The organism is Amycolatopsis echigonensis (assembly GCF_014174495.1).
Classification (GTDB): domain Bacteria; phylum Actinomycetota; class Actinomycetes; order Mycobacteriales; family Pseudonocardiaceae; genus Amycolatopsis; species Amycolatopsis echigonensis.
Window position 1 is genome coordinate 1 of the sequence record NZ_JACJHR010000073.1, and the last position, 46,756, is coordinate 46,756.

Consider the following 46,756-nt stretch of genomic DNA (forward strand, 5'->3'; position numbering starts at 1 on the left):
CACCATGTCGTGGAACCGCACATTCGGTGCCGTCGGTGCACCGCCACTGTCCTGTGTGGACGACCGGAAAAACCGTGCGGTGATTCGCGGCGGGCTGGGTAGAGTGCGCGGGCATGGGCCATGTGGAAGCCGCGCATCTGCGCTACGTGCTGCCCGACGGGCGTCCGCTGCTCGGCGACGTCTCGTTCCGGGTCGGCGAGGGCGCGGTCGTGGCGCTGGTCGGCCCTAACGGCGCGGGCAAAACCACGTTGCTGCGGCTGTTGTCGGGAGAGCTGAAGCCGGACGAGGGCGCGGTCACGGTGTCCGGCGGGCTGGGCGTGATGGCGCAGTTCGTCGGATCGGTGCGCGACGAACGCACGGTGCTAGACCTGCTGGTTTCCGTTGCCCCGCAACGGGTTCGCGAGGCCGCCAGGGCGGTCGACGCGGCCGAGGAGCGGATGCTGGAGGTCGACGACGAGGCCGCGCAGATGCGGTACGCGCAGGCGCTCAGCGACTGGGCCGAAGCACGCGGGTACGAGTTCGAGACCACCTGGGACATGTGCACGACCGAGGCGCTCGGCGTGCCGTTCGACCGCGCGCGCTGGCGGCTCGTGCGCACGCTCAGCGGCGGCGAGCAGAAACGCCTGGTGCTGGAAGCGTTGCTGCGCGGGCCGGACGAGGTGCTGCTCCTGGACGAGCCGGACAACTATCTCGACGTCCCCGGCAAACGCTGGCTCGAAGCCCGGCTGAAGGAAACCCGCAAAACCGTCCTGTTCGTGTCGCACGACCGCGAACTGCTCGCGCGAGCGGCGGACAAGATCGTGAGCGTCGAGCCGGGCGGCGACGGCGCGGACGCCTGGGTGCACGGCGGCGGTTTCAGCACGTATCACGAAGCGCGCCAGGAACGGTTCGCCCGCTACGACGAGTTGCGCCGCCGCTGGGACGAGAAGCACGCCCAGCTCAAGCGGCTGGTCCGGGACATGCAGCAGTACGCCGCGCGCAGCGACGAGATGGCGTCGCGGTACAAGGCGGCGCAGACCCGGCTGCGGAAGTTCGAGGAGGCCGGTCCCCCGCCGGAACCGCCGCGCCCGCAGGACATCCGGATGCGGCTGCGCGGCGGCCGCACCGGCGTGCGCGCGGTGACCTGCGCGAATCTGGAGCTGACCGGGCTGATGAAGCCGTTCTCGCTGGAGATCTTCTTCGGCGAGCGCGTCGCGGTGCTCGGCTCGAACGGCTCCGGGAAGTCGCATTTCCTGCGGCTGCTCGCGGGCGGCGATGTCGCGCACACCGGCGAGTGGAAGACCGGCGCGCGAGTGGTGCCCGGCCATTTCGCGCAAACACATGCCCGCCCGGAACTCGCCGGCCGCACGCTGGTCGACGTGCTGTGGACGGAACACGCGGCCGATCGCGGCGCGGCGATGGCCGCGTTGCGCCGGTACGAGCTGCACCGCCAGGGAGAGCAGGCGTTCGACCGGTTGTCCGGCGGGCAGCAGGCGCGGTTCCAGATCCTGTTGCTGGAACTGGCCGGAACCACCGCGCTGCTGCTGGACGAACCGACCGACAACCTCGACCTGGAATCGGCCGAGGCGCTGCAGGACGCGCTGGAGTCGTACGAAGGCACGGTGCTCGCGGTCACGCACGACCGCTGGTTCGCGCGCTCGTTCGACCGCTACCTGGTCTTCGGCTCGGACGGCGTGGTGCGCGAGACCCCGGAGCCGGTCTGGGACGAGCGCCGGGTGGAGCGAGTGCGCTAACCCTTGCGCAGCAAGGCATCGAGCTCACGCACCAACTCCCCTACCCGGCCGCGACCGTCCGGTGCCATCGGATACCGCGACAACACCCGGACCACCACCGGATCGGCAACGGGGCGTGGAGCCGCCAACCCCGCCAGCTCGAACGCGTACGCCGCGTGCCCGGCCGAACCGAGGATGTGCCAGACCTGCGTCGCCTTCGCCAACGGATGCAGAAACGCCGCACCGGCAGCAGCCACAGCGGCCCGCGCGGCCTCGCTCGCCGCGGCCTGAGCGGCGTCGCGGGTTTCCTGATACGCCCGCTGCGCCGCCCACGCACGGTCGCGGATCGCCTTGCTGCGCTGAGCCCCTTCGGCAAACGCGCGAGCCGCCTCGATCGCGTCGTGCGGACGGCGATCGTCCGGACGGGCTCGTTCGAAGATCGGCAGCGCGGGCTCCGCACAGGCCACCGCGTAGGCCGTGACGGCGCGGAGCTCCGACCGGCCGAGTTCGATCTTCTCGGTCATGTGCTTGAACTGTATCGTTGAACCGCCGGTTGGCAGTTCAACGCGGCTTCCAGCAGGAACCTCGAGCGAAACCCTCAACCGGGGAAGGACGGCGGTGGACGAGCGGAGGGCGTGGTCCGAAGCCGACAAGGCGGCCTACCGCCGGTTCGTGCGCACCCACCATCCGGACGTCGGCGGCGACCCGGACCAGTTCGCCGCCGGGCTCCGCGAGTTCCGGCGCGGCCCGCGAAACGAAATCGCCGCGGGGACCGAACCGGCCCCACGCGGCGAATCCTTGGTGTTCGTGCGCCGGAGCCGAGGAGTGCCCCGGCTCCTCGCGGCCCTGGCCGCGCGCAGGCGGCGGAAGCGGAATCCGCGCGTGCGCTAGCGCGTCACATCCCGCCGGTCAGCGCCTGCAGCCCGAGGCTCGACGCGGCGACCGCGATCCACAGAATGGCCCCCATCAGCAGCGGCCGATGTCCCGCCTTGCGCAGGTCGGACGGCTTGAGCGCCAGGCCGATCCCGGCGAGCGCCATGGTGATCAGGAAGGTGCCGAGCGTCGACAGCGGCGCGTGCCACGCCGCCGGGATCCAGCCCGCGCTTTCCACCGTGGCGGCGGCCAGGAAGCCGATCAGGAACGGCGGCACCAGCCGGTGCCAAGGCATGGCGCGCAACGAAACCCGGCCGCCGGCCTGCTTGCGCGCGGCGAGCACGGCCAGGAACAGCACGATCGGAATCAGCGTGAGCGTACGGGTGAGCTTCACGACGAGGCCGTACGCGCCGGCGTCGCCGCCATACGCGTAAGAAGCCGCGACGACGGAAGACGTGTCGTTCACCGCGGTTCCGGCCCACAGGCCGAAGGCGTGCGGCGACATCCCGAGCGCGTGCCCGAGCGGCGGGAAAAGCAGCACCGCGGCGATGTTGAAGGTGAAGATCGTGCCGAGCGCGTAAGCGATATTGGCTTCCTTCGGCTTCAGCACCGCGCTGGTCGCCGCGATCGCGGACGCACCGCAAATGCCGGTGCCGACGCCGATCAGCGTCTGGGTTTCCCCGCGGACGCCGAGCAGCCGGCCGAGCACCCACGCGCCGCCGAGCGCGACCGCGAGCGTGCCGAGCATCACCGGAAGCGACTGCCCGCCGACGTGCACCACCTGCTGGATCGACAGCCCGGTGCCCAGCACGACGATCGACAGCTGGAGCACCGGCCGAGACGCGATGGCGTAGCCCGGGCTGAACCGCCAGCCGCGCAGCCCCGGCACGACCGCGCCGGCGACCGCGCCGAGCAGGATCGCGAGCACCGGTCCGCCGACCACCGGAACGAGCTTGCCGCCCGCCGTCGCGACCGCCGCGACCAGCAGCGCGACCGCGAGACCCGGCACCGGACGGGCGAGCTTGGCCCGCCATTCCGCCGTCGCGCGCGTCGCTCCCAGCGCCGCGCCGGTCACCGGTTCACTCCTGTGCGCACTCTGGCCTCCTCGGTAATGTACGTACATTTAATCTAAGAGCTGTCCGTACATTTGGCAAGAGGTACTGTTCCCGGCATGGGCGAGGCAGAGCTGGTGCGCACCGGCGGACAGCCCCTGTGGCGGCAGTTGCAGCAGCGGCTCCTGGTGCGCATCCGCGCCGGGGAATTCGACAGCGCGTTCCCCGGGGAGCTCGCCCTCGCCGACGAATACAGCGTCAGCAGGCAGACCGTCCGGCAGGCGCTGCGGGAACTGCGCGCGGACGGCACCCTCATCGCCGAACGCGGACGCCAGCCCCGCGTCGCCGCGGCGGCCGAGATCCAGCAGCCGCTCGGCGCGCTCTACAGCCTCTTCGCCGCGGTCGAGGAAGCCGGGCTCGACCAGCACAGCGTCGTGCGCAGGCTCGACATCCGCGCGGACGCGGTGGTCGCCGAACGCCTATCGCTGGAGGGCTCCACTCCCCTGCTGTACTTGGAACGCTTGCGGCTGGCCGGAAACGACCCGCTGGCCGTCGACCGGGTGTGGCTGCCCGCCGACCTCGCCCGGCCGCTGCTGGACGCGGATTTCCAGCACACCAGCCTGTACGGCGAACTCCACCGCCGCACCGGCGTCCGGCTCGACCACGGCGAGGAGCAGATCCGCGCCGTCGTGCCGACGCGAGCCGAACGCACCCTGCTGGGCTGCGGCGAGACTGTGGGCGCGTTCTCCATCGGACGCCTCGGCACCAGCGCGGGCAAACGCATCGAATGGCGGCACACGCTGGTCCGCGGCGACCGGTTCGCGCTGACGGCGGAGTTCTCCGGGCGCACCGGGTACCGCTTGGTCACGACGGGGGCACTGGCCGGAACCCGCTGACCCGGACGCGCCGAGACCGGCCTCAACCAGCCATGAGGATCACTCTGGGTTCCCCGCACTGGCTGCGGAGGCCGTGAGGTGCCCCTTCACGAACGCAGATTTCCGATGCCGGGGAGTGTCGGTGCCGAGGCGCGGCCGCCGAGGTCGAAGGACGGTCGCGGGTCCGGACTGGCTGAGCGGGCCAGCCCTGGTGACCGGGCGCGGGAGTCCGGGAGGATCGAGCAGGGCCGGTCGAGTCAGCCGATCCGGATCCCCGCCAGCTGCGTGCCCTGCGCGACCAGCGTCCCGGCGCTGTCCCATACGTGGCAGGACTCGTCGACCCGCCCGTCGCCGATCAGGTGGGCGCGGTGCAGCACCCGCACCGGTCCGGGAGCCGGGTGGGCCCGGACGTAGGCGGTCAATTCCAGCGTCGGAACCCAGCCGGACGGCGCGACGTCGAGGGTCGCCGGAGGAAGGGCGTCGACCGCGAACAGCAGGCTGACCGGGTCGAACGGCTCATCGCCGGGCAGCGCCAGCAGGGCGCGCAGTTCGCCGCGGCCGCTGGGTCCGTCGGCGAGCGGACGGTCGAACCGCACGTCGATTTCGTCGCGGATCGCGATCGGGATGCCCGACGTCAGCACGGCCGGGCCCCACGGCTCGTCCGCGAACGGCCCGAATTCCGGCCGCGGCACGCCGTCCTGCCAGAACGGCTCGGCCTCGCCGAGGACGCCCAGCGTCAAGAGGGCTTCGACCTGCGGCACGCCGTCCTTGAGCAGCCGTCCGCGCAGCTGCGTCGCGGACCGGCCGGTGCGCAGCACCTCGACCTCGATCTCCGCCGGACCCGGCTCGGGCGAGCGGAGGTAGTGCGCGCTGGCGGCGAGCACGTCCGGATGCCCGGAAACGACGGTCGCCGCGCGGGCGACGGTGGCCAGCAGATAACCGCCGTTCGGGCGGCCGCCGATGGTCCACGCCGGGCTGAGGTCGACGCTGAACTCGGTGTCCGAACGCTGCTTGACCGCCGACACCGCGGCGAAGGTCGTCGTGCTCACGGTCCCTCCAGGTGGGTTGCTTTCCGCAACCTACCTGCTAGACCATCCGGTCGTCCTGGGCAGTGAGACCCACGCCACCCGTTCCGCGAAATTCCCCGGCAAGATGTCCGCGGTGCGTGTCGAGGACGGCGCGCGGGTTCCGTTCCCTTGGCGAGCCCACCCGGAAGCGGCGGGCCGGACACTGGAGGAAACGCTATGCCGAAGTACATGCTCCTGCAGACCTACGCCCAGGGCGAAGGCTGCGACGTCCCGTTGCCGGAGTGGGCCCCGGAGGACATCCGCGCGCACATCCAGTTCCAGCACGTGCTCAACGCCGAGCTCACCGAAGCCGGGGAACTCGTCGAGGCGGAAGGGCTCGCCGGACCGGAAGCGGCGAAGACCGTGGTCGCGGACGGCAAGGGCGGGGCGGTCGTCACCGACGGACCCTTCCCGGAGGGCAAGGAACTGCTGGCCGGATACCGCGTAGTGGACGTCGAATCGGAGGCGCGGGCGCTGGAGATCGCGACCCGGGTCTCGGCCGCGCCCGGTCCGGAGGGCGCGCCGCTGCGGGTGCCGATCGAAGTGCGCCAGGTCATGAGCGCGCCGGAGGTGTGATGACGGAGGTTGAGGACCTGGTGCGCACGCTCGCGCCCCAGGTCCTGGCCGTGCTCGTGCGCCGGTCCGGCGATTTCGGCGCGGCCGAGGACGCGACGCAGGAAGCCCTTCTCGCGGCCGTGCGGCACTGGCCTGCCGAGGGGATCCCGGAGAACCCGCGCGGCTGGCTGCTGCAGACCGCCAGCCGCCGGATCATCGACAGCTTCCGCAGCGACCAGGCTCGGCGGCGGCGCGAGGACGCCGTCGCCGCCGAGCCGCACGGCGCCGAGGTGCCGGACCGGGACGACACGCTGACGCTGTTGTTCCTGTGCGCGCACCCGTCGCTGACCTCGGCGTCGGCGATCGCGCTGACGTTGCGGGCGGTCGGCGGGCTGACGACCGCGGAGATCGCCAGCGCGTTCCTCGTGCCGGAAACCACGATGGCGCAACGGATCAGCCGGGCGAAGGCGAAAATCAAGAAGTCCGGCCTGCCGTTCCGGATGCCCGCCGCGGACGAGCGGCAGGCGCGGCTGCGGTCCGTGCTGCACGTGCTGTACTTGGTGTTCAACGAGGGATACACGAGCAGCGGGGGCCCCAGCCTGCACCGGACCGAACTGTCCGCCGAGGCGATCCGCCTGGCCCGGCTGCTGCACGCCGCGCTCCCGGACGACGGGGAGGCGACCGGCTTGCTCGCGCTGATGCTGCTCACCGACGCCCGCCGCCCGGCCCGCACCGGCCCGGACGGCGAGCTCATCCCGCTCGCCGATCAGGACCGGGCGCGATGGGACCGTTCGCTGATCCGGGAAGGAGTCGCGCTGATCACCGACGCGCTGACCCGCGATGGCCTCGGCGAATACCGCCTGCAAGCCGCGATCGCCGCGACGCATGACATCGCACTGCGGGCCGAAGACACGGATTGGCCGCGTGTGCTCACGCTGTACACGCGGCTCGAGGCGCTCACCGGCAACCCGGTCGTCGCGCTCAATCGCGCGATCGCGACGGCAATGGTGCACGGGCCGGACGCCGGGCTCGCGATGCTCGCCGGACTCGACGACCGGCTCCCCGACCACCACCGCCTCGCCGCCGCCCGCGCGCATCTGCTGGAACTGGCCGGCGAACGAGAGGAAGCCGTCCGCCACTACACCGCGGCCGCCGCGCGCACCGGAAACACCGCCGAGCAGCGCTATCTGACGCTGCGCGCGGCCCGGCTCCGCACTGGCCATTCCACAAGCCGCTCGCCGATCGGCACCGAGTAGTATCAGGACACTTCACGAGCGGAGCGCACCATGGCGAGCATCGAAGACGCCCGTCGCCGGACCGGGTACGACGTCACCGAGGCGACTGTCGACGACGTGCTGTCCGCCCTCCGCTCCGCCGAACCGCCGACGCCGGGCACCGGGATCGTGTGGTGGCTGTACGCGGGCCGCAAGCCGCGGACGCCGTACCTGGTCGCCGGGTTGCGCGGCGCGCGAGGAAGCCTGGCGTGGCACGAAAACGGCGAGACCTTCCTGCCCGCGGACGGCGTGGGCGAGGAGCCGGTCGACTACTTCAGTCTTCAGGGCGCGCACTTCCCGCAGCCCTCCGGGAGCGAGGTCTCCGCCGAGGAAGTGCTGCGCGCGGTCCGGGAACTGTGCGAATCCCGGACGCGACCCGCCTGCGTTTCCTGGAAGCCCGCCTAGCTCGTGTCCACATCGGACTGTTCGTTACCTCGGCGCGAAGTCGTCCTTGTGCGCCCGCGCCCACTCGCGGAATGACGTCGCTCGGCCCGCGAACCGTTCCACGGTGTTGTTCACCGGCGCCACCCGGCCCACCGCCGCCTCCTCCACGTCCATCAGATGCTCCAGGACCGCCGCGGGCATCCACTCCGGACGCCGGGCCAGGGCCTCGCTCCGCGTTTCGGTGACCACTTCGATCGAGCGACCCAACTCCTCCGCAAGGGTTTCCACTACCGCACGCTGCGTCATCGACTCCGGTCCCGTCACCGCCAGCATCCGCCCTGGATAGCTACGCTCAGTGAGCAGCTTCGCGGCAACCGCGGCTACGTCCGCCTCCGCCGTCGGCGTGAACTGCGACTCCGGAGAGAAGAGCCGCACCGGTTCCCCCGCCCGGATCGCCGCACCCCAGTCGCGCCGGGCATTGCCCGCCAGCCAGCCCGGATACAGCACCGTGAACGGCAGTCCGGACTCCGCCACCGCCGTCTCCGCGGGCAGATGCCCCAGCCGGATCGGATTGTCGGCAGCTCCCTCGTAGACGTCCGGTGAGGACAGCAGCACGACGTACGACACTCCTGTTTTTCGCGCCGCAGCAAGGAAGTGCACCGCACCGTTCGGCCGTGTCGGGTACAGGAAGATCGCGTCCACGCCGCGCAGCGCATCCTCGAACCCGCTCTCCGCCGTGAGATCCAGCGACACCGCGTCCGGCAAATCCAGCACGGCCGCGTCGCGCGCCGACCCTCTCACCTCGTGCCCGCCCTCGCGGAGCACCCGGACGACCTCGCTCCCGACATTCCCGCGCGCCCCCGTCACCAGGATGGTCATCCGCACACTTCCTTTGCTCTTAAATTAACTTTACTTGCAAAGCTAACTCGGTGACTCACCGCTGTCAACCTGGGCCCCTGGTACACGACCGGGCGAGATCGTTGTATGGATCGTGTACGGATCCCTCCGACACTCCGGCAGTTCGATTCGGACGAGTGAAGGGAGATCCGTCGTGGTCGGGAATCTGACGGTCCGGCGCACGGTCGCCGCACTGCTCGCCGCGGGGGCGGTCACCGCAGTCGCGACGCCCGTGAGCGCTGCCGAGGCTTCTGGCGCCTGGCGAGCCGATCTGTCCTCAGTGGACAGCGACGACGTCAATGTCACCGCCTCCAGCGGCACGCTGACGCTGCGGGACTCCACATGGAGACCCGCCGACCAGGCCGCGGGAAGCGAGGGCTACCTGCTCTCCGCCGAACGGCGCCTGCCCGCGCCGGTGAACCGGGTAGCCGCCGAGATCTCCGCCGACGCGCCCCAAGGCACCTCTGTCGACGTCGACGTCCGCGGCCGCTCCGGCGCCGACGACTGGACGGAGTGGGTCCCCGCCGGCACCGCACTCCCCCGGGCGGTGAGCGTCGTGCAGACCAGGATCACCCTGTCCAGCACCACCGCCGCCCGCCCCACCGTGCGCGACGTCGAATTGACCGGATCCCTGACCCCACAGGCGAACGCCCTCGTCGCGGCCACTCCGCTCACCTACACCGTCTACGCCACCCGCGAAGGCCTCGCCGGCCACACCACCGCGAACGGCCACACAATCGCGAGCAACGACCACTTCGTCGCGCTTCCGTCCGGAAAAGCCTTGTCGCCCAAGGGAACCGGCAACTACAGCGTGCGCGTGTGCAAGACGGACAACAGCCGCTGCGAATACGCGCCGGTGTGGGACGTCGGCCCGTGGAACACCAAGAACGACTACTGGAACCCGTCCTCGGTGCGCGCGGAGTACAAGGACCTGCCGCAAGGCCAGCCCGAGGCGTACGCCGCCTACCACAACGGCTACAACGGCGGCCGGGACGATCTCGGGTACAAGGTCGGCAACCCGGCGGGCATCGACCTGGCCGACGGCACCTTCAGCTCCGGCGTCGGCCTCGGCGACAACGGAAACGTGAAGGTCACCTACCTCTGGACAGGTTCCGCCGCGGCGACTGGCCTGGTCCAAACGGCAGGAGACCCGGTGAACGTCCGGTCGGGCGCGCACACGTCCTCGTCGGTGAAAGGCCTGGCGGCGAACTACGCCAGGGTGAACATCGAATGCTACGTCAACGGGGACTCCGTGACCGGGAAGTTCGGCACGAGCAAGATCTGGGACCGGATCGGGCCCGGACACTACATCTCGGACACCTACGTGAAGACCGGCTCGGACCAGCCGGTGGCACCGCTCTGCTGAGGTGACTGGGGGTGCCGGTGCGGAGCCATGGGGCTGGCTCCGCACCGGCGACTCCGACCTGCCCAACCGGTGCGGACCGACCGGTCGTGCCGCACTTCTGATGTGACTGGGGGGCGCCGGTGCGGAACCTGGGGCTGGTTCCGCACCGGTCGCTCCGCCCGATGCGGCCGGTGCGGCCGGTGCGCACCAGCCGGTCGCGCCACACTGCTCAGTCGCCTGGGCACCCGTGCGGAGCCTGAGGGCTGGCTCCGCACCGGCGACTCCGACCGATGCGCTTCCCTCGGCTACAGCTCGTGCACCCCTCTTGCTGAGCAGTTTCTCGTCAACGTGGCCTCGTGAGGATTCACTGCCTGGTCCTCGCTCCGCAGGATCTTCTTGGCGCGGACTGCGTCTCCGAATTCCCTCAGCCGTTCTTCATCACTGGCTCCATCGCCAAGTGATCGACCCTTCGCGGCCCTCTTTCCTTTCGCCGCAACTCATCTCTCGGGCCCGTCTTCGCAATCCCTTTGCACTGCACGAAGAGATGCTCCCTGATGGGCAAAGCCCGCCCCGCCCCCGGATTCGAATACTCCGGGCAATCGACGGCTTGCCCCATCACCCTCGGCTGAGCCGAGCCCGCATCGCGGAACAACCAGCCGCGCATATCGCGCACGACACTCCAAGCACGGCACGGTAAGGTTCGAGACATGACGTCTCCGGAGGCCAGCAGACGGTAGCCGCCCAGCCGCAAGCTGGGCGGCGGAGTGACGGGTACCGGGTTTGCTCCCGGGCTGGGCTGACCAGCGGAAGCTTGACCACAGACACCGCACTGTTGAGCCGTAAGCTGTTGCCTCGGTCAGGTTCCCGTGCGTGCGCCGGTCCTCACCGGCATAAACACTCACGACTGCGACGGGCGCAGCGACCGCGCCATCGGCAAGGTTCGCAAAGCCTGCGTCAGGCGGCCAGGTCGTGGTGAAGTCCGGTGTCACAGGCAAAGTCTGTCGTTGGCGGACTCGTCTGCGCGGAGCCTGAGCACAGCAGCGCCAGCGGCAAAGCAGGCTCGCATCGTGGCACGGCTGGGTTCACGCTGCCCAGCCGCGAATGGCAAAGGCCACGCACAGCGACCGGCCGTCAGCGGCAAAGCCTGCGCACCGCAACAGCACCACGGCTTTCTCTGCACGGCAAGGCCTGCCCATCAAAGCCATGGCCTGCTCACTGCAGCAGAACCAGCACGGGGACCGTTGTGCGCGGCTGGGCCGAGACGAGGCCACGACAACCACGTCGTAGCAAGGCTCGCCTGTCGCAACTGCAGCCGCTGACGAAGCCTGCGCGCCCGAGCCACGGCCAGGCGTCCCCGAGCCATCGCCCAGCGAACGCACGGCTGGCTCAAGGCGACGCACAGCCAACGCGAGCTGGCTCAACCCAACCCGCGGCCGCGGCACACAAGCCCAAGGCACCCCACTCCGCACCCGAACTGTCCGCATCCCCCCGCGTCCCACCGACGCTCCAGTCATCCGGAGTCGATTCCTCTTGCCTCCCGTCCTTTTCCTCCTCGCCGCCGCGGTCTTCGCGCAAGGCACGTCCGAGTTCGTCCTTTCCGGGCTGCTCCCCCAGATCGCCGCTGGCACCGGCGTCTCTCTCGGCACCGCCGGGCTGCTTACGTCCCTTTTCGCGGCCGGAATGGTCGTCGGCGCACCAGTACTGGCGATGCTTGGCAGCAAACTGCCGCGCAAGCTCGCGCTCCTCGCCTTCCTCGGCCTTTTCAGCGGAGTACACGTCATCGGCGCCCTCACCACCGATTTCCCGCTCCTGCTCGCCACCCGGGCGCTCGCGGCGTTCGCCAACGCTGGGTTTCTCGCCGTAGCACTCGCGTCGCTGCCGTCGCTCGTCCCGGCGGACGCCGTTGGGCGGGCGACTTCCGTGTTGCTGTCCGGTGTCACGCTCGCGTGCATCGTCGGCGTTCCGGCCGGGACGGTGCTCGGCCAGTACGCCGGGTGGCAGGCCGCGTTCTGGGCCATCGCGGCGATCACCGCGGTGGCCGCCGCCGCGTTGACCACCACCTCGTTCGACGACCCGCCATCGGCTAGCCCGGTGGTTCGCGAGTGGCGCGTCCTCGCCCAGCCTTGCGTCGCGGCCATCGTGGGCAAGGGAATTCTCGTCAACGGCGGGACGTTCGCCGCCTTCACCTATCTCGGCACGATGACCGCCCCGACAGGGTGGGTTCCGGTTGTACTGGCGGCTTTCGGAGTGGGATCGTTCGTCGGCGTCACGATCGCGGGCAAGGCAGGTCCGAAGATGCTCAAGGCGGGCACGGCGGTGCTGACCGCCGTGTGGGTGGCGGCGTTCTTCGCGGCGCAGAGCCTTCCGGGGCTCCTCATAGCCGCGTTGCTCACCGGGGCGACGGCGTTCGGCGTCGGATCCGCGCTGATCGCTGCGATCGTCACTACCGCCGGCAATGCGGCACCCCGGGTGGCCGGGGCGATCGCGACCACGGCGTTCAACCTCGGCGCCGTGGTCGGGCCCGCGGTGGCGGGGGCCTTCGTCCTCGATGCCACGCAGGCGCGGGCGGCGTTCTGGGTCAGCGCGGCCTTCACCGCCGCGGCGATGCTCCTGCGGGTCAAGAAATAGAGAAAGGCGGCCCGGGCCAGTGAAAAGCCCGGGCCGCCTGGCTCAGCGCAGGGTGTCCCAGCCCGCGTAGCGAGCCTCGGTGCCCAGCTCTTCCTCGATGCGGATCAGCTGGTTGTATTTCGCCGTGCGGTCGGACCTCGACAGCGAACCGGTCTTGATCTGGCCGCATCCGGTGGCCACCGCGAGGTCGGCGATGGTGGTGTCCTCGGTCTCGCCCGAACGGTGCGACATGACCGCCGAGTAGCCCGCCTTGTGCGCGGTGTCGACCGCGGCCAGCGTCTCGGTCAGGGTGCCGATCTGGTTGACCTTGATGAGGATCGAGTTGGCGATGCCGCGCTCGATGCCGTCGCGCAGGATCTCGACGTTCGTGCAGAACAGGTCGTCGCCGACGAGCTGCACGCGGTCGCCGATGCCGTCGGTCAGCTGCTTCCAGCCGGCGTAGTCGTCCTGCGCCAGGCCGTCCTCGATCGACACGATCGGGAAGCGCTCGGTCAGCTCGGTCAGGTACGCGACGTGCTCCTCGACGCTGCGCTTGCGGCCCTCGCCGGTGTAGTCGTAGACGCCGTCGCGGTAGAACTCCGACGCCGCCGGGTCCAGCAGCAGCGCGATGTCCTTGCCCGGCTCGTACCCGGTCTTCTCGATCGCGCGGACCACGAACTCGAGCGCCTCGTCCGCCGACCCCAGCTGCGGTGCGAACCCGCCCTCGTCTCCGACATTCGTGTTGTGTCCCGCTTCGTGCAGCGATTTCCGCAGCGTGTGGAACACCTCCGAGCCCATCCGCACGGCCTCGGCGAACGACGACGCGCCGACCGGGCCGATCATGAACTCCTGGAAGTCGATCGGGTTGTCCGCGTGCGCACCGCCGTTGACGATGTTCATCATCGGCATCGGCAGCAGGTGCGCGTAGACCCCGCCGACGTAGCGGTACAGCGGCAGCGTGTTCGCCGCGGCGGCCGCCTTCGCCACCGCCAGCGAGACCCCGAGCGTCGCGTTCGCGCCGAGGCGGGCCTTGTTCTCGGTGCCGTCGAGGGCGATCAGCGCGCGGTCGACATCGGCCTGCGCCTCGGCCTCCATGCCGACCACGGCGTCGGCGATCTCGCCGTTCACCGCGTCGATCGCCTTGCGCACGCCCTTGCCGTGGAACCGCTTCGCTTCGCCGTCCCGCAGCTCAACGGCCTCGCGCGTGCCGGTGGAGGCCCCGGACGGCACCGCCGCCCTGCCCGCCGACCCGTCCGCCAGCACCACGTCGACCTCGACCGTCGGGTTGCCCCGGCTGTCGAGCACCTCACGGCCCCGGACCCGGACGATGGCTGTCATAACGCTCCTCGGAGGTTCGAGCCGAAGCACTCAGCGCACGCTCCGTGAAGCGCTCCGGCGGCAACGCGGCACCACGGCGAGCCGCACGTCAGACCGGAGGCTAGCAGAAACCTACTGAATCGATCCCGCTCAGCCGGGAGATTCCACTGAGGACAGTCCGGAAGCCGTTTCCCGGCAAAGAGAACGAACCGGAAATCGTCCGGCGGACAACTTCACGCCCCGGACAGCTCGCGTTCATCGCCGGGCCGCGCGGCGAGCATAGCTTCGCTTCCGCCTGGGAGCCGGAGGAGGCCGTCGCCATGTCCAACACCGTCAGCCGTCGAGGAGCATTGGGCCTCATGGGAGCAAGCGCTGCCTTACCACTGCTCGGCACTGGTACGGCAGCAGCCGCGCCGCTTTCCCCGGCCCCGGGCGGAGGCGGCGCGACGCCGGTGCAGGGTTTGCATCTCACGTTCGGCCGCGATCCCGCGCGGCAGATGGTGGTTTCGTGGCTCACCGACGGACCGGTCCGCCGTCCCCGCGTCCTCTACGGCACGCTCGACGACGGCTTCGGCTCGTACGCGCCCGCAGTCACCCGGACCTACCTCGACGGCGATTCCAACCGCACGGTCTGGGTGCACCACGCCGAGATCAACCGGCTCAGCCCGAACACCGAGTACCTCTACGTCGCCCAGCACGACGGCGCGACGCCCGACGCGGGCACGTTCCGCACCGCGCCCGGCGGCCGGTCCGCGTTCACCTTCACCAGCTTCGGCGACCAGTCGGCGCCGCAGGTCACCTGGGATCTCAAGGGCGCGCCCGCGCTCGACTTCTTCTCGACGCCGGCCACGAAGGACATCGTCACCGGCATCGAAACCGTCGCGCCGCTGTTCCACCTGCTCAACGGCGACCTCTGCTACGCCAACCTCGACGTCGACCGCGTCCGCACCTGGAACAACTTCTTCACCAACAACACCCGTTCGGCGCGGTACCGGCCGTGGATGCCCGCCGCGGGCAACCACGAGATCGAGAAGAAGAACGGCGCGATCGGAATGGACGCCTACCAGGCGTACTTCCAGCTGCCCTCGACCGAAACCGATCCGGAACTCGCCGGCCTCTGGTACGGCTTCACCGTCGGCTCGGTCCGGGTGATCGTGCTGCAGAACGACGACAACTGCCTGCAGGACGGCGGCGACGTCTACGTCAACGGGTACTCCGGCGGACGGCAGCTGGCCTGGCTGGAGAAAGAACTCGCCGCGGCGCGGGCGTCGCGCGACGTGGACTGGATCGTCGTCGCGATGCACCAGGTCATGATCAGCACCTCCGACGCGAACGGCGCTGACCTGGGCCTGCGCGAGAAGTACGGCCCGCTGTTCGACCGCTACGGCGTCGACCTCGTGCTCTGCGGCCACGAACACGACTACGAACGCTCCCTCGCCGTGCACGGCGTCGTCGCGGAAAGCGAGACGCTGACGCCGAATCCGGTGTCCGACGCGACCGACAACATCGACGCCACGCACGGCACCGTGCACATGATTCTCGGCGGAGGCGGCGTCTCCGGAACCACCAACGGCAGCTTCTTCAAGGACGGCACCGGAAAGGTGCTGACCGCCGTCGCGGACAAGCGGGATCCGGCCACGGGCAAGCGGAAACCGACCTACGTGCGCGAAAAAGCGGTGTGGAGCGCGGTGCGCGACCTCGACCACCCCTACGGCTTCGCCGCGTTCACCGTGGACCCCGGGCACCGTCCGGGAGGAACGACGACCATGCACGTGACCTACTACAACGTGAACAAGCCGACCGGCGAGCTGTCGGTGTTCGAGCGGTTCTCGCTGCACCGCAAGCGCGCCGACGGCTGACGTCAACCCCTTCTCCGGCCTGGTCCGGACCACCCCTCAAGCCGGACAGGACACTCGTCAGCCGCGTTACGCTTGCCGCGGACCCGGTGGCCGCAACGGACACCTCCCTCATCGTCAGTCCGTTGTGGACCATCGGGCCGCGAGGAGCGCCCATGGACCACGCCGTGACCCCCTTTCTGCTGGACCCGGCGGCGCCGGACGTGCACGGCGAGGGCGCCCGGCTTCGCGCCCGCGGACCGCTGACCGTGGTCGAACTGCCGGGCGGCGTGCTCGCCTGGTCGGTCACCAGCCTGCCGCTGCTGCGCGCCCTGCTCGCCGACCCGCGCGTGTCGAAGGACGCCCGGCAGCACTGGCCTGCCTACCGGGACGGGGCGATCTCGTCCGACTGGTCGCTGCACATCTGGGTTTCGGTGCGGAACATGTTCACCGCCTGCGGCGACGAGCATCGTCGGCTGCGATCGTTGGTGTCCAAGGCTTTCGCCCCCGGCCGGATCGCCGCGCTGCGCCCGGTGGTCGCCGAAATCGTCGACGGCCTGCTCACCGGCCTCGACGCCGGGCCGGCGGAGACCGACCTGCGCGAGCACTACTGCTATCGGCTGCCGATCGAGGTGATCTGCCGGCTGACCGGCGTCCCCGAAGAAGCGCGGCCGGGCCTGCGCACCGCGGTGGCCGGGATCTTCGCGACGTCGGCGACCGCGGAAGAAGCGACCGCGAACGTCGAGCTGCTGTATGGAATTCTCGCCGACCTCGTCGAACAGCGGCGCGCCGAACCGGGTGACGACCTCGCGAGCGCCCTGATCACCGCACGCGATTCGGACGGCTCCCGGCTCAGCGAAGCCGAACTCGTGGACACGCTGATCCTGGTGATCACCGCTGGCCACGAGACGACGGTCAACCTGCTCGACCAGGCCGTGACCGCGCTGCTCACTCATCCCGCACAGCTGCGGCAGGTCCTCGACGGAACGTGCGCCTGGCCGGACGTGGTGGACGAGACTTTGCGCTGGCAGGCACCGATTTCGCACCTGCCGCTGCGGTTCGCGCGGGAGGACATCGAGGTCGAGGGCACGACCATCCGCGCGGGCGACCCGATCCTCGCGTCCTTCGGCCCCGCCGGACGCGACGAGAGCCACCACGGCCCGGACGCGAACGAGTTCGACCTGTCCCGCAAGGACAAAACCGCGCTCGCGTTCGGCCATGGCGTGCACTATTGCCTCGGTGCGCAGCTCGCCCGGATGGAAGCGGAGCTCGCGCTGCCCGCGTTGTTCGAGAGATTCCCGGGTCTGGCGCTGGCCGTGGACGAGGAGAAGCTGGAGCCGGTGCCGTCGTTCATCACCAACGGGCACGTGACTTTGCCGGTGCGGTTGCGGGGCTAGGCGCACTCCCTGGCTGGCGAACGATGCCGTAGTCCAGCACGTTGCCTCGCCGCGAACGACCAACCGCGTCACCGCACCGGCGCGAGCCATTCCCCGACCTCGCGCTGACGCGGTTCGCGGGCCAGCCGAAGCCGGGACGCCGTCGTGCGGCAGGTGCGGCTCCTAGGCCTCCCAGTCGGCGAGGACTTTTTCCGTGTCCGCGCCCGGGACCGGCGGCGAGGACGGCGTATCCGGTGTGCTGCGCGAAAACCGCGGCGCCGGGGCGGGCTGGACGATCCCGTCCAGCGTGATCAGGCCGGACCGCGCGGCGATGTGCGGGTGCTGGGGAGCCTCGTCGGGCGCGAGGACTGGCGTGACGCACGCGTCGGTGCCGTCGAAGACCTCGGCCCATTCGTCGCGCGTCCGAGTCAGGAACACGCGGGTGAAGGTGGCGCGGAGGGTGGGCCAGCCGTCGCGGTCGAGTTGCGGCGGGAGGTCTTCCGCCGCGAGGCCGAGGCCGTTCAGGAGAGCCGCGTAGAACTGCGGTTCCAGGGAACCGACGGCGACGTAACGGCCGTCCGCGCAGACATACGTGTCGTAGAACGGCGCACCGCCGTCCAGGAGGTTCGTGCCGCGTTCGTCGGACCAGGAACCCAAGCCGCGCAAGGCCCACATCATCTGGGAGAGCACGTTCGCGCCGTCGACCATCGCCGCGTCCACGACCTGGCCGCGTCCGGTCCGGCCGCATTCCCACAACGCCGCGAGCACACCCGCGATCAGGAACATCGATCCGCCGCCGAAGTCGCCGACCAGGTTGAGCGGCGGCACCGGACGTTCGCCCGCGCGGCCGATCGCGTGCAGCACGCCGGTGAGGCCCAGGTAGTTGATGTCGTGCCCGGCGCGCTGGGCGAGCGGGCCGTCCTGGCCCCAGCCGGTCATCCGGCCGTAGACCAAGCGGGGGTTGCACGCGAAGCAGTCGTCCGGCCCGACGCCGAGCCGTTCGGTGACGCCCGGGCGCAGGCCCTCGATCAGCACGTCCGCCTTCGCCGCGAGCCGCAGGACGAGTTCGCGGCCTTCGGAGGTCTTGAGGTCCGCGGCGACCGAGCGGCGGCCGCGCAGCAGCGGGTCCGGTTTGCCGCCGCTGAGGTCGAGCGATCCGGAAGGCCGTTCCACGCGGACGACGTCCGCGCCCAGGTCGGCGAGCACCATGCACGCGTGCGGCCCCGGCCCGATTCCGGCCAGTTCGACGACTTTCAGCCCGCTCAACGGTCCCGCCACATGTCCTCCTCGGCTCCGGCGCCCTGCGGCGGCGACCCTACCGGCCGCCCCGGCCCGGACCCGGGCGTGTGGGGTAACCCACCCGTGGCCCGACCCGGGCAGAACCGGCGCCGCGCCTCACCCGAACCGGGGACTGGCGTCTCGCTGCCGCGCCCGTCGGGTACCCGGCTGGTATCCATGGGTCACGAATGGATCAAGGAGGAATTTAGATGAGCTTTTTCGACCAGGCCAAGGACAAGATCCAGGAATTCGCGGGCAACAACCCGGACAAAGTCGGCCAGGGCATCGACAAGGCCGCCGAATTCGCCGACCAGAAAACGGGCGGCCAGCACGGCGACCAGATCCGCCAGGGCGCGGACAAGCTGAAGGAAAACTTCGGCGGCGGCCAGCAGGGCGGCCAGGAACAGGGCGGCGGCCAGCAGCAGGGAGGCTTCGACCAGGGCGGCCAGGGCGGCCAGCAGCAGGGCGGTTTCGAGCAGGGCGGCCAGCAGGGCGGCTTCGGCGAGGGTCGCGGCCAGCAGGGCGGCGGCCAGCAAGGCGGATTCGGCCAGGGCGACGAGGGCGGCTTCGGCCAGGGCGGCCAGCAGCAAGGCGGGTTCGGCCAGGGCGGCGGACACCAGGGCGGACACCAAGGTGGACACCAGGGCGGCCAGGGCGGCTACGAGCAGGGCGGCCAGGGCGGTTTCGGCCAGGGCGAGCAGGGCGGCTACGGCGAAGGCCGCGGCCAGCAAGGCGGTTTCGGCCAGGGCGAGCAGGGCGGCTACGGCGAGGGCCGCGGCCAGCAAGGTGGCTTTGGCCAGGGCGAACGGGGCGGCTACGAACAAGGCGGCCAGGGCGGTTTCCAGCAGGGCGGCCAGGGCGGCTACGAGCAGGGCGGCCAGCAGGGTTTCGAGCAGGGCGGTCAGCAGGGCGGCTACGACCAGGGCGAGCAGCAGTGGGGCAACCAGCAGTAACAACGGCTTTTCCGGCCTGAGTTACGGTGCCGAGCACGTCCAAGACGAGCCGCGCGCGTCAACGCCCACCGGCGAGCCACGCGCGTCTAACGTCGACGGGGCGAACCACCAGCAACAGCGTCCACGGGCGAACCATGCGCCTCAACGTCCGCGACGAGCGCGTCAATGTCCGCAAGGAATCGCTCGTCAACGTCCGGGGCGAACCGCGCGCATCAGCGTCCGCGGCGAACCACCGCAACGTCCACGCGAGCAACGCGCATTCAGTGTCTACGGCGAACCACGCCCAAGGAGCGTCCGTGGCGGGTCAACCTCCACGGGCACACCGCGTGCGTCAACGGCCGTCGCGGACCGCGCGTCAACGTCCACGGCGGACCACGCACAAGAGCGTCCGTGGTGGGCCGCGGGTCAACGTCCATGGGCGCACCGCGTGCGTCAACGTTCGTCGCGGACGCGCGTCAACGTCCGCCGCGAACGGCGGGCATCGGCGTCTGTTGCGAACCACGCGTCACATCGCGACAAGCGAGCCGCGTCAGACCGGTAATCGTCAGGCTGTAGTCAGACCTCATCCGGCGAGCTAAGCGAAGGACGCATCGAGCGAGACGGGGCGGCATTTTCCGCGCAGTTTCCGGCGTGTTTACCCGGAGAGCGCGAAAATGCCGCTCCGTTTTTCCGTCCGACGCGCTACCCCGCCGAATCTATTTCACGATCCCGCCGCCCCAGCGCGATTTCCAGCCCCGCTCAGCCGGGTTTGCGGGCCGAGATCAGGACGTGTTCCTCCGGCTCCGTCCCCGGCGTCTCCGGCTCGAACGTCTCCTCCCGGGTCCCGGTCACCTCCAGTCCGGCCGCATGCACCCGCTCGACCAGCGCGTCCACCGGGAAGCTCGTCACCCGGATCGAGTGGCCGAGGAACTCGATCGGCACGTCCTCGATATCAGCGGGCACGGTCACCAGCGCGAACCTTCCGCCCGGCGCCAGCCAGCCGGCGATGCGGCCGAGGACCCTCTCTGTCTCGGCCCTCGACAGCTGCACGAACGAGAAGAACGCGCACACCGCGTCCCACGAGCCCGGAGCTGTCTCCCATTCCCGCACGTCAGCCCGCACGAACTCAGCGCCGGGCACCTGTTCGCGGGCGATCCGCACCATCTCCGCCGACACGTCGATCCCGGTCACCCGATGTCCCGCGGCAACCAGCTCCGCCGCCGCGGGACGGCCGGTCCCGCTGCCGATGTCGAGCACGCGCGCCGACGGCGGCAGGACCTCGATCAACTCCCGTACCGCCGCGTCCACCACCGGCCGGCGGCCGAACGCCTCCTCATAGCCAGCGCCGATCGCGTCGAACAGTTCCGCCGCGGTGGTCAGCTCCTCGGACATCCCAGTCTCCCCTCGCCGTCGAAGAAGCCCAGGCTATCCGCCCCCACCGACAATTCCGGTCACTCGGCAGCTTCGTAGACGGCCGCGGCGACGACCAGGTCCTCCCAAGCCATCCCGACGCTCTTGAACACCCGAGGCCCCGCTCCCACGGCATGCCCCGAAGCCAGTGCCGCGAGCGAGACAAGATCATCCAAGGCGAGCACACCGGATTCCCTTGCCAGCACTACCTCCCCAGCCTCGCTAGCAGCCGCGCCGATTCCCTCAACGACCACAGTGGACCGTCCAATGAGGACATCGTCGACTTCCCGCGCCTCAGGTTCATGCGAGCCAACGGCCACGACGACGGCGTGCTCGGGCACCTTGGCACCGTCGAACACCGGGGTCCGCGAAGAGGTGCAGCAGGCAACGAGATCAGCTGAGGCCACGTCGTCCGGCGTGCCGACCCGGGCGAACGGGTACTGCGCGGCAAAGGCTCGCGTCCGCTCCGAATTCCGGCCGACCACCACCACGTCCCGCAGAGATCGCACCGCCCGGAAAGCCTCGATGTGACTCCGCGCCTGCGGCCCCGTCCCGAACACCACGAGCCGTTCCGCGTCCGGCACCGCGAGCAGATCCGCCGCGACCGCGGAGACGGCCGCCGTGCGCACCGAAGTGAGCGCGACGCCGTCCAGCAGCGCTATCGGCGTGAGCGTCTGGCCGTCCATCAGGAGGTAGTGCCCCTGGATCCGCGGCAGTCCCCGAGCCGGGTTGTCCGGCGCGACGGACGCGACCTTGACCCCGGCGAAGCGGTCCCAGAACGCGGGCATCAGCAGGAACTGCCCGGGGGGCACGGGCACGACGGACCGCGGCGGGTCCTCGTCCGGGTCGAGGCCGTCGGCGAGGGCCGCGCGGACGGCGTCGACGGCTTGCTGCACGGTCGGCCGGGCATCAAGGAGCAATCGCACGCCAGCGAGGATCGCACAGGGCCCCGACAGAACTGCTGAGCCGCAGGTCACAACACCTTAGATACAAGCTGGGATGCATGTTAGCGTCGCTCCTGTGAACGCTCTGAAACCCGCCGCCGACCGCGCCTACGAGCTCACCAAGGAACTCGTGCTCACCGGCGAGCTGCCCGGCGGACACCTGTTCAGCGAGGGCGAGATCGCCGAGCGCCTCGGGGTGAGCCGCACTCCGGTGCGCGAGGCGTTCCTGCGGCTGCAGGTCGAGGGACTGCTCAACTTGATCCCGAAGCGCGGCGCGATCGTCGTGCCGGTCACCCCGGGAGAAGCGGAGGACGTCCTCGAAGCCCGTGAGGCCGTCGAAAGCGCCGCGGTACAGCGGCTCGGCCGCCGCCCGGAGCTGATCCCGGACGCGCTCGAGCAGCTGCGCGCGGTGCTGGACACCCAACGCCGACACGCCGAAGCGGGCGACGTGCCCGCGTTCGCCGAAGCCGACGAGCTGTTCCACCGCACGATCGTCGCCGCTGGCGGCAACGCGCTGCTGCTCAGCTTTTACACCACCCTCGCCGACCGGCAGCGCCGGATGAACGTCCACGCGCTCGCGCCGATCCCGGCCCGCCTGCCGCGGGTCGTCGGCGAGCACGAACAACTGCTCACCATCATCGCGGAGGCCGAGACGAAGGCCGACACCTTCGCCCCGGCCCTGCGAGCCCACTTGGATTCGGTGCACCGTCGATGACCGCTACCGCCGACCGCGCTCCCCTGCCCGAAACGACCACGCTCCCGGCCTGGTTCCCGGCCGCCGCCGCGGTGTTCGCGTGCGGCTGGGGCGGCAACCAGTTCACCCCGCTGCTCGTGATGTACCACGCCGCGGGCTACTCCGCGTTCACCGTCGACGCCCTGCTCGGCGCGTACGTCGTCGGCCTCGTGCCGGGACTGCTGCTGTCCGGCGGACTGTCCAATCGGTACGGTCGCCGCCCGGTGATGTTCGCCGGCACCGTGCTGTCGCTGCTGGCGAGCATGCTGCTGGCGCTCGGCCCGCTCGGCGTCGCGTGGATCGCCGCCGGCCGGTTCCTCGCCGGCATCGCGGTCGCGGTCGCGATGGCCGTGGGCTCTACCTGGATCAAGGAACTCGCCGACGCCGACCCGTACAGCGCGGCCGACACGGGCACCCGGCGCGCCGCGCTGTGCCTCACGCTCGGGCTCGGCATCGGCCCGGGCGTCGCCGGAGTGCTCGCGCAATGGGGGCCGTGGCCGATGGTGCTCCCCTATCTGGTCCACATCGGACTCGCGCTGGTCTCGCTGGCCGCGGTCACGCGCAGTCCGGAAACGCTCGCTGTCCGGACCGCGTCGGTCCGCGCCGCGCTGCCCGCCACCGCGAGGCATCCGCGATTCCGCCGCGTCATCCTGCCCGCGGCACCGTGGATCTTCGGCTCGTGCGGCGTCGCGTACGCGATCCTTCCGCAGCTGGTCGAGCACCAAACCGGGTCGTGGGCGCTGGCCTATTCCACTTTGCTCACCGTCTGCGCGATCGGCGCGGGAGTCGGGATCCAGCCGATCGCCAAGCGGGTCGACCGCGCCACCAGCGCCCGGGCCGTGCTCACCGGGATGACGGTGCTCTGCGTCGGCCTCGTCTTGAGCGTCTTCGCCGCGGCACGGGAATCGCCGTGGATCGCTCTCGGCGCGGCGGTCGTGCTGGGCGCCGCTTACGGCATCGTGGTGGTGTCCGGGCTGCTGGAATTGCAACGTCTCGCCCGGCCGGGCGAAATCGCGGAACTCACCGGCGTGTACTACGCGCTGGCGTATGTCGGATTCCTCTTGCCGTCGCTTTTGGCGGCCCTGAACGGAGTAGCGGGCTACCCGGTGCTGCTCGCCTGCGTCGCGGCGGTCGCCATCGCGGGAACCCTTGTGGTGACCCGGCACTCGCGCCGGCACCTGCCGCAGAACTGACCCCGATTCCGGCAAACGGGACCGAAGGCGCCAACGCGCGGAAATTCGGTCCTGTTTGCCGGATTTGTTTCCCACTATTGTCGCTTGTGGATCGCGAAGGAGTCGGAAAGAGTTCCCCTACTGGGAAATCGGACGCGGCACGAATGCGCCCGATTTCGTCGGGGCCGGTAACTCACGAACCCTTCTAGCAGGAAGTGGGAACTGCACATGGGGCGTTCCTCGCGATCCGTTCGCGCCCTGGTCATGGCTGCGACCGGCAGCCTGGTGCTGGCCGGGGTCACCCAGCCGGCGCAGGCTGCCTCGCCAGCCGCGTCGGCCGACACCACGCCGCAATCGGTGATCGTCGTCCTCGCGGACCAGCTGCCCAGCGCGCCGCCCACCAAGGCGGCCTCGGACACTCGCCGCGCCAAGGCCACCCAAGAACAGGACTCGGTGCTCGCCAAGCTCGCGGGCGCGGCACCCGCGAAGGTCAAGCATTTCGCACTGGGCAACGCTTTCTCCGCCACCGTCACGCCCGCGCAGGCCGCGCAGCTCGCGCACGACCCGGCGGTCGCGCAGGTGCTGCCGGACAGCAAGGTGACGCTGCCGGACGCCAAACCGAGCGCTCCGGCCGCCGCGCCGAAGGCAGGCGGACCGGCCTCGCCGGCCACCCCGAACGCGATCTGCCCGGCCGATCCGGCGAAACCGTTGCTGGAGCCCGAAGCGCTGACGTCGATCCGCGCGTACAGCACCAACGGCGGCAAGAGCGCTTCCGACCTGGCCAATGGCACCGGGGTGAAGGTCGCGTTCCTCGCCGACAACATGGACCCGAACTACGCCGACTTCATCCGTCCCGACGGCAGCCATGTGTTCTCGGACTACCAGGACTTCTCCGGCGACGGCCCGAACACGACCGACGCCGGGGCCGAGGCCTTCGGCGACGCCTCCTCGATCGCCGCGCAGGGCGTCGTGGTCCACGACCTGTCGAAGTTCGTGAACGAGAAGCACCCGCTCCCGGCGGGCTGCAACATCGTCGTCAAGGGCGTCGCCCCGGGCGCGAGCCTGGTCGGCCTCAACGTTTTCGGCCGGACCGCCACGAACTCCGCGGTGCTGCAGGCGATCGACTACGCGGTGACCGTCGACCACGTCGACGTGATCAACGAGTCGCTCGGCCTCAACCAGTACCCCGATTCCAGCTCCCGCAACCTCTTCCAGGTCTTCAACGACCAGGCCGTGGCCGCGGGCGTCACGGTGACCGCCTCGAGCGGCGACGCGGGCGTCACGTCCACGATCGGCAGCCCGGCCACCGACCCGCTGGTGATCTCGACCGGCGCGACGACCGACAACCGGCTGTACGCGCAGACCGGCTACGCGGCCTTCCCGTTCTCCAACGGGAAGTGGGTGAGCGACAACATCTCCGCGCTGTCGTCGTCCGGCATCACGCAGGACGGCCGCACCATCGACCTCGTCGCACCCGGCGAGGGCAACTGGGCCGATTGCGCGCCGGCGTACGCGGAATGCCACAACTTCAACACCGTGCCGCAGCCGACCGACCTCGAATCGTTCGGCGGCACCAGTGAATCCGCCCCGCTGACCGCGGGCGTTGCCGCACTGGTCATCCAGAGTTACCGCAATTCCCACCACGGTGCGTCGCCGACGCCCGCACAGGTGAAGCAGATCATCACCAGCACCGCACGCGACCTCAACCTCCCGGCCGACGAGCAGGGCGCTGGCCTTCTCGACGCCCGCGCGGCGGTCGAAGCGGCGCTCACCGCCACGGGCTCGACCGGGGCACCGGCGGGAGTCGCGTCGAACATCTCGCTGTCGGCTGACCAGCTGACGCTGGAAGGCGCGCCCGGCAGCACGCAGCAGGCGTCGGTGAACGTCACCAACTCGGGCACCAAGCCGCTGACGGTCAGCACCGGCACGCGGACCTTCGCCCCGATGGGCACGCAGACGCAGACCACCGGGTTCGACTCGACGAAGCTGCCGACGTTCCCGTACTTCAACGGCACCAACTGGGCGTACAAGAAGGTCACGTTCTCCGTGCCGAACGGCGCGCAGCGGCTGCTGGCTCGGATGGCCTGGCAGGGCAGTCCGAAGGCGGTCAACGGCCAGTCCGTCACCCCGGTGGTGCGGCTGACGCTGCTCGCGCCGGACGGCACTTTCGTCGCCAACAGCCGTCCGCAGGGCGGGGCCGCGACGGCGAACTACGCCAACGTGGACGTCACGCGGCCGGCCGCGGGCACGTGGACCGCGGTGCTGTACTCGGCGTCCGGACAGGCCGGATACACCGGTGACATCCAGCTGGCGACCACCGCGCAGCGGGCCGTCCCGTACGGCCAGGTGTCGCCGCAGATCCTGCAGCTCAACCCCGGTCAGACGAAGCCGGTGCACGTCGCGCTGCAGACCCCGGCCAGCGGCGGCGACGCGGACTACTCGATCACCTTCGGCAGCTCCGACGGCCACCAGACCAGCGTGTCGGCCGTGCTGCGCGCGCTGATCCCGACGAACCACGGCCCGGGAACCTTCGGCGGCACGATCACCGGCGGCAACGCCCGCGCGGTGTCGCCCGCGCAGACCTTCTCCTACGAATTCGACGTGCCGCGCGGCAAGCGGGACCTCGACGTCGCGGTGAAGCTGCAGGATCCGGGCACGCTGCTCGACGGCGTGCTGGTCGACCCGAACGGCGAACTCGCCGACGTGAACAGCAACGCCTTCCTCACCTCGGCCACGACGCTGGGCCAGGGCACCGCGTTGCAGCTCGTCGACGCCAACCCGCTGCCGGGCCGCTGGCACCTGGTGCTCGTCGTGCAGAACCCGGTGACGGGCAAGCAGATCGACCAGCCGTTCACCGGAACCGTCGGCTTCGACCAGGCCTCGGCCAGCGCACCCGCGCTGCCGCAGTCCGCGTCGCTCGCGGCGGGCAAGCCGGTGACCGTGCCGGTGACGGTGCGCAACACCGGAATCGAGCCAATCGCCATCGGCGTCGACGCGCGCACGAACACCCGGCAAACGCTGCAGCCGCAGCCGATCCAGGGTTCGACCGAGGTCGACCTGCCGGAGCTGAACACGAACGCTCCGGTGTATTCGATTCCGCCGGAGACGAGCAAGTTCACTGTCGCGACGTCCTCGACCGTGCCCGCACAGGCGGAAATCCAGGGCTCGGCGGCGGGCATCGACGTGCTCGGCGACCTGAAGTCCGCGCAGAACGGCAGCACGGTGTCGGTCGCGACGATCGGCGAGAAGACCGGGTACGTCACCAAGGGCGTCTGGTTCGCCGACGTGCAGGAGATCGGCCCGTTCGGTCCGGACGGCGCGCCCGCCGGGCATTCGAGCTACACGGCGTCGATCCAGACCGCGGGCTTCGACGGTTCGGTGACGTCGTCGACCGGCGACCCGTACGGCCAGTCGGTGGACCCGAACGGCACCGGCGGCACGCCGCAGCTGGTGAAGCCGGGCGAGACCGCGACGATCATGGTCACGATCACGCCGTCCGGCAACCGCGGGGACAAGGTGGCCGGGCACTTGAACATCGTGACCGTGCCGTCGCTGCCGACCGGGGTGACCGGTCTGCCGCAGGTCGGAACCGGTGAGGTGCTGGCGACTCTGCCGTACAGCTACCGCATCGGCTGATCTGGCATTCCGTGAGGGGAATCCTGAGCGACTTCAGGGTTCCCCTCACGGCTTTCGGCGGGCACCGGGCTCGTCGCGGCGGCGTGGCAGGCTCCGAAGCCCTCGGCACGCAGCAGGATGTGTCCATTGTGGACTCGGAGCGCGGTTTCGGTCGCGTCGCTCACCGCCGAAACGCCTGCCGCGGCAGCCACCGCACCGGTCTCGTCCACGATCACGCGCACGTCCGGCCACGCCTGCTCCGGGCAGGACTTCTTCAGCAATCCCCGCAGATCCGCCAGCACCAAGCTGGTCAGCGGAACCAGCTCCCCCGGCTGACCGGTCACGACGACGAGCGTGACGTCCTTGGCTGCCCGCAGCGCTTCCTCCACCGCGGACAGCCGATGCAGCCCGATCACCGCGACCACTCCGTCGCCGTCGATGCGCACCGGACGCCCTCGCAGGGCGTCGAAAACCTCCGGCGGAGACCAGGTTTCCCCGGCAGCTCGCGCTGGGGCCACGATCGGCGGATCCGGCCAGGTGTCGCTCATCTCCAGCGCCGGCAACGCTTCGCACGCGCGCACGACGTTGAACGGCTCGCCGAAACCGGGTGCCGCGGCCGCGAGCTGACTCGCCCCGTGCAGCATCGTCAACGCCGCTTCCGCCACTCGCACCAAGCGTCCGGATGAGGGCGAAAGCCGCTCCAGCACCAGACCGAGCACGATCGCGTCGAACCGCAGCAACTGCGCGTACGGCCGGTGGGTGACTTCGTCGGCGAGGATTTCCGGCAGCAGATCGACGCCGAGGCGCGCGTCCGGATCGGTGGCCAGCGGCAGGCGGGCGACCCAGGCGCGGGCGAACGCGCCGAGCGCTTCGGCGGGCGTCAGGCCCGGGTCCGGCTCGGGCGGCTGGGCAGCGAACTGCTCCGCCTCCGCCGCGAGCACGGCGAAGTAGAGCGCGCGTTTGCCGGGGAAATTGGAGTAGACCGCGCCGCGGGTCAGCTCGGCGCGCTCGGCGATCACGTCGATCTTGGCGTCGCGGAACCCGCGCTCGGTGAACTCCTCGCGGGCGGCGGCCAGCACCTTCGCCCGGTTGCGCTCCTGCGTCTGCGCCCTGGTCAGCCGCGCCATCGTGAGTCCTCCCGATCCGCTTCCTTGTCAAGATACCGTCGTCATCCATATGATGAGATCATCTGAAATGACCATCTGGAGGTCGCGGTGTCCCCCGTTCCCGAGCTCGACCTGACCGATCCGGCCGTCACGAGCGACCCGTTCGCCGCCTACGGAGCCGCCCGCGAGCAGGGCCCGCTGGCCAAGCTGACCGGTCCCGGCTTCCCGCCGATGTGGGTGCTGACGCGGCACGCCGAGGCGCGCGCGATGCTCACCGACCAGCGGTTCGCCTTGAGCGAGGCCAGCTATCAGCGTCCGGAGGTGCCCGAGCACTGCCGTCCTTACCTGCGGACGATGCAGGAAATGGAAGGGGCCGAACACGCCCGGTTGCGCCGTCTCGCCACGCCCGCGTTCGCCGCGCGTCGCGCGCTGGATTTCCGCCCGGAGATCGAGAAAGTCGTCGCCCGGTACCTGGACGCGCTGCCCGCGGAAGGGCCGGTCGACCTGCTGGCCGAGTTCGCCCAGCCGTTGCCGATGGAAGTCGTCTGCGCGCTCGTCGGCGTCCCCGAGGCGCAACGGCCGCGCTGGCACGAGTACGGCGCGGCGGTCGTCCAGGTGTCCGGCGACGGGTTCGCCGCCGCCGTGCCCGGGATCATCGACAGCTCGCGGACGCTGGTCGCGCATCCGGACAGCGCGATGCTGGCGCATCTGGCGAACGCGGGCCTGACGGAAACGGAATCCGTCGCGCTCGTCTGGCAGCTCGTGCTGGCCGGGCAGACTCCGGCGAACTTCATCGCCAATTCCGTGGAAACGCTGCTGTCCCATCCGGATCAGCTCGACCTGCTGCGCGCGGAACCGGACCGGTGGCCGGGCGCGGTCGAGGAATTGATGCGCTGGTGCGGTTCGCAGCTGCTGACGATTCCCCGGCGGGCGACCGAGGACGTGGACCTGCACGGCGTGCGGATCCGCCGGGGCGAGCCGGTCACCGCGTCGATCGCGGCGGCGAACCGGGATCCGCGCGTCTTCGCCGATCCGGACCGGTTCGACGTCCGCCGCTCGGCCGGCGCGCACCTCGGTTTCGCGCACGGTCCGCATTTCTGCCTCGGCGCGTCGTTCGCGAGGGTGCAGGCGGAGGTGGCGCTGACCGCGTTGCTCGACCGGTTCCCCGGCTTGCGTGTCCTTGAGGCGAAGCGGGTACCCGACCCCGGGACGTGGCGCCTCGCCGGGCTGACGGTCGCGTGGTGACGCCCTCGATCGGGTGAGGTCCCGGCGGTGCTGTCCAGGTCCGGCTACCGTTTCGCCAGGTCAGCACGACACCCCGGGAGGCGCTCGATGTCCACGCCCATTCCGCCCGTCCTCGGCTTCGCGGTGGTCGATCCGCGGCGCGCGTGGCCGCTCGTGCTCACGCGCGGGATCCTGGGCGTGCTGTTCGGCGTGCTGGCGCTGGTGTGGCCGGGGATCACCGTGCTGGCGCTGGCTTTCCTGTTCGGGATCTACGTGCTGATCGACGCGGTCGGCGCGATCATGCACGCGTTCCGGCCGGGCGACGGCGCGCACCGGATCGCGTACGCGCTGCTCGGCGTGCTGGGCCTGATCGCCGGGGTGCTGACGCTGGTGTGGCCTGGCGTGACCGTGCTGGTGCTGGCGACGCTCGTCGGGGCGTGGGCGGTGGTCACCGGGATCATGGAGATCGTCGCCGCGATCCGGCTGCGCAAGCAGATCACCGGCGAGGCGTTTCTCGTCGTGGCGGGCGCGCTTTCGGTGGTCGCCGGGGTGCTCGTGTTGTTCCACCCGATCGCGGGCGCGTTCGGCGTCGCGCTGCTGATCGGGATTTACGCGGTGATTTACGGGGTAACCCTGGTAGTCCTGTCGTTCCGGCTGCGTTCGCTCGCGAAGTCCGCCGAACCGGCGGAGCAGCCGAATTAGCGCGACAATCAGCAGCGACCGGTTTCGCGATGGAAGGACCGCCCGATGGTGCAGCAGTACCCCGGCAGTTACGGGGAGGACACCCGGCCAGGCATCGACGCCGCCAGGTTGTGGGCAGGCGGAGTTGCCACCGCGATCGTCGCGGCGCTCGTGGCGGTCGTGGGCCTGCTGATCGCGCGAGGCATCTTCGACGTGCCCGTCCTCGCCCCGAAAGGCGACGGGCTGTGGGGCAAAGCGAGCACGCCGACCTACGCCGTCTCCGCCGCGGCCGTCGCCCTGCTGGCGACCGGGCTGATGCACCTGCTGAGCGTGGCGACCCCCGCGCCGGGCCAGTTCTTCGGCTGGATCATGGTGCTGGTGACGGCCATCGCGGTGGTCGTGCCGCTCACCCTGACGGTAGGCCTGGAAGCGAAGATCGCGACGGCGGCGATCAACCTGGTGATCGGGCTGGTGATCGCCTCGCTCGTGAGCAGCATGGCGGCCAGTGCCCGGACGCTGCATCGGCGGAAGCGGAGCAGCCGGGCGGAGCAGCCGCCGCCTCCCCCGCCCACGCGGCAGTGGCCGGAGGGGCCGACTACGTATTACGACCGCTGATCTAGCGCTTCCGAGGCGGCCGCACCCGTCTCGGCGAATGTCTCAGGGCCGCCGCGGTCAGCACGATCGCGGCGGCTTCTTCCTGCCTGGCCCCTTGAGTTCTCGTTGCGCAGCACCGCTTTCGCCAGTTCCGCCCCGAACTCGTCCGGCACCGAGCGCGAAGCAGCCGACCGCTCCGCCGCGTCTCGTGACGGTCCGTTCTACGTGTTGTCCCCGGCTCTCGCCAGCTCGGGACGGGCCCAGCTCACCGGTCCGGCTCGCGGAGGTCGACGTCGTTCTGGTGCGCGATCTCCCGCAGTTCGGCCAATCGCTCGCGGTGGCCTTCCGCCTCTTCCTCGCCCGCGTCGTCCAGCGCCTGCTGCGCCGCCGCGATCCCCCGCTTCAGTTCCCGCACGAATTCGCTCGTCACATCGCCTCCGGTCGGATTGTTCACCGTGCTTCAGGCCGCGTGCTCGGCGCGCAGGTCGGCTTGGCGCGCCAGCACGCCGGTCAGGACCTCGCGCGCGACCGCCAGCAGCTCCGCGACCGCGTGCTCGCGCTGCGTCAGCAGCTCCAGCACCCGGGTCCGGGCCGGATGGCCGAGCGTCTTGAAGAACTCGGCTTTCAGCTGGTACAGCAGCCTGCTCACGGCTGCCGCCATCGGCCCAGGTCCCACCCCTGAGCCGGGCGGGTTCGGTAGTCGCACATATTAGCAATTGCTGAAGCCGCGGGTCAGCGCGCCGCAGGATCGAACTCGGCCGCGTGATCGGCCACCCACTGGGCGAAGGTCCGCGCCGGAACCCCGGTGACCTCTTCCACCGTCGACGTCGGCCGGTCGGGTTCGCTGCTGGCCAAGTGGGCGAACGCGTCGAGCATGGCGTCCGCGTACTCCGCCGGAATCCGCTGGAGAAGGAGTTCGCGCGCGACCTCCCGCGGCACCTCCTCCCAGCGGGTCTCCCGGCCGATCACCTCCCCGATCACCCGGACCTGCTCGACCTGCGTCAGCGCGGCGGCACCGGTGAGGTCGTATTTGGCGCCGACGTGACCGTCGGAGGTCAGCGCAGTCACCGCGACCGCCGCCAGATCGGCCTCGTGGATGAGCGTCGAGTACACCGAACCGTAAGCCCCGCGTACGACACCGCTCTCGCGAATCTGCGACGCCCAGCCGAGCGTGTTGGTCGCGAACCCGTGCGGTCGAAGGAACGTCCACTCCAGACTGGTGTGCTCGATCGCCTCCTCCACCGCGCGATGGACCCGGCTGATCGCGTCGTCCGAGTCACCGCGCACCGCGGCCGAAGAGAGCAGAACCAGCCGACGGGCGCTGCCGGCGATCGTGTCCGCGATCGCCTCGGCCGGATCGCGAGACATCAACGGCCACATCAAGAACACCGAGTCCACGCCGCGCAAGGCGGCGCGCAGGCTGTCCACATCAGACAGGTCACCGGGCACGACTTCAACACTGGCGGGAAGATTGGCCTTCTCGGGCCGTCGAGCCAACGCGCGCACCGGAAGTTCTCGTTCGGTCAGCTGAACAGCCACCTGACGGCCGACGTTGCCGGTAGCGCCGATCACCAGCGTCGGAGCAGTGGTCACGGGGAGTACCTCCTTGCTTCGCAGTGATACTCACCCTAGGTTTTGGGCTATCTTTTCGTAAGTACGCACCCTGAGGTAAGCTCCTGACATGGGAGTAGGCACCGAGGCAGGCCGTCGCACCTCTCCGGACCCGGGTGACGCATTCAACAGCGACTGCCCCGGCCGGACGGTGCTCGACCACGTGTGCAGCCGCTGGGGCACGCTGATCCTGCTCTCCTTGCGCGAACGACCGGCGCGCTTCTACGAACTGCGCGACACGATCGGCGGGATCAGCGAGAAGATGCTGTCGCAGAACCTGCGCACGCTGACGCGCGACGGGTTGATCCACCGCGAGGTGGAGCCCGCTACGCCGCCTAAGGTGACGTACTCGCTCACGGAACTTGGCCAGGAGTTGGCGACGCCGCTGGAGGGCCTGCTGGAGTGGGTCAGAGCGAGGGCCATTGATGTGGTCAAGGCGCAGAAAAGGCATGATCGACAGCACAAGCCTGCGTCCTGAGCACAAGAAAAAGCGGCACTGCCATGTCGACGGTGCCGCTTCCAAAAGTTGAAGAACCTCAGCCCTTCAGCAACTGCCGAGCCATCACCAGCCGCTGGATCTGGTTCGTGCCCTCGTAGATCTGCGTGATCTTCGCGTCCCGCATCATGCGCTCCAGCGGGAAGTCCCGCGTGTAGCCGTAGCCGCCCAGCAGCTGGACCGCGTCCGTCGTCACGCTCATCGCCACATCCGACGCGTGGCACTTGGCCGCCGCGCCGAAGAACGACAGGTCGTCGTCGCCTCGTTCGGACTTCGCGGCCGCGGTGTACACCATCTGGCGCGCCGTCTCGACGGCCATCGCCATGTCCGCCAGCATGAACTGGATTCCCTGGAAATCCGCGATGTGCTTGCCGAACTGCTTGCGCTCCTTGACATATCCCAGCGCGTGGTCCAGCGCGCCCTGCGCGATACCCACGGCCTGCGCGGCGATCGTCACGCGGGTGTGGTCGAGCGTGCGCAGGGCGATCTTCAGGCCCTGCCCCGGCTCGCCGACCATGCGGTCGCCCGGGATGCGCACCTGGTCGAACAGCAGTTCACGCGTCGGCGAACCCTTGATGCCCAGCTTCTTTTCCTTGGCACCGAAGGAAAAGCCGGGATCCGACTTTTCCACCACGAAAGCGCTCACGTTGGCGCCGCGGCGGCCGTCCGGGTCGGTTACCGCCAGAACCGTGTAGTACTCGGAGAAGCCCGCGTTGGTGATCCACGACTTCTGTCCATTCAGGATCCAGTCGTCGCCGGAAGGGGTGGCGCGGCAGCGCATCGAGGCGGTGTCCGAGCCCGCGTCGCGTTCGGACAGTCCATACGAGAATCCTGCCTCGCCCGAAGCCAGCGGGGGCAGGTACTTCGCCTTGACCTCCTCGTTGGCGGCCAGGATCAGCGGCATGCTGCCGAGTTTGTTCACCGCGGGGATGAGCGAGGACGACGCGCACACCCGCGCTACTTCCTCGATCACGATGCAGGTGGCCAGCGCGTCCGCACCGGCACCGCCGTACTGTTCCGGCACATGCGGGGCGTGGAAGTCCGACGCGACCAGTGCGTCGTAGGACGCCTTGGGGAATTCCTCGCGCTCGTCGGCTTCCGCGGCGTGCGGGGCGATCTGCTCTTCGGCGACCGCGCGCACGGCCTCGCGGATCGCTTCGTGGTCTTCGTTGATTTTGAACAGGTCGAAGCTCATCGGGATCTCCTCGCCGGAACTCAGTAGGTGTAGAAGCCGCGGCCGGTTTTGCGGCCCAGCAGGCCGGCGTCGACCATGCGGGCCAGCAGCGGCGGCGGCGCGTACAGCGGCTCCTTGAACTCCTCGTACAGCGATTCCGCGACGGCCTTCGTGGTGTCGAGCCCGATCAGGTCGGCCAGCGCGAGCGGGCCCTGCGGGTGCGCGGCGCCGCGCACGAGGCCCTCGTCGATCGCTTCCTTCGTCGCGAAGCCCGACTCCAGCATGCGGACGGCGGCGAGGATGAACGGGATCAGCAGCGCGTTCACGACGAACCCGGCGCGGTCCTGGCACAGGATCGCGTGCTTGCCCAGGGTTTCCTCGGCGAACTTGCGCGCGCGGTCGGTGGTCTCGTCCCCGGTCAGCAGGCTCGGCACCAGCTCGACCAGCGGCAGCACCGGAACCGGGTTGAAGAAGTGGATGCCGAGCACCTGCGCCGGGCGCTCGGTCGCGGTGCCGAGCTTCATGATCGGGATCGACGAGGTGTTGGACGCCAGCACCGCGTCCGGCGCGGCGACGATCTTGTCCAGCTTCCCGAACAGCTCCGCCTTGACCGCCTCGTTCTCGACGATCGCCTCGACGACGAGCGTGCGGTCGGCCAGGTCGTCGAGGCTCTCGGTGATCCGGATCCGCTCCAGCACCTCGGCCGCGGACGCGATCTTCCCCTTGCGCTCGGCCCGGCCCAGCGACGCCTCCAGCCGCGCCCGGCCCGCGTCGGCGGCCGCCCGGCTCGATTCGACCGCCACGACGTCCAGCCCGGCGCGGGCGCACACCTCGGCGATCCCCGCCCCCATCTGGCCGCAGCCGACCACGCCGACGAGCTCCACGTGCCTCACCCATCCCTCCGGTACTTGGTTTCATGATTACGGTACTCAGTACCGACGAGTAGGCGAGAGCGAGGTGGCCCACCTCACCCTGCTCCCGGGGCGCCGGGGCCGATTAGGCTGGCCGCAGCGTGCGTGCGAAAGGTGGCCCGATGCCCGAGAAACCGGCCAAGCAACGGCTGACCGAGGCCGCGTTCGCGCTGTTCGAGGAGCGCGGTTACGACCAGACGACGGTGGACGACATCACCGACCGCGCGGGAGTCGGGCGCAGCACGTTCTTCCGCGCCTTCCGGTCCAAAGAGGACGTGATCTTCCCGGACCACGAGGTGCTGCTGAGCGCGATCGCGGCCCGGCTCGCCGGATCCGACCCGCGCACCGCGACCGTCGCGGTCACCGAAGCCGCGCGGCTGGTGCTGCGGCATTACGTCGCGGAGGGCGACCTGGCGCTGGCGCGGTACCGGCTCACCCGCAGCGTGCCCGCGTTGCGCGCCCGGGAAATCGCGGGCACCCGGCAGTATCAGCGGCTGTTCCAGGAATTCGTCCACCGCTGGATGGGCGGCGGCGAAGAGACCGCACTGCGCGCCGAACTCATGGCGGCGGCAGTGGTGACGGCGCACAACCACGTCCTCCGCCGATGGCTGCGCGGGCAGGCGGCGGACCCGGAGGCGGCCTTCGACGCCGCGATGGCGGACACGGTCGCGCTGTTCGGCAACACCGGCGAGACGGAGACGACGGTCGTCGCTTTCCGCACGGGCAAAGACCTTTCCGCGGTCCTGCCCGGCTTGCGCAAGCTGCTCGGCGACGAGGGCACGCTCGGCTGAGCGGCTACCAGGCCTCGTCGAACCGCACGCCTGCCTCGTACCAGTCCTCGTCGCTGACCGGGCGTTCCGGTTCCGCCGGAAGCTGGGGGTCGGCGGTGCGGTTGCGGAGGTAGTCGCCCTCGCCCTGCACGGCGGCGGCTCCGGGAGCACTCGCCGTTTGCCGAGGCCCGGACTTTCTTGCCGCAGCAGAATCGTCCGACGAGGCGGACGGCCTTGCTTCAACGGCCGGAGCGGGTCGTCGAGGAGCAGCCGCCGGCGCGACGTCGGGCGTGAACCCGGCCCGCCACTTCAGCCGGTCCATCACATAGCCACGGGTGCCGAGCGGAGCCAGCAGCCCCGCCGTGCGGTTCGCCGATTCCCGCTGCGCTTCGGCGTACGTGCGCAGCACCAGCGCGGCCAGCTCGTCCGGCGGCAGATTCCGCACTGTGCCAGACAGCTTCAGTCCAGTGAGGACACCGTCGGTGTTGACCGTGGCGATGACCGCGTTGCCGGGCGAGGACGCCTCGACCGACAACGCGGCCAGTGCCTGGACCAGTTCTTCCGGACCGGGCACGTCAGTCCAGTGTGGACGGAGACAGCGGCTGCGACACCGAGCCGTCCGGTGCGATGTCGACGTTGCGGTCCCGGACCCGCTTCTCGGTGCCCTTCGGGGTGTTCGAGGTCTCGAAGTTGGCCGGGTCGAACGAATCGCCGGGGCTCACGTCGGGCGGGTTCGGCACCGGCGGCAGGTTGACCGACTTCTCGTGGATCTTGTCCGCGAGCCGTCCCGCCGATTCCTGCATGTGCGAACGGATCTTGTCCACGCCGCTGAGGAAGCTCTCGAAGATGTCGTTCGCGTTGTCGCCCTCGACCTTCGCCGAGGCCTGCGCGGTCACCTCGGTGAGCCCGGCTCCCGCACCCGCCACCGCGGCCTGCGCTCCGACCGCGCTCATCGACAGCCCGCCCGCCGCGGCCGCGGCTCCCGCCGGGGTGGCGACCACGGCGAGCATCCCGACCAGCGCGCCGGTGAACGCCACCGCCGCCACCTTCGACCAGGAGATTTCGCCCTCTTTGGCCTTCGCCTTCTGGTATTTCTCCGCGGTCTCCCGGAACGTCAGCGCGAGCGAGCTGAGGTCGTCGCGCGCGGCCCACACTCCGTCGCGGCTGGCGACGAGGTCGCTCTCCACGACCGTGATCTCCGCGGCCAGGGCTTCGTAAGCCTCCGAAAGCCGGTCGAGATAGGTCTTGACGTCCTCGGCCGCGTTTCCGCGCCACGAGCCCAGCAGCTCCTTCGCCCGCCGCAGTTCGGTGATCGACCCGCGGCTGAGGTTCTTCCACACCGGCTCGTACGAGTTGATCATCGCCTGCAGGCCGCCGCCGGTGTCCTTGAGGTCGGCCTCGGAGAACTCCCGGAAGACCTCGGCGACCTTGTCCTGGTAGGCGGCGAACAGCTCGTCCGTCAGGGCGAAGCTGAAGAACTCCGCGTAGCGCAGGAATTCCAGCCCGTCGAGCGCGTCGTTCGCGCCCTTCTGCAGATCGTCGCTGATGCCTTCGAGCAGTTCCGCGCGCGGACGGCCTTGCCCGCCGCCGCTAAGCCCGAAGTAGTCCTCCTGCTCGCTCACGTCAGCGCACCTCCCCGCCCGCGCGCCGCACCGCGGACTGCGCGTCGGCGTCCGACGCCTCGTACAGCTCGGCCACGCGCTTGAGCGCTTCGCTCGCCTGATGCGTCGTGTAGGCCAGTTTCGCGAGTGCTTCCTCGACCTTCGCGCGGTGGTTCTCGTACGCCGCCGCGACCTTGGGCATGCCGAGCGATCCGCCGAACGCCGTGGTCGGGCCGCCGCCGAACGGGGTGATCGCGCCGATGATGGCAGCCGGGCCGACCGCGTCGGGCAGGTCCAGCTTGCGCACGCCGCCGCGCGCGGTGTCCGCGGCGTCCCCGGCGGCCGCGACGAACCCGCTCGCCTTGCGCAGGTCGTCGAGGTCGGTCTCGAAACCGATCATGAAACTACCCCCAGTCGTGTGAACCGTGACCCTACCGGGCGAACGGTATCCCTTCCGACTCATCGGACGACGGGAAGGTTCACGGCATTAACGTGACGGCGCTCACATAACGGACAGTTCCGCTCGGCGCTCAGTCCGAAGTGGACCCGACGGCGCTCCCGCGACGGCCGGCCCGGCGCGGGAACCACGGCACGATCGGAGAAACACGCCGCTGGTAGTCCGCGTACTCCGGATAGCGGCTGAGGGTGATGCTCTCGGTGAAGATCGTCGAGCCGACGAACAACGCCGTCAGCAGGACCGCACCGGCGATGGTCCAGGTGACCGCGCCCGCCGCGGAGACGCCGAACAGGAACACCAGCCACCACTGCGCTTGTTCGAAGAAGAAGTTGGGGTGCCGGGAAAACCGGAAGAGGCCGGTCCGCGCGAACCGGGGGTCGGGAGTCCGCCCGGCCGCCGTCTCGCGCTTCTTCCACTGATGGAAGTTCCACTGCTGCTGGTCCGCGATCGTTTCGCCGGCGAGGCAGGCCACGAACGCGACGGCCAGCACGACATCGGCGGCGCCCAGCGGGGTCCGGTGGTCCAGCGCGGTCCACGCGGGAAGCGCGATGAGCAGCAGGATCGCGTTCTGGTAGAGCGTGATGAAGAAGAGGTTGAACAGCTGGAACTGCCACGGGGCCATCCGGCCGCGCAGCACCGCCCAGCGGTAGTCCTCGCCGCCGGGCGCGTAGCCGCCCTTGCGCGCGTAGTTGAACGTCAGCCGCGCGCCCCACAGGAACACGAGCGCGAACAGCAGGTTCAGCCTGGCGTCCGCGAACCCCGCGTGCCCGGCGAAGATCCCGGTGTAGGCCACCGGGACGACCGACCAGATCCGGTCCACCCAGGAGTACTCCCTGGTGAGCACCGACAGCAGCCAGCAGCCGGCGCACACGCCCGCGAACACCCAGAGGCACACCTGGAACGCGTTCATGCCCGCGACTGTACTGCCGGAATCGCCGGTGCGAGGACCTACAATCCGCCGATGACGGCGAACCTGCCCCTGCGCGAGCGCAAGATCGACATCTTCTTCGCGGCGATCTTCTCCGTCTTCACGGTGACGTCGCTGATCAGCGACCTGCTGCCGACGATCGGCGTCGACTTCTCGCGTCCGACCGGCACCTTCTTCGTCGACTCCAACTACTGGTACGCCCACGACGCCGACCCGCTGTTCATGCACCCGCCGGACTGGATGCGGATCGTCACCGGGCTCTCCGCGTTCGTCTACCTCCCGTTCTACGTCGTGCTCGTCTGGTGCCTGGTCACGGGCCGCAACGGGATCCAGCTGTTCGCGGTGGTCTACGCGACGATGATCGTCACCCTCACCGGGATCGTCGTGTTCGGCGTCGAGTTCTTCGGCGACCCGGCGACCCGCACCGGCAACCCGGGCAAGTTCCTCGCGTTCAACCTCCCCTACGTGCTGATTCCGTTGCTGCTGCTGGTGCGGATGCGGCGGCCGCGGCCGTTCGCCCGGCGGTTCTGACCACTGTGGACGGTCAGATGGCTCCAGTTCTGCGCGTTCCTGGCCTCAGTTTTCCTGCAGGACCGAAAGAATGTTCCCCGCCGGATCCTTGAACCACGCGATCAGCGGACCGCCGAGCCGGAAGACGCCCTTTTCGTCGACTCCCTCGAACGGTTCTAGGGAAACGCCTGCCGCGGCGAGGTCCGCGACCGCCTGGTCGATGTCGTCCACCGGGAAGTTGAGAATGGTGTACTCCGCCGGGACGTGCTTGTCGCCCTTCGGGTAGACGAGCACTTCGCGTCCTTCGGCGAGACGCAACCGCAGCATCCCCCAGTTCTCGGTGACCTCGATGCCGAGCGTCTCGGCGTAGAACTCGCGGGCGGCCGGGATGTCGTCCACGGAGAAACCGCTGAAGGCCCTGCTGGTGTCGAACACGGCTATGCTCCTTCTTCAGCTGACAGATGCACGGGGGACGTCGGAGCCGGAATCCCGAAGGCGACACCGGCGGCGAAGAATTTTCGAAGGGAGCCGTCGTGCGGTACCTGATCATGATCCACAGCAATCCGCGGTTCCGGGCGCTGTGGGAGGAGCTCCCGGAAGAGAAGAAGGCCGAGTTCGGCCGGAGCCATCTCGCGCTCAGCAAGGCCCTCGAAGAGTCCGGCGAACTGGTGCTCAGCGACGGGCTGGCCGATCCCGCCGAGGCCAAGTGCGTCACCGTGCGGGACGGCAAGGCGGTGGCGAGCGACGGGCCCTTCGCCGAGGTCAAGGAGCATCTGGTCGGGTTCTACCTGGTCGAATGCGAGAGCATGGAACGGGCGCTGGAGCACGCCGCGCGGGTGCCGGACGCCTTGTACGGCAAGGTCGAGGTCCGGCCGGTCCGCACCGTGAAAGAGCTGGGTCTCTGACTCCCCCGGCGGGCTTCGAACAGCTCCTGCGCGACCTCACGCCGCAGGTGCTCAGCGCTGTCTGCCGCCGGTTCGGCGACTTCACGCTTTGCGAGGACGCGGTGCAGGAAGCACTGCTGTCGGCCGCGGTGAAGTGGCCCGAGCAAGGTCTGCCGGACAATCCCAAGAGCTGGCTGATCACCGCGGCCGCGCGCAGGCGCATCGACATCGAACGCAGCGAATCCGCCCGCAGGCAGCGCGAGAACACGGCCGCCGCGCTGGCGGTGCCGCAGCCGGAACTGGCACCGGCCGACGACGACACGCTCACCCTGCTGATGCTGTGCTGTCACCCCGAACTCAGCCGGTCGTCGCAGCTCGCGCTGACGTTGCGCGCAGTCGGCGGCCTCACGACCGCGGAAATCGGCCGGGCGCTGCTGGTTCCGGAGAAAACCGTGAGCCAGCGGATCAACCGGGCGAAGAAACGGCTCAGCGGGGCCCGGTTCCGGATGCCGCCGCCGGACGAACGGGCCGAGCGGATGGCCGCGGTGCTGCAGGTGCTGTACCTGATCTTCACCGAGGGGCACACGGCCAGCTCCGGGACCGCCGTCAACCGGGTCGAGCTGACCGCCGAGGCCATCCGCCTGACTCGGCAGCTGCACGCGCAGGTCCCCCACGACGGCGAGGTCGCCGGGTTGCTGGCGCTCATGCTGCTCAGCGACGCGCGCCGGCCCGCGCGGACCCGTCCGGACGGCACCGCCGTACCGCTGGCCGAACAGGACCGCACCCGCTGGGACGCCGCGGCGATCGCCGAAGGACTCGACCTGATCGGGAAGACCCTGGCCACCGCCCAGCTCGGGCCGTATCAGCTCGAGGCCGCGATCGCCGCGGTGCACGACGAGGCGGCCCGCGCCGAGGACACCGACTGGCCGCAGATCCTCGCCCTCTACGACCTGCTGCTCGCCCTCGCGCCGACTCCCGTCGCGGCGCTGAACCGGATCGTCCCGGTCGCGATGGTCCACGGCGCCCGCGAAGGATTGCGGCAGCTGGACGAGATCGCCGGGCTCAACGAGCATCACCGCGTCGACGTCGTGCGCGCGCACCTGCTCGATCTGGCGGGCGAGCCGGAGCAAGCCCGGGTCTATTACCGTTCAGCGGCACGGAAAACGCTGAGCATTCCCGAGCGGAAGTACCTGGAATCCCGTGCCGCCCAGCGAGAAAAGCCTTAGCCGGCCATCCGCGCCATCGAAGGCGGACGCAACGCGTCCGGGTTCGGCAACCGCATCGGCACGGTGTCCGCGTGGTACTCGAAATGCCACCATTCGTTGTCGTAACGGCGATACAGCCGGTACTCCGGCCCATGCCGCTCCAGCCACGCCGCGCCCTCGCTCGGCCGTACGTCGAGCGCCGTGCCGCGGACGTGCGCCGATTCGTGCGGCGGCAGCACGCGACGGCGAGCCGCGGTGACGGAACCGGTGCGGTGCACCTCTTCGGCGAACAACCGGTGCTGGTGGGCGGCGTCGCGGTGGCCGGAGGTGAGCCCGATGAGCTGACGGTGCCGCCAGAACGCCTCGGTGCGCGCCGCGGTGAAGGCCGCGCGGGCAGGTTCGCTGAGACCCGCGAGGTCCTCGGCCGGGTACCGGATCGCGAGCGCCCACTGGCAGGCCAGATACCGGCCGCGGCCGGGCGAACGCAGGAACGCCGCCGGGAGCAGGGCCACCGCCAGGAGGCGGGTGACGGCCGCGAGGACCCGGGGCCGGCGAAGCGACTCGATCATGAGGTTCACTTTCGAGCCCCGGTGTGCGCGCACTGCGCACGGAGTTTGACAGCTCGGTAACAGTTCCCCCGACGGCGCTGTTACCGAACGATGACACAGCTCGCACCGAGCGCGGATCCGGGCGAGGCAGGCTGGAGCCCGGTTGTCCGCTGTGGACTGTCCGGGCGGCCGGACGGGCGGGCTGCGATAGTGGGAGACATGCCGAGGGTGCTGCTGATCGAAGACGACCAGGCCGTGCGGGACGGCCTGCGGCTGGCCCTGACGTATCAGGGGCACACGGTCGACGCGGTGGAGACCGGCGAGGAAGGCCTCGCCCGGCTCGCCGGAGACCCGGCCGACGTCGTGGTCCTCGACCTCATGCTGCCCGGGATGGACGGGTTCGAGGTGTGCCGCCGCATCCGCGCGGCCGGCGACCTGCCGATCATCATGCTCACCGCGCGCAACGACGACATCGACGTGGTGGCCGGGCTCGAAGCCGGAGCCGACGACTACGTCGTGAAACCCGCGCAGGCCCGGGTGCTGGAGGCACGCATCCGCGCGGTGCTGCGCCGCACCAGCACCAGCGGCGAACCGCGCGGCCCGGGCGCGAAACCAGACCCGGAACGGCACGGCGACCTGACGATCGACCGCGAGGGTCTCGTGGTCAGCAAGCACGGCACCGTGATCGGGCTCGCGCCGACCGAACTGCGGCTGCTGCTGGAGTTGTCGTCGTCCCCCGGCCGCGTGCTCAGCCGCCAGCAACTGCTCGAATCCGTGTGGGACCAGGGTTATCTCGGCGATTCGCGGCTCGTCGACGCGTGCGTGCAGCGGCTGCGCGCCAAGATCGAGGACGACCCCGCGAAACCGGTGTACGTCCAGACCCTGCGCGGTTTCGGCTATCGCTTCGGGCCGCTGTGACCGGCTGGCGGCTGCGCGGCCTGCGCACCCGGCTGCTGGTGGCGTTCGCACTGCTGAGCGTGTTCACCGCGCTGGCCGTCGCTGGGATCGGCTACGTGCGGGCCCGCGACGGGATCCTGCAGCGCACCCAGGACAACGCCGCGGTCGAGATGACCACCCAGCTCAAGCAGCTGTACCCGCTCCCCCGGCAGCCGGTGGACACGAGCACGCTGCAGGCCGCCGCCGAGCGGCTCGACGGCCGGAAGAGCTCCGCGCTGGTGACGAGCGGCAGTCACAGCGCGGGCGACATGCCCGCCTCGGCGATCACGCCGGAGCTGCGGCAGGTGGTGCGGTCCGGGCGGGTCGCGTGGCAGCGCGTGGACGTCGGCGGCGTGACGCAGCTGGTGCTGGGTGCGCAGTTGCTGATCTCGACCGGCAACCGGCGGAACCCGACGATCCCGTCCGGCATCGAGGTCTACGAGCTGCGCAGTCTCGACGCGGAAATCGACGCGGTGAACCGGCTTGCCCGGGACGCGTGGCTCGCCGGCGGGGCCGCGCTGGTGGTGGCGTTGATCCTCGCCGTGCTGGCCGCCGGCAGCGTGCTGCGGCCGGTCGGCGAACTGCAGCGCGCGGCCCGTCGCCTCGGCGCGGGCGACCTCGACGCCCGGATCACCGTCCGCGGAAGCGACGAACTGGCCAGCGTCGCCGAGACGTTCAACGCGACCGCCGAGTCGCTGCAACGGCACGTCGGCGAACTGCGCCGGATGGAAGCCGACGCGCGGAGGTTCGTCGCTGACGTGTCGCACGAACTGCGCACGCCGCTGGCCGCGATGACCGCGGTGACCGACATGCTCGACGCCGAAGCGAAGCGGCTGCCGGACGCGGCGGGCGAGGCGGTGCGGCTGGTCAGCCAGGAAACGCACAACCTGACGCGGCTGGTGAACGACCTGATCGAGGTCACGCGGTTCGACTCCGGCACCGCGTCGCTCGAGGTGGACGACGTCGACGTCGCCGAGGCGGTCCGCGCGACGCTGCGGGCGCGGGGATTCGCGGTGGAAACCGATCTGCCGGACGGAATCCGGGCGCGGGTCGATCCGCGCCGGCTCGACGTGATCATGGCCAATCTCGTGGGGAACGCGCTGCGGCACGGCGCGGAACCGGTGACGGTCCGCTTGCGGGGCGACCAGGCGGGGATCACGCTCGCCGTCGAAGACTCCGGCCCCGGGCTGGACGAGGAGGTGCTTCCGCACGTGTTTTCCCGGTTCTACAAGGCGGACACCGCGCGCAGCCGGTCCGAGGGCAGCGGGCTCGGGCTCGCGATCGCCTGGGAGAACGCGCGCTTGCACCGCGGCGAACTGGTCGCGGGGAACCGGCCGGAGGGCGGTGCGGTGTTCACGTTGTGGCTGCCTCGGGAGGTGCGGCGATGAAGCGGTTGCTGGTGCTGCTCGCGGTGGTGGTGCTGGCGAGCGGCTGCGGGGTGCGGCCCAGCGGCGTGATCCCCGGCGAGAACGCGCCCAGCGGGCCGCCGAAGGGGAACGTCGGGAACACGGCGACGGTGTATTTCGTGCTGAACGGGAGGGTCGTGCCCGTAGTGCGCACCGGGGTCGGCGACGTGGCCGCGGATCGGGTCCGGGCGTTGGAGCAAGGCCCGGACGAGGACGAACGCGCAGCCGGGTACACGACGGAGCTTCCGCCGTCGTTCGAGCCGATCGCCATCGGGGTCAGCGACGCGGCGATCGGGGTCGATGTCCGGGAACTGTCGCCGAACGCGGTCGCGCAGCTCGTCTGCACGGTGATCGGGGCGGGCGGCGGCGGGCCGTCCGGGACGATCACGCTGTCCGGCGGGGGCCAGAAGCTGCCGCCCCGGGCTTGCGGCGGCTGACTCAGCCGCGCGGTTTCATCGCGGGCGCGAACACCACGGCCACCACGCACAACGCCAGCGGCAGCAGGAACGCGACGTTCAGCGGCACCCAGTGCGCCAGCCCGCCGATGATCGCCGGACCGGCCAGCAGCCCGACGTACCCCACGCCGACCACCCGCGCCATCAACGCCCCCGACGCGCGTTTGTCCAGGTTGCCCGCCGCGGTGAACAACTGCGGGACGCCACCGGAAAGCCCGAGCCCGAACAACGCCCAGCCGCACAACGACAACGGAACCCACGGCGCGAGCGACGCGATGGCCAGTCCCAGCGCGGCCAGCCCGCTCCCGTACCGCACCACGGCGACCGGACCGGCCAGCGCGGCGACTCGGTCGGTCGCGAATCGGCCGACTGTCATCGCCACCGCGAACGAGCCGTAGGCCAGGGCGGCGGTGCTTTCGGACGTCCCCAGCCCGTCTCGGAGGTACAGCGCGGCCCAGTCGTTCGCGACGCCCTCGGACAGCATCAGCGCGAAGGCCAGCAGGCCCAGCAACCACACCACGCGCGCCGGGATACGGGCCGGTTTGGCTTCCTCGGCGGTTTCTTCGGCGGCCTGCTCGGACGAGTCGAGCAGATACCGGCGCACCACAAGCGAAACCACGATGCACAGGATTCCCGTGCCGCCGAGCGACACGAGCGTCGGCACGCCCGCGCCCAGCACCGCCGCGCCGACGACCGCCGCGATCGCACCGCCGATCGACCACATCGCGTGGAAGGCCGCCATGATCGGCCGCGGATAGGCGCGTTCGACGACCACCGCGTGCGCGTTCATCGCGACGTCGAGGGAGCCGTTGAAGAATCCGAACGCCGCGAGCGCGAGCCCGAGCGTCCACCAGTTCGCCGCGAGTCCCGGCAGCACCACCGCGACCCCCACGAGCACCCCCGAGACGGACACGACCCGCGAATGCCCGAACCGGTCCGCGAGCGGCCCGGTGACCTGCATCCCGATCAGCGCCGAACCGCCCAGCACAAGCAGCAGCGCCCCGAGCTCGGTGTGCGAGACGCCGGTCGCGCGCTCGATCACCGGGATGTGCACCACCCACATGCCGACCGCGAACCCGCACAGGGCGAACACGAGCCAGGTGGCGACGCGTGCCGCGCGGGGCAGCACCGGAGGCGGGGAAAGCTCGGTCATCGGGCTCGGCTCCTCTTCGGGGGTCGGGTCCAGGCAGGAACACGGGTGCGGGCAGGCGGAATCGGGCTGGGGCATGATGGGCGGGTGGAAGCCGAACCGATCGCCGCCCCGTGAGCGAGGGCTATCTGAAAGGCAGAATCCGCCGGGACGACATCGTTTCGGCGGCCGCCGCGGTGTACGGCGAAGCCGGCTATCACGGGTCGTCGCTGCGGGAAATCGCCAAACGAGCCGGCATCACCCACGCCGGGCTGCTGTACCACTTCCCGACGAAAGAAGCGCTGCTCGCCGCGGTCCTGGAACGCCGAGACGCCGAGGACGCCGTCCGCGAGCAGTTGAACATCCCGCCCGGCCTGGACGTCCTGCGCCATTTCCTCGCGCTGGCCGAACACAATGTCCGCCACCGGGGCATCGTCGACCTGTACTCGCGCCTCGCCGCGGAAGCGATCTCGGAAGACCATCCCGCGCACGCCTACTTCGCCCGCCACTACCGCGAGGCCCGCGACAGCATCGCCCAGTCGTTCCGCGCGCTCGCCGAAACAGGCGAGCTGCGCCCCGGCGTAGACCCGGACTTGGCGGCACTCACCTTCATCGCACTGATGGACGGCCTCCAGGTCCAGTGGCTCACCACCCCCACGCACGTAGATGTAATCGGTTCCCTCCGCCTCTCTCTGGAAACCCTCCTCACCGTCCCCCTGTTCCCGGAATAGGCAAAAACGCGCCCATTACGCCCAAACGGCGGCTTCCTCACCCGACTCCAACCGCCACCAACGCACCCAACAATCGAGGCACCCACACCACCCCCGCGCCCCGATACGAAGCCTCCTCTGCGGTTCGGGGGTGCTTGTCAAGGCAT

Annotated in this window: 47 protein-coding genes; 26 read left to right on the top strand and 21 right to left on the bottom strand. The window is 70.2% G+C overall.

Features of this window, described 5'->3' with window-relative positions:
• Positions 1–113 precede the first annotated feature (113 nt).
• Positions 114–1,733, top strand: coding sequence for an ABC-F family ATP-binding cassette domain-containing protein (locus H5411_RS35510; protein WP_101438897.1), 1,620 nt, complete (start codon positions 114–116; stop codon positions 1,731–1,733).
• Here the strand turns inward: H5411_RS35510 and H5411_RS35515 are convergent.
• Positions 1,730–2,236 (bottom strand): putative immunity protein, encoded by a 507-nt coding sequence (locus tag H5411_RS35515; protein ID WP_101438896.1) that lies wholly within the window; start codon positions 2,234–2,236, stop codon positions 1,730–1,732. The genes H5411_RS35510 and H5411_RS35515 overlap by 4 nt on opposite strands.
• Positions 2,237–2,330: 94 nt before the next feature.
• On the opposite strand from H5411_RS35515, the gene H5411_RS35520 reads away from it, so the two are divergent.
• Positions 2,331–2,603: a hypothetical protein gene (locus tag H5411_RS35520; RefSeq protein WP_101438895.1), complete on the top strand. Its 273-nt coding sequence runs from the start codon at positions 2,331–2,333 to the stop codon at positions 2,601–2,603.
• Between the two features lie 4 nt (positions 2,604–2,607).
• On the opposite strand, the gene H5411_RS35525 is transcribed toward H5411_RS35520, so the two are convergent.
• Positions 2,608–3,660, bottom strand: coding sequence for a YeiH family protein (locus H5411_RS35525; RefSeq protein ID WP_101438894.1), 1,053 nt, complete (start codon positions 3,658–3,660; stop codon positions 2,608–2,610).
• A 96-nt stretch (positions 3,661–3,756) separates the two neighbouring features.
• Here H5411_RS35525 and H5411_RS35530 point away from each other — a divergent pair, with 96 nt between their 5' ends.
• Entirely contained in the window at positions 3,757–4,533 is a 777-nt protein-coding gene (locus H5411_RS35530; RefSeq protein WP_101438893.1) for a GntR family transcriptional regulator, read from the top strand.
• 236 nt (positions 4,534–4,769) lie between these two features.
• Here H5411_RS35530 and H5411_RS35535 read toward each other — a convergent pair whose 3' ends face one another.
• Positions 4,770–5,561 carry a thioesterase family protein gene (locus H5411_RS35535; RefSeq protein ID WP_101438892.1) on the bottom strand — a complete coding sequence of 264 codons (792 nt, stop codon included), beginning with the start codon at positions 5,559–5,561 and terminating at the stop codon, positions 4,770–4,772.
• A 195-nt stretch (positions 5,562–5,756) separates the two neighbouring features.
• Here H5411_RS35535 and H5411_RS35540 point away from each other — a divergent pair, with 195 nt between their 5' ends.
• The 3 genes from H5411_RS35540 to H5411_RS35550 are packed head-to-tail and all read left to right on the top strand — an operon-like array spanning position 5,757 to position 7,813.
• Complete coding sequence (locus tag H5411_RS35540; protein WP_101438891.1) at positions 5,757–6,155, top strand: YciI family protein; 399 nt, start codon at positions 5,757–5,759, stop codon at positions 6,153–6,155.
• The gene (locus H5411_RS35545; protein ID WP_101438890.1) at positions 6,155–7,390 is read left to right on the top strand and encodes an RNA polymerase sigma factor; all 1,236 of its coding nucleotides are present in this window, start codon (positions 6,155–6,157) and stop codon (positions 7,388–7,390) included. The genes H5411_RS35540 and H5411_RS35545 overlap by 1 nt, the downstream gene beginning before the upstream one ends.
• A 30-nt stretch (positions 7,391–7,420) precedes the next feature.
• On the top strand, positions 7,421–7,813 hold the full coding sequence (locus tag H5411_RS35550) for an Imm1 family immunity protein (RefSeq protein ID WP_101438889.1): 393 nt from the start codon (positions 7,421–7,423) through the stop codon (positions 7,811–7,813).
• 24 nt (positions 7,814–7,837) lie between these two features.
• Here H5411_RS35550 and H5411_RS35555 read toward each other — a convergent pair whose 3' ends face one another.
• A complete protein-coding gene (locus H5411_RS35555; RefSeq protein ID WP_101438888.1) occupies positions 7,838–8,671 on the bottom strand; it encodes an SDR family oxidoreductase in 834 nt (277 codons plus the stop codon).
• Positions 8,672–8,843: 172 nt separating this feature from the next.
• On the opposite strand from H5411_RS35555, the gene H5411_RS35560 reads away from it, so the two are divergent.
• Together H5411_RS35560 and H5411_RS35565 are read left to right on the top strand one after the other, a co-directional pair.
• Complete coding sequence (locus H5411_RS35560) at positions 8,844–10,055, top strand: hypothetical protein (RefSeq protein WP_101438887.1); 1,212 nt, start codon at positions 8,844–8,846, stop codon at positions 10,053–10,055.
• A gap of 1,509 nt (positions 10,056–11,564) precedes the next feature.
• Positions 11,565–12,662: an MFS transporter gene (locus tag H5411_RS35565; RefSeq protein ID WP_101438886.1), complete on the top strand. Its 1,098-nt coding sequence runs from the start codon at positions 11,565–11,567 to the stop codon at positions 12,660–12,662.
• Positions 12,663–12,704: 42 nt separating this feature from the next.
• Here the strand turns inward: H5411_RS35565 and eno are convergent, their stop codons facing one another.
• The gene (eno, locus tag H5411_RS35570; protein WP_183126350.1) at positions 12,705–13,979 is read right to left on the bottom strand and encodes a phosphopyruvate hydratase; all 1,275 of its coding nucleotides are present in this window, start codon (positions 13,977–13,979) and stop codon (positions 12,705–12,707) included.
• A gap of 299 nt (positions 13,980–14,278) precedes the next feature.
• Between eno and H5411_RS35575 the strand changes: the two genes are divergently transcribed.
• Positions 14,279–15,817 (top strand): purple acid phosphatase family protein, encoded by a 1,539-nt coding sequence (locus H5411_RS35575; RefSeq protein ID WP_183126351.1) that lies wholly within the window; start codon positions 14,279–14,281, stop codon positions 15,815–15,817.
• Positions 15,818–15,969: 152 nt separating this feature from the next.
• The gene (locus H5411_RS35580) at positions 15,970–17,190 is read left to right on the top strand and encodes a cytochrome P450 family protein (RefSeq protein ID WP_183126352.1); all 1,221 of its coding nucleotides are present in this window, start codon (positions 15,970–15,972) and stop codon (positions 17,188–17,190) included.
• Between the two features lie 162 nt (positions 17,191–17,352).
• Here H5411_RS35580 and H5411_RS35585 read toward each other — a convergent pair whose 3' ends face one another.
• Positions 17,353–18,447: a CaiB/BaiF CoA transferase family protein gene (locus tag H5411_RS35585; protein WP_183126353.1), complete on the bottom strand. Its 1,095-nt coding sequence runs from the start codon at positions 18,445–18,447 to the stop codon at positions 17,353–17,355.
• A 209-nt stretch (positions 18,448–18,656) separates the two neighbouring features.
• On the opposite strand from H5411_RS35585, the gene H5411_RS48000 reads away from it, so the two are divergent.
• The gene (locus tag H5411_RS48000; protein ID WP_246369668.1) at positions 18,657–19,400 is read left to right on the top strand and encodes an antitoxin; all 744 of its coding nucleotides are present in this window, start codon (positions 18,657–18,659) and stop codon (positions 19,398–19,400) included.
• A 738-nt stretch (positions 19,401–20,138) separates the two neighbouring features.
• Here H5411_RS48000 and H5411_RS35595 read toward each other — a convergent pair.
• On the bottom strand, positions 20,139–20,771 hold the full coding sequence (locus H5411_RS35595) for a class I SAM-dependent DNA methyltransferase (RefSeq protein ID WP_183126354.1): 633 nt from the start codon (positions 20,769–20,771) through the stop codon (positions 20,139–20,141).
• Between the two features lie 59 nt (positions 20,772–20,830).
• Positions 20,831–21,715 (bottom strand): ornithine cyclodeaminase family protein, encoded by an 885-nt coding sequence (locus H5411_RS35600; protein ID WP_183126355.1) that lies wholly within the window; start codon positions 21,713–21,715, stop codon positions 20,831–20,833.
• Between the two features lie 94 nt (positions 21,716–21,809).
• Between H5411_RS35600 and H5411_RS35605 the strand changes: the two genes are divergently transcribed.
• The 3 genes from H5411_RS35605 (at position 21,810) to H5411_RS35615 (ending at position 27,274) form a co-directional block, all read left to right on the top strand.
• The gene (locus H5411_RS35605; RefSeq protein ID WP_101438879.1) at positions 21,810–22,448 is read left to right on the top strand and encodes a GntR family transcriptional regulator; all 639 of its coding nucleotides are present in this window, start codon (positions 21,810–21,812) and stop codon (positions 22,446–22,448) included.
• Positions 22,445–23,659, top strand: coding sequence for an MFS transporter (locus H5411_RS35610; protein WP_101438878.1), 1,215 nt, complete (start codon positions 22,445–22,447; stop codon positions 23,657–23,659). Before H5411_RS35605 ends, H5411_RS35610 begins: the two co-directional genes overlap by 4 nt.
• A gap of 243 nt (positions 23,660–23,902) precedes the next feature.
• Positions 23,903–27,274, top strand: a complete 3,372-nt coding sequence (locus H5411_RS35615) for a S8 family serine peptidase (RefSeq protein WP_244194807.1) — start codon at positions 23,903–23,905, stop codon at positions 27,272–27,274.
• Here H5411_RS35615 and H5411_RS35620 read toward each other — a convergent pair.
• A complete protein-coding gene (locus tag H5411_RS35620) occupies positions 27,259–28,380 on the bottom strand; it encodes a TetR/AcrR family transcriptional regulator (protein ID WP_101438876.1) in 1,122 nt (373 codons plus the stop codon). The genes H5411_RS35615 and H5411_RS35620 overlap by 16 nt on opposite strands.
• A gap of 87 nt (positions 28,381–28,467) precedes the next feature.
• Here H5411_RS35620 and H5411_RS35625 point away from each other — a divergent pair, with 87 nt between their 5' ends.
• The 3 genes from H5411_RS35625 (at position 28,468) to H5411_RS35635 (ending at position 30,879) form a co-directional block, all read left to right on the top strand.
• A complete protein-coding gene (locus H5411_RS35625) occupies positions 28,468–29,604 on the top strand; it encodes a cytochrome P450 (protein WP_101438875.1) in 1,137 nt (378 codons plus the stop codon).
• Positions 29,605–29,691: 87 nt separating this feature from the next.
• A complete protein-coding gene (locus H5411_RS35630; protein ID WP_101438874.1) occupies positions 29,692–30,285 on the top strand; it encodes an HdeD family acid-resistance protein in 594 nt (197 codons plus the stop codon).
• 45 nt (positions 30,286–30,330) lie between these two features.
• Positions 30,331–30,879 (top strand): DUF6069 family protein, encoded by a 549-nt coding sequence (locus tag H5411_RS35635; protein ID WP_101438873.1) that lies wholly within the window; start codon positions 30,331–30,333, stop codon positions 30,877–30,879.
• A 244-nt stretch (positions 30,880–31,123) separates the two neighbouring features.
• Here the strand turns inward: H5411_RS35635 and H5411_RS35640 are convergent, their stop codons facing one another.
• From H5411_RS35640 to H5411_RS35650, 3 genes are all read right to left on the bottom strand, one after another.
• Entirely contained in the window at positions 31,124–31,288 is a 165-nt protein-coding gene (locus tag H5411_RS35640) for a hypothetical protein (protein ID WP_158242544.1), read from the bottom strand.
• 30 nt (positions 31,289–31,318) lie between these two features.
• On the bottom strand, positions 31,319–31,519 hold the full coding sequence (locus H5411_RS35645; protein ID WP_220817920.1) for a hypothetical protein: 201 nt from the start codon (positions 31,517–31,519) through the stop codon (positions 31,319–31,321).
• Positions 31,520–31,590: 71 nt separating this feature from the next.
• Positions 31,591–32,451 carry an NAD(P)H-binding protein gene (locus H5411_RS35650; protein WP_101438871.1) on the bottom strand — a complete coding sequence of 287 codons (861 nt, stop codon included), beginning with the start codon at positions 32,449–32,451 and terminating at the stop codon, positions 31,591–31,593.
• Between the two features lie 88 nt (positions 32,452–32,539).
• Between H5411_RS35650 and H5411_RS35655 the strand changes: the two genes are divergently transcribed.
• Positions 32,540–32,947, top strand: a complete 408-nt coding sequence (locus H5411_RS35655) for a winged helix-turn-helix transcriptional regulator (RefSeq protein ID WP_101438870.1) — start codon at positions 32,540–32,542, stop codon at positions 32,945–32,947.
• Between the two features lie 58 nt (positions 32,948–33,005).
• On the opposite strand, the gene H5411_RS35660 is transcribed toward H5411_RS35655, so the two are convergent.
• Both H5411_RS35660 and H5411_RS35665 read right to left on the bottom strand, forming a co-directional pair.
• Positions 33,006–34,160 (bottom strand): acyl-CoA dehydrogenase family protein, encoded by a 1,155-nt coding sequence (locus tag H5411_RS35660; RefSeq protein WP_183126356.1) that lies wholly within the window; start codon positions 34,158–34,160, stop codon positions 33,006–33,008.
• Positions 34,161–34,180: 20 nt separating this feature from the next.
• Positions 34,181–35,032, bottom strand: a complete 852-nt coding sequence (locus tag H5411_RS35665; protein ID WP_208637475.1) for a 3-hydroxybutyryl-CoA dehydrogenase — start codon at positions 35,030–35,032, stop codon at positions 34,181–34,183.
• 140 nt (positions 35,033–35,172) lie between these two features.
• Between H5411_RS35665 and H5411_RS35670 the strand changes: the two genes are divergently transcribed.
• Positions 35,173–35,841 carry a TetR/AcrR family transcriptional regulator gene (locus tag H5411_RS35670; protein ID WP_183126357.1) on the top strand — a complete coding sequence of 223 codons (669 nt, stop codon included), beginning with the start codon at positions 35,173–35,175 and terminating at the stop codon, positions 35,839–35,841.
• Between the two features lie 4 nt (positions 35,842–35,845).
• On the opposite strand, the gene H5411_RS35675 is transcribed toward H5411_RS35670, so the two are convergent.
• The 4 genes from H5411_RS35675 to H5411_RS35690 all read right to left on the bottom strand — a co-directional run bounded on the left by H5411_RS35675 (position 35,846) and on the right by H5411_RS35690 (position 38,788).
• The gene (locus H5411_RS35675; protein ID WP_183126358.1) at positions 35,846–36,394 is read right to left on the bottom strand and encodes a YbaB/EbfC family nucleoid-associated protein; all 549 of its coding nucleotides are present in this window, start codon (positions 36,392–36,394) and stop codon (positions 35,846–35,848) included.
• A 1-nt stretch (position 36,395) separates the two neighbouring features.
• The gene (locus tag H5411_RS35680; protein ID WP_183126359.1) at positions 36,396–37,442 is read right to left on the bottom strand and encodes a hypothetical protein; all 1,047 of its coding nucleotides are present in this window, start codon (positions 37,440–37,442) and stop codon (positions 36,396–36,398) included.
• 1 nt (position 37,443) lies between these two features.
• Positions 37,444–37,821 carry a hypothetical protein gene (locus tag H5411_RS35685; protein ID WP_220817921.1) on the bottom strand — a complete coding sequence of 126 codons (378 nt, stop codon included), beginning with the start codon at positions 37,819–37,821 and terminating at the stop codon, positions 37,444–37,446.
• A gap of 130 nt (positions 37,822–37,951) precedes the next feature.
• Positions 37,952–38,788: a DUF1295 domain-containing protein gene (locus H5411_RS35690; RefSeq protein WP_183126361.1), complete on the bottom strand. Its 837-nt coding sequence runs from the start codon at positions 38,786–38,788 to the stop codon at positions 37,952–37,954.
• Between the two features lie 51 nt (positions 38,789–38,839).
• Between H5411_RS35690 and H5411_RS35695 the strand changes: the two genes are divergently transcribed.
• Positions 38,840–39,337 carry an EXPERA domain-containing protein gene (locus tag H5411_RS35695; RefSeq protein ID WP_183126362.1) on the top strand — a complete coding sequence of 166 codons (498 nt, stop codon included), beginning with the start codon at positions 38,840–38,842 and terminating at the stop codon, positions 39,335–39,337.
• Positions 39,338–39,382: 45 nt separating this feature from the next.
• Here H5411_RS35695 and H5411_RS35700 read toward each other — a convergent pair whose 3' ends face one another.
• Complete coding sequence (locus H5411_RS35700) at positions 39,383–39,751, bottom strand: VOC family protein (RefSeq protein ID WP_183126363.1); 369 nt, start codon at positions 39,749–39,751, stop codon at positions 39,383–39,385.
• 98 nt (positions 39,752–39,849) lie between these two features.
• Between H5411_RS35700 and H5411_RS35705 the strand changes: the two genes are divergently transcribed.
• Both H5411_RS35705 and H5411_RS35710 read left to right on the top strand, forming a co-directional pair.
• Positions 39,850–40,221 carry a YciI family protein gene (locus H5411_RS35705; RefSeq protein ID WP_183126364.1) on the top strand — a complete coding sequence of 124 codons (372 nt, stop codon included), beginning with the start codon at positions 39,850–39,852 and terminating at the stop codon, positions 40,219–40,221.
• Positions 40,218–41,426 (top strand): RNA polymerase sigma factor, encoded by a 1,209-nt coding sequence (locus H5411_RS35710; RefSeq protein WP_183126367.1) that lies wholly within the window; start codon positions 40,218–40,220, stop codon positions 41,424–41,426. Before H5411_RS35705 ends, H5411_RS35710 begins: the two co-directional genes overlap by 4 nt.
• Here the strand turns inward: H5411_RS35710 and H5411_RS35715 are convergent.
• On the bottom strand, positions 41,423–41,974 hold the full coding sequence (locus H5411_RS35715) for a M15 family metallopeptidase domain-containing protein (RefSeq protein WP_101441207.1): 552 nt from the start codon (positions 41,972–41,974) through the stop codon (positions 41,423–41,425). The two genes, H5411_RS35710 and H5411_RS35715, sit on opposite strands and share 4 nt — an antisense overlap.
• Positions 41,975–42,172: 198 nt before the next feature.
• On the opposite strand from H5411_RS35715, the gene H5411_RS35720 reads away from it, so the two are divergent.
• From H5411_RS35720 to H5411_RS35730, 3 genes are read left to right on the top strand one after another with little or no spacing between them, the layout of a single operon-like run.
• Entirely contained in the window at positions 42,173–42,871 is a 699-nt protein-coding gene (locus tag H5411_RS35720) for a response regulator transcription factor (RefSeq protein ID WP_101438820.1), read from the top strand.
• The gene (locus H5411_RS35725; protein WP_183126365.1) at positions 42,868–44,277 is read left to right on the top strand and encodes a sensor histidine kinase; all 1,410 of its coding nucleotides are present in this window, start codon (positions 42,868–42,870) and stop codon (positions 44,275–44,277) included. The genes H5411_RS35720 and H5411_RS35725 overlap by 4 nt, the downstream gene beginning before the upstream one ends.
• Complete coding sequence (locus tag H5411_RS35730; RefSeq protein WP_208637472.1) at positions 44,274–44,732, top strand: hypothetical protein; 459 nt, start codon at positions 44,274–44,276, stop codon at positions 44,730–44,732. The genes H5411_RS35725 and H5411_RS35730 overlap by 4 nt, the downstream gene beginning before the upstream one ends.
• A gap of 1 nt (position 44,733) precedes the next feature.
• Here the strand turns inward: H5411_RS35730 and H5411_RS35735 are convergent, their stop codons facing one another.
• Complete coding sequence (locus H5411_RS35735) at positions 44,734–45,903, bottom strand: MFS transporter (protein WP_101438817.1); 1,170 nt, start codon at positions 45,901–45,903, stop codon at positions 44,734–44,736.
• A gap of 110 nt (positions 45,904–46,013) precedes the next feature.
• Between H5411_RS35735 and H5411_RS35740 the strand changes: the two genes are divergently transcribed.
• Positions 46,014–46,610, top strand: coding sequence for a TetR/AcrR family transcriptional regulator (locus H5411_RS35740; RefSeq protein WP_183126366.1), 597 nt, complete (start codon positions 46,014–46,016; stop codon positions 46,608–46,610).
• Positions 46,611–46,756: the final 146 nt, after the last annotated feature.

Coding starts and splice junctions, on each gene's coding strand:
- H5411_RS35510 (WP_101438897.1), top strand. CDS start 114: ATGGGCCATGTGGAAGCCGCGCATCTGCGCTACGTGCTGCCCGACGGG.
- H5411_RS35515 (WP_101438896.1), bottom strand. CDS start 2,236: ATGACCGAGAAGATCGAACTCGGCCGGTCGGAGCTCCGCGCCGTCACG.
- H5411_RS35530 (WP_101438893.1), top strand. CDS start 3,757: ATGGGCGAGGCAGAGCTGGTGCGCACCGGCGGACAGCCCCTGTGGCGG.
- H5411_RS35540 (WP_101438891.1), top strand. CDS start 5,757: ATGCCGAAGTACATGCTCCTGCAGACCTACGCCCAGGGCGAAGGCTGC.
- H5411_RS35545 (WP_101438890.1), top strand. CDS start 6,155: ATGACGGAGGTTGAGGACCTGGTGCGCACGCTCGCGCCCCAGGTCCTG.
- H5411_RS35550 (WP_101438889.1), top strand. CDS start 7,421: ATGGCGAGCATCGAAGACGCCCGTCGCCGGACCGGGTACGACGTCACC.
- H5411_RS35555 (WP_101438888.1), bottom strand. CDS start 8,671: ATGACCATCCTGGTGACGGGGGCGCGCGGGAATGTCGGGAGCGAGGTC.
- eno (WP_183126350.1), bottom strand. CDS start 13,979: ATGACAGCCATCGTCCGGGTCCGGGGCCGTGAGGTGCTCGACAGCCGG.
- H5411_RS35575 (WP_183126351.1), top strand. CDS start 14,279: ATGTCCAACACCGTCAGCCGTCGAGGAGCATTGGGCCTCATGGGAGCA.
- H5411_RS35580 (WP_183126352.1), top strand. CDS start 15,970: ATGGACCACGCCGTGACCCCCTTTCTGCTGGACCCGGCGGCGCCGGAC.
- H5411_RS48000 (WP_246369668.1), top strand. CDS start 18,657: ATGAGCTTTTTCGACCAGGCCAAGGACAAGATCCAGGAATTCGCGGGC.
- H5411_RS35595 (WP_183126354.1), bottom strand. CDS start 20,771: ATGTCCGAGGAGCTGACCACCGCGGCGGAACTGTTCGACGCGATCGGC.
- H5411_RS35610 (WP_101438878.1), top strand. CDS start 22,445: ATGACCGCTACCGCCGACCGCGCTCCCCTGCCCGAAACGACCACGCTC.
- H5411_RS35615 (WP_244194807.1), top strand. CDS start 23,903: ATGGCTGCGACCGGCAGCCTGGTGCTGGCCGGGGTCACCCAGCCGGCG.
- H5411_RS35620 (WP_101438876.1), bottom strand. CDS start 28,380: ATGGCGCGGCTGACCAGGGCGCAGACGCAGGAGCGCAACCGGGCGAAG.
- H5411_RS35630 (WP_101438874.1), top strand. CDS start 29,692: ATGTCCACGCCCATTCCGCCCGTCCTCGGCTTCGCGGTGGTCGATCCG.
- H5411_RS35635 (WP_101438873.1), top strand. CDS start 30,331: ATGGTGCAGCAGTACCCCGGCAGTTACGGGGAGGACACCCGGCCAGGC.
- H5411_RS35645 (WP_220817920.1), bottom strand. CDS start 31,519: ATGGCGGCAGCCGTGAGCAGGCTGCTGTACCAGCTGAAAGCCGAGTTC.
- H5411_RS35655 (WP_101438870.1), top strand. CDS start 32,540: ATGGGAGTAGGCACCGAGGCAGGCCGTCGCACCTCTCCGGACCCGGGT.
- H5411_RS35660 (WP_183126356.1), bottom strand. CDS start 34,160: ATGAGCTTCGACCTGTTCAAAATCAACGAAGACCACGAAGCGATCCGC.
- H5411_RS35670 (WP_183126357.1), top strand. CDS start 35,173: ATGCCCGAGAAACCGGCCAAGCAACGGCTGACCGAGGCCGCGTTCGCG.
- H5411_RS35685 (WP_220817921.1), bottom strand. CDS start 37,821: ATGATCGGTTTCGAGACCGACCTCGACGACCTGCGCAAGGCGAGCGGG.
- H5411_RS35690 (WP_183126361.1), bottom strand. CDS start 38,788: ATGAACGCGTTCCAGGTGTGCCTCTGGGTGTTCGCGGGCGTGTGCGCC.
- H5411_RS35695 (WP_183126362.1), top strand. CDS start 38,840: ATGACGGCGAACCTGCCCCTGCGCGAGCGCAAGATCGACATCTTCTTC.
- H5411_RS35715 (WP_101441207.1), bottom strand. CDS start 41,974: ATGATCGAGTCGCTTCGCCGGCCCCGGGTCCTCGCGGCCGTCACCCGC.
- H5411_RS35720 (WP_101438820.1), top strand. CDS start 42,173: ATGCCGAGGGTGCTGCTGATCGAAGACGACCAGGCCGTGCGGGACGGC.
- H5411_RS35730 (WP_208637472.1), top strand. CDS start 44,274: ATGAAGCGGTTGCTGGTGCTGCTCGCGGTGGTGGTGCTGGCGAGCGGC.
- H5411_RS35735 (WP_101438817.1), bottom strand. CDS start 45,903: ATGACCGAGCTTTCCCCGCCTCCGGTGCTGCCCCGCGCGGCACGCGTC.